Source organism: Amycolatopsis vastitatis (assembly GCF_002234595.1).
Lineage (GTDB): Bacteria > Actinomycetota > Actinomycetes > Mycobacteriales > Pseudonocardiaceae > Amycolatopsis > Amycolatopsis vastitatis.
Window position 1 is genome coordinate 1 of the sequence record NZ_NMUL01000042.1, and the last position, 56,882, is coordinate 56,882.

General features: G+C 70.9%; 52 protein-coding genes (1 of these 52 running past the window's edge). 19 read left to right on the plus strand and 33 right to left on the minus strand.

Annotated features, from left to right (window positions below):
* Positions 1–202: 202 nt before the first annotated feature.
* From tyrS to argC, 9 genes are all read right to left on the minus strand, one after another.
* A complete protein-coding gene (gene tyrS, locus CF165_RS35335) occupies positions 203–1,477 on the minus strand; it encodes a tyrosine--tRNA ligase (RefSeq protein ID WP_093951933.1) in 1,275 nt (424 codons plus the stop codon).
* A gap of 32 nt (positions 1,478–1,509) precedes the next feature.
* Positions 1,510–2,148, minus strand: coding sequence for a DNA-3-methyladenine glycosylase (locus CF165_RS35340; RefSeq protein WP_093951934.1), 639 nt, complete (start codon positions 2,146–2,148; stop codon positions 1,510–1,512).
* Between the two features lie 75 nt (positions 2,149–2,223).
* Positions 2,224–3,639 carry an argininosuccinate lyase gene (gene argH, locus CF165_RS35345; protein WP_093951935.1) on the minus strand — a complete coding sequence of 472 codons (1,416 nt, stop codon included), beginning with the start codon at positions 3,637–3,639 and terminating at the stop codon, positions 2,224–2,226.
* A gap of 81 nt (positions 3,640–3,720) precedes the next feature.
* Entirely contained in the window at positions 3,721–4,233 is a 513-nt protein-coding gene (locus CF165_RS35350) for an arginine repressor (RefSeq protein WP_093951936.1), read from the minus strand.
* Positions 4,230–5,156, minus strand: coding sequence for an ornithine carbamoyltransferase (gene argF / locus CF165_RS35355; RefSeq protein WP_093951937.1), 927 nt, complete (start codon positions 5,154–5,156; stop codon positions 4,230–4,232). Before argF ends, CF165_RS35350 begins: the two co-directional genes overlap by 4 nt.
* Positions 5,156–6,358, minus strand: a complete 1,203-nt coding sequence (locus tag CF165_RS35360; protein ID WP_093951938.1) for an acetylornithine transaminase — start codon at positions 6,356–6,358, stop codon at positions 5,156–5,158. Before CF165_RS35360 ends, argF begins: the two co-directional genes overlap by 1 nt.
* Positions 6,355–7,272: an acetylglutamate kinase gene (gene argB, locus CF165_RS35365; RefSeq protein ID WP_020645466.1), complete on the minus strand. Its 918-nt coding sequence runs from the start codon at positions 7,270–7,272 to the stop codon at positions 6,355–6,357. The genes CF165_RS35360 and argB overlap by 4 nt, the downstream gene beginning before the upstream one ends.
* The gene (gene argJ, locus CF165_RS35370) at positions 7,269–8,429 is read right to left on the minus strand and encodes a bifunctional glutamate N-acetyltransferase/amino-acid acetyltransferase ArgJ (protein ID WP_093951939.1); all 1,161 of its coding nucleotides are present in this window, start codon (positions 8,427–8,429) and stop codon (positions 7,269–7,271) included. Before argJ ends, argB begins: the two co-directional genes overlap by 4 nt.
* A complete protein-coding gene (gene argC / locus CF165_RS35375) occupies positions 8,426–9,454 on the minus strand; it encodes an N-acetyl-gamma-glutamyl-phosphate reductase (RefSeq protein ID WP_093951940.1) in 1,029 nt (342 codons plus the stop codon). Before argC ends, argJ begins: the two co-directional genes overlap by 4 nt.
* A gap of 83 nt (positions 9,455–9,537) precedes the next feature.
* Between argC and CF165_RS35380 the strand changes: the two genes are divergently transcribed.
* Positions 9,538–10,509: a helix-turn-helix transcriptional regulator gene (locus CF165_RS35380; RefSeq protein WP_093951941.1), complete on the plus strand. Its 972-nt coding sequence runs from the start codon at positions 9,538–9,540 to the stop codon at positions 10,507–10,509.
* A gap of 63 nt (positions 10,510–10,572) precedes the next feature.
* Here the strand turns inward: CF165_RS35380 and CF165_RS50490 are convergent, their stop codons facing one another.
* The 3 genes from CF165_RS50490 to CF165_RS35390 form a co-directional block, all read right to left on the minus strand.
* Positions 10,573–11,073 (minus strand): hypothetical protein, encoded by a 501-nt coding sequence (locus CF165_RS50490; RefSeq protein ID WP_143268726.1) that lies wholly within the window; start codon positions 11,071–11,073, stop codon positions 10,573–10,575.
* A gap of 80 nt (positions 11,074–11,153) precedes the next feature.
* Entirely contained in the window at positions 11,154–11,651 is a 498-nt protein-coding gene (locus tag CF165_RS35385; RefSeq protein ID WP_093951942.1) for a helix-turn-helix domain containing protein, read from the minus strand.
* Positions 11,652–11,863: 212 nt separating this feature from the next.
* Positions 11,864–13,447, minus strand: coding sequence for an alpha/beta hydrolase (locus CF165_RS35390; RefSeq protein ID WP_093951943.1), 1,584 nt, complete (start codon positions 13,445–13,447; stop codon positions 11,864–11,866).
* Between the two features lie 193 nt (positions 13,448–13,640).
* Here CF165_RS35390 and CF165_RS35395 point away from each other — a divergent pair, with 193 nt between their 5' ends.
* On the plus strand, positions 13,641–14,330 hold the full coding sequence (locus CF165_RS35395; RefSeq protein WP_093951944.1) for a DNA alkylation repair protein: 690 nt from the start codon (positions 13,641–13,643) through the stop codon (positions 14,328–14,330).
* A gap of 293 nt (positions 14,331–14,623) precedes the next feature.
* Here CF165_RS35395 and pheT read toward each other — a convergent pair whose 3' ends face one another.
* The 6 genes from pheT to infC form a co-directional block, all read right to left on the minus strand.
* Positions 14,624–17,185 carry a phenylalanine--tRNA ligase subunit beta gene (gene pheT / locus CF165_RS35400; RefSeq protein ID WP_093951945.1) on the minus strand — a complete coding sequence of 854 codons (2,562 nt, stop codon included), beginning with the start codon at positions 17,183–17,185 and terminating at the stop codon, positions 14,624–14,626.
* Entirely contained in the window at positions 17,185–18,246 is a 1,062-nt protein-coding gene (gene pheS, locus CF165_RS35405) for a phenylalanine--tRNA ligase subunit alpha (protein WP_093951946.1), read from the minus strand. The genes pheT and pheS overlap by 1 nt, the downstream gene beginning before the upstream one ends.
* A gap of 282 nt (positions 18,247–18,528) precedes the next feature.
* Positions 18,529–19,344: a TrmH family RNA methyltransferase gene (locus CF165_RS35410; RefSeq protein WP_276209750.1), complete on the minus strand. Its 816-nt coding sequence runs from the start codon at positions 19,342–19,344 to the stop codon at positions 18,529–18,531.
* A complete protein-coding gene (gene rplT, locus CF165_RS35415) occupies positions 19,341–19,718 on the minus strand; it encodes a 50S ribosomal protein L20 (protein ID WP_004559056.1) in 378 nt (125 codons plus the stop codon). Before rplT ends, CF165_RS35410 begins: the two co-directional genes overlap by 4 nt.
* Positions 19,719–19,788: 70 nt before the next feature.
* Positions 19,789–19,983 carry a 50S ribosomal protein L35 gene (gene rpmI, locus CF165_RS35420; protein WP_013227847.1) on the minus strand — a complete coding sequence of 65 codons (195 nt, stop codon included), beginning with the start codon at positions 19,981–19,983 and terminating at the stop codon, positions 19,789–19,791.
* A gap of 67 nt (positions 19,984–20,050) precedes the next feature.
* Complete coding sequence (gene infC, locus CF165_RS35425) at positions 20,051–20,668, minus strand: translation initiation factor IF-3 (RefSeq protein ID WP_093951947.1); 618 nt, start codon at positions 20,666–20,668, stop codon at positions 20,051–20,053.
* A gap of 205 nt (positions 20,669–20,873) precedes the next feature.
* Between infC and CF165_RS35430 the strand changes: the two genes are divergently transcribed.
* The 3 genes from CF165_RS35430 (at position 20,874) to CF165_RS35440 (ending at position 23,114) form a co-directional block, all read left to right on the plus strand.
* Positions 20,874–21,233, plus strand: a complete 360-nt coding sequence (locus CF165_RS35430; RefSeq protein ID WP_167441657.1) for a DUF1844 domain-containing protein — start codon at positions 20,874–20,876, stop codon at positions 21,231–21,233.
* Between the two features lie 244 nt (positions 21,234–21,477).
* Entirely contained in the window at positions 21,478–22,122 is a 645-nt protein-coding gene (locus CF165_RS35435; RefSeq protein ID WP_205661061.1) for a GntR family transcriptional regulator, read from the plus strand.
* Complete coding sequence (locus CF165_RS35440; protein ID WP_093951949.1) at positions 22,119–23,114, plus strand: 1-aminocyclopropane-1-carboxylate deaminase; 996 nt, start codon at positions 22,119–22,121, stop codon at positions 23,112–23,114. Before CF165_RS35435 ends, CF165_RS35440 begins: the two co-directional genes overlap by 4 nt.
* Positions 23,115–23,129: 15 nt before the next feature.
* Here the strand turns inward: CF165_RS35440 and CF165_RS35445 are convergent, their stop codons facing one another.
* Genes CF165_RS35445 through CF165_RS35455 form a run of 3 tightly spaced genes read right to left on the minus strand, consistent with a single transcriptional unit; the run spans position 23,130 to position 25,242 of the window.
* Positions 23,130–23,513 carry a RidA family protein gene (locus tag CF165_RS35445; RefSeq protein WP_093951950.1) on the minus strand — a complete coding sequence of 128 codons (384 nt, stop codon included), beginning with the start codon at positions 23,511–23,513 and terminating at the stop codon, positions 23,130–23,132.
* The gene (locus CF165_RS35450; RefSeq protein WP_093951951.1) at positions 23,513–24,271 is read right to left on the minus strand and encodes an IclR family transcriptional regulator; all 759 of its coding nucleotides are present in this window, start codon (positions 24,269–24,271) and stop codon (positions 23,513–23,515) included. Before CF165_RS35450 ends, CF165_RS35445 begins: the two co-directional genes overlap by 1 nt.
* The gene (locus CF165_RS35455; RefSeq protein WP_093951952.1) at positions 24,268–25,242 is read right to left on the minus strand and encodes a sugar kinase; all 975 of its coding nucleotides are present in this window, start codon (positions 25,240–25,242) and stop codon (positions 24,268–24,270) included. Before CF165_RS35455 ends, CF165_RS35450 begins: the two co-directional genes overlap by 4 nt.
* Before the next feature lie 128 nt (positions 25,243–25,370).
* On the opposite strand from CF165_RS35455, the gene CF165_RS35460 reads away from it, so the two are divergent.
* The 8 genes from CF165_RS35460 to CF165_RS35495 all read left to right on the plus strand — a co-directional run bounded on the left by CF165_RS35460 (position 25,371) and on the right by CF165_RS35495 (position 35,335).
* Positions 25,371–26,669 (plus strand): amino acid deaminase, encoded by a 1,299-nt coding sequence (locus CF165_RS35460; RefSeq protein ID WP_093951953.1) that lies wholly within the window; start codon positions 25,371–25,373, stop codon positions 26,667–26,669.
* Positions 26,669–28,264 carry an N-acyl-D-amino-acid deacylase family protein gene (locus CF165_RS35465; RefSeq protein WP_093951954.1) on the plus strand — a complete coding sequence of 532 codons (1,596 nt, stop codon included), beginning with the start codon at positions 26,669–26,671 and terminating at the stop codon, positions 28,262–28,264. Before CF165_RS35460 ends, CF165_RS35465 begins: the two co-directional genes overlap by 1 nt.
* Positions 28,261–29,649, plus strand: a complete 1,389-nt coding sequence (locus CF165_RS35470; protein WP_093951955.1) for a GntP family permease — start codon at positions 28,261–28,263, stop codon at positions 29,647–29,649. Before CF165_RS35465 ends, CF165_RS35470 begins: the two co-directional genes overlap by 4 nt.
* A gap of 46 nt (positions 29,650–29,695) precedes the next feature.
* On the plus strand, positions 29,696–30,829 hold the full coding sequence (locus tag CF165_RS35475; RefSeq protein WP_093951956.1) for a lactonase family protein: 1,134 nt from the start codon (positions 29,696–29,698) through the stop codon (positions 30,827–30,829).
* Between the two features lie 76 nt (positions 30,830–30,905).
* A complete protein-coding gene (locus tag CF165_RS35480) occupies positions 30,906–32,189 on the plus strand; it encodes an extracellular solute-binding protein (RefSeq protein WP_093951957.1) in 1,284 nt (427 codons plus the stop codon).
* A complete protein-coding gene (locus CF165_RS35485) occupies positions 32,189–33,127 on the plus strand; it encodes a carbohydrate ABC transporter permease (protein ID WP_093951958.1) in 939 nt (312 codons plus the stop codon). The genes CF165_RS35480 and CF165_RS35485 overlap by 1 nt, the downstream gene beginning before the upstream one ends.
* On the plus strand, positions 33,118–33,966 hold the full coding sequence (locus CF165_RS35490) for a carbohydrate ABC transporter permease (protein ID WP_093951959.1): 849 nt from the start codon (positions 33,118–33,120) through the stop codon (positions 33,964–33,966). Before CF165_RS35485 ends, CF165_RS35490 begins: the two co-directional genes overlap by 10 nt.
* A gap of 1 nt (position 33,967) precedes the next feature.
* Positions 33,968–35,335 carry a beta-N-acetylhexosaminidase gene (locus tag CF165_RS35495; RefSeq protein ID WP_093951960.1) on the plus strand — a complete coding sequence of 456 codons (1,368 nt, stop codon included), beginning with the start codon at positions 33,968–33,970 and terminating at the stop codon, positions 35,333–35,335.
* 107 nt (positions 35,336–35,442) lie between these two features.
* Here the strand turns inward: CF165_RS35495 and CF165_RS35500 are convergent, their stop codons facing one another.
* The 3 genes from CF165_RS35500 to CF165_RS35510 form a co-directional block, all read right to left on the minus strand.
* Positions 35,443–37,191, minus strand: coding sequence for a M64 family metallopeptidase (locus CF165_RS35500; RefSeq protein WP_093951961.1), 1,749 nt, complete (start codon positions 37,189–37,191; stop codon positions 35,443–35,445).
* Between the two features lie 91 nt (positions 37,192–37,282).
* The gene (locus tag CF165_RS35505) at positions 37,283–37,951 is read right to left on the minus strand and encodes a response regulator (protein WP_093951962.1); all 669 of its coding nucleotides are present in this window, start codon (positions 37,949–37,951) and stop codon (positions 37,283–37,285) included.
* On the minus strand, positions 37,948–39,534 hold the full coding sequence (locus CF165_RS35510; protein WP_240521938.1) for an ATP-binding protein: 1,587 nt from the start codon (positions 39,532–39,534) through the stop codon (positions 37,948–37,950). The genes CF165_RS35505 and CF165_RS35510 overlap by 4 nt, the downstream gene beginning before the upstream one ends.
* Positions 39,535–39,677: 143 nt before the next feature.
* On the opposite strand from CF165_RS35510, the gene CF165_RS35515 reads away from it, so the two are divergent.
* Positions 39,678–41,027 carry a cation:dicarboxylate symporter family transporter gene (locus CF165_RS35515; protein WP_093951964.1) on the plus strand — a complete coding sequence of 450 codons (1,350 nt, stop codon included), beginning with the start codon at positions 39,678–39,680 and terminating at the stop codon, positions 41,025–41,027.
* A gap of 113 nt (positions 41,028–41,140) precedes the next feature.
* Here the strand turns inward: CF165_RS35515 and CF165_RS35520 are convergent, their stop codons facing one another.
* Positions 41,141–41,539, minus strand: a complete 399-nt coding sequence (locus CF165_RS35520) for a winged helix-turn-helix transcriptional regulator (RefSeq protein ID WP_093951965.1) — start codon at positions 41,537–41,539, stop codon at positions 41,141–41,143.
* 103 nt (positions 41,540–41,642) lie between these two features.
* On the opposite strand from CF165_RS35520, the gene CF165_RS35525 reads away from it, so the two are divergent.
* Complete coding sequence (locus CF165_RS35525) at positions 41,643–43,064, plus strand: MFS transporter (RefSeq protein ID WP_093951966.1); 1,422 nt, start codon at positions 41,643–41,645, stop codon at positions 43,062–43,064.
* An 80-nt stretch (positions 43,065–43,144) separates the two neighbouring features.
* Here CF165_RS35525 and CF165_RS35530 read toward each other — a convergent pair whose 3' ends face one another.
* The 4 genes from CF165_RS35530 to CF165_RS35545 form a co-directional block, all read right to left on the minus strand.
* Entirely contained in the window at positions 43,145–43,636 is a 492-nt protein-coding gene (locus CF165_RS35530; protein WP_093951967.1) for an SRPBCC family protein, read from the minus strand.
* Between the two features lie 5 nt (positions 43,637–43,641).
* Positions 43,642–44,358, minus strand: coding sequence for an anti-sigma factor family protein (locus CF165_RS35535; RefSeq protein WP_093951968.1), 717 nt, complete (start codon positions 44,356–44,358; stop codon positions 43,642–43,644).
* Positions 44,355–44,906: a sigma-70 family RNA polymerase sigma factor gene (locus CF165_RS35540; RefSeq protein ID WP_205661062.1), complete on the minus strand. Its 552-nt coding sequence runs from the start codon at positions 44,904–44,906 to the stop codon at positions 44,355–44,357. Before CF165_RS35540 ends, CF165_RS35535 begins: the two co-directional genes overlap by 4 nt.
* Before the next feature lie 145 nt (positions 44,907–45,051).
* Positions 45,052–45,567: a hypothetical protein gene (locus tag CF165_RS35545; RefSeq protein WP_093951970.1), complete on the minus strand. Its 516-nt coding sequence runs from the start codon at positions 45,565–45,567 to the stop codon at positions 45,052–45,054.
* Between the two features lie 222 nt (positions 45,568–45,789).
* On the opposite strand from CF165_RS35545, the gene CF165_RS35550 reads away from it, so the two are divergent.
* Complete coding sequence (locus CF165_RS35550; protein WP_093952096.1) at positions 45,790–46,341, plus strand: fibronectin type III domain-containing protein; 552 nt, start codon at positions 45,790–45,792, stop codon at positions 46,339–46,341.
* A gap of 4 nt (positions 46,342–46,345) precedes the next feature.
* On the opposite strand, the gene uvrA is transcribed toward CF165_RS35550, so the two are convergent.
* Positions 46,346–49,207 (minus strand): excinuclease ABC subunit UvrA, encoded by a 2,862-nt coding sequence (gene uvrA, locus CF165_RS35555; RefSeq protein WP_093951971.1) that lies wholly within the window; start codon positions 49,205–49,207, stop codon positions 46,346–46,348.
* Positions 49,208–49,305: 98 nt separating this feature from the next.
* Complete coding sequence (locus CF165_RS35560; protein ID WP_093951972.1) at positions 49,306–50,511, minus strand: acyltransferase family protein; 1,206 nt, start codon at positions 50,509–50,511, stop codon at positions 49,306–49,308.
* Between the two features lie 109 nt (positions 50,512–50,620).
* Here CF165_RS35560 and CF165_RS35565 point away from each other — a divergent pair, with 109 nt between their 5' ends.
* The 3 genes from CF165_RS35565 (at position 50,621) to CF165_RS35575 (ending at position 55,471) form a co-directional block, all read left to right on the plus strand.
* Positions 50,621–51,298 (plus strand): MBL fold metallo-hydrolase, encoded by a 678-nt coding sequence (locus tag CF165_RS35565; RefSeq protein ID WP_093952097.1) that lies wholly within the window; start codon positions 50,621–50,623, stop codon positions 51,296–51,298.
* 65 nt (positions 51,299–51,363) lie between these two features.
* Positions 51,364–54,882 carry an NB-ARC domain-containing protein gene (locus CF165_RS35570; RefSeq protein ID WP_143268727.1) on the plus strand — a complete coding sequence of 1,173 codons (3,519 nt, stop codon included), beginning with the start codon at positions 51,364–51,366 and terminating at the stop codon, positions 54,880–54,882.
* A gap of 103 nt (positions 54,883–54,985) precedes the next feature.
* Complete coding sequence (locus CF165_RS35575) at positions 54,986–55,471, plus strand: AMIN-like domain-containing (lipo)protein (RefSeq protein WP_093951974.1); 486 nt, start codon at positions 54,986–54,988, stop codon at positions 55,469–55,471.
* 35 nt (positions 55,472–55,506) lie between these two features.
* Here the strand turns inward: CF165_RS35575 and CF165_RS35580 are convergent, their stop codons facing one another.
* Both CF165_RS35580 and CF165_RS35585 read right to left on the minus strand, forming a co-directional pair.
* On the minus strand, positions 55,507–56,289 hold the full coding sequence (locus CF165_RS35580) for a DUF1684 domain-containing protein (protein ID WP_093951975.1): 783 nt from the start codon (positions 56,287–56,289) through the stop codon (positions 55,507–55,509).
* Positions 56,290–56,309: 20 nt separating this feature from the next.
* Positions 56,310–56,882, minus strand: partial view of a hypothetical protein gene (locus CF165_RS35585; RefSeq protein WP_093951976.1) — the 3' portion only. 42 nt of this gene lie beyond the right edge of the window; only the last 573 of its 615 coding nucleotides appear in the window; the start codon falls outside the window, past its right edge; it ends in the stop codon at positions 56,310–56,312.

Consider the following 56,882-nt stretch of genomic DNA (forward strand, 5'->3'; position numbering starts at 1 on the left):
ACTCAAAGCGAGTCATTCCTAGCAGTTTTTGGTGGGACACCCACTCAATCGCAATCCGCGAGAGCTTGGTTCGTGTCCCGGCGGCCACCCGGTCTCCCTGGCGACTTGGAGAACTTTACACCCCCTCCGAGGCCCCGAAACAGGGGGGTACCTTAACCGCATTCCCGCAGGTCAAGCCCTGTTTCGGGCCCTCGGGGGCCGGTCAGCCGCCGAGCGCGACGCCGGCGACGTTCCGCTTGCCCTTGCGGACCACGAGCCACTTGCCGTGCAGGGCGTCGCCCGCCGACGGCGTCCACTCCTCGTCCGCGACCTTCACGTTGTTGACGTACGCGCCGCCCTCCTTGACCGCGCGGCGTGCGGCGGCCTTGCTGTCCACCAGTCCCCCGGCGAGCAGCAGGTCGACGATCGTCGGGGCGCCCGACGGGTCCACCTTGCCGTTCGGCACCTCGGCCATCGCCGCGTCGAGGGTGCGTCCGTCCAGGTCACGGAGCTCTCCGCGGCCGAACAGGGCCTGGCTGGCGGCGATCACCTGCCGGGTCTGCTCCTCGCCGTGCACGAGCGTGGTGAACTCCTCCGCCAGCCGGCGCTGGGCCGCACGCAGGTGGGGGCGCTGTTCGGTGTCCTCGGCGAGCGCCGCGATCTCCTCTTGGTCGAGGAACGTGAACATCCGCAGGTACCGGACCACGTCGGCGTCACCCACATTGACGAAGTACTGGTACCAGGCGTACGGCGAGGTCATCTCCGGGTCGAGCCAGACGCTCCCGCCGCCCGTCGACTTGCCGAACTTGCGTCCCTCGGAGTCGGTGACCAGTGGCGCGGTCACCGCGTGCACGCTCGCGCCTTCGGTCCGGCGGATCAGGTCCACCCCGCCGACGAGGTTGACCCACTGGTCGGATCCGCCGACCTGCAGCTTGCAGCCGTACTCGCGGTACAGGTGCCGGTAGTCCTGCGACTGCAGGAGCAGGTAGCTGAACTCGGCGTAGGACATGCCGTCGCCCTCGAGCCGGCGCCTGACCGTGTCCCGGTTGAGCATGACGTTGACCGAGAAGTGCTTCCCGACGTCGCGCAGGAACTCCAGAACGTTCTGCTCGCCGGTCCAGTTGAGGTTGTTCTCGACGATCGCCCCGGTGGGCGAGTCGTCGAAGTCGACGAACTTCTCGAGCTGGCCGCGGATGCGCCCGGCCCACTCGGCGACGACGTCGGCGGTGTTCAGCGAGCGCTCACCGGTGTCGCGCGGGTCGCCGATCATCGCGGTCGCGCTGCCGGCCAGCACGATCGGCCGGTGCCCGGCGCGCTGGAAGCGCTTGAGCATGAGCAGCGGGACCAGGTTGCCGGCGTGCAGGCTGGGCGCGGTCGGGTCGAAACCGCAATAGAGCGTCACGGGGCCCTGGTCGAGCTCGCGCCGGAGGGCGTCGATGTCGGTGGACTGCGCGATCAGGCCGCGCCAGGACAGCTCGTCGAGGATGTGTTCGCTCACGCCTGTAGATCCTCCCGCACCAGGTCAACCGACTAACTGGCGGGTCGGACCCGGCGCTTACCGCCGCGGCGGTAGGTGGACACGGCAGGGGAGCCTTCGACCCAGAACCGCCAAGGCGTGTCCATCGCCATCGCGACGCCGACGCGGGGGCCCGTCCGGATGTGCTCCGCCGGCACGCGCTCGCCCACGTGCAAGCGGACCGGGGATGCCGGGTCGGTCAGGTCGGCGCCGTTCTGCTCGCGGTCGATGCGGAGCACCGAGGTCAGGATGGCCGGGCCCTTGGCCAGCTCGCCGGTTCCTCGCGCGGCCGGACGACGGCGACGGACGACGTCGAGGCCCGAGACGACCTCGCCGGCCCGCAGCAGCACCGCGCCGGCCACGCCGTCATGGGAGCCGACGATGTTCGCGCAGAAGTGCATCCCGTAGACGAAGTACACGTACAGGTGCCCCGCCGGGCCCCACATGACGGCGTTGCGCGGGGTCCGGCCGCGGTAGCAGTGCGACGCCGGATCGTCTTCGCCGCGGTAGGCCTCGACTTCGACCAAGCGGACGCCGACCGTGCCGTCGGGACCGTCGGCCTCGAGAACCGAGCCGAGCAGGAGGTGAGCCAGGTCAACCGGGTCGAGCGCCAGTTCCTCGCGGGTGAACAACCGGCCTGCGTCGCCGCTCAAGCGGGCTCCTCCCTCGGACGTCCTGGCGCGAGCAGCCTAACGACCGCTGCCCGCGCCAAGCCGTCCGGTGTCAGGTCAGTTCAGCCACTGGCGGGCCGCGGTGACGCGCTCTTCGAGGCGGGCCCGCTGCTCGGCCACGCGTTCCGGGGCCGTGCCGCCCCGGGCGTTGCGGGACTTCACCGACCCTTCCACGGTGAGCACACCGCGGACAGCCGGGGTGAGCGCCGGGTTGATCTTCTCGAACTCCTCGTCGGTCAGCTGGTCCAGGCCGACCCCGCGGGCTTCGGCGACGCGGACGCTTTCGCCCGCGGCCTCGTGCGCGACGCGGAACGGGACGCCCTGACGCACCAGCCACTCGGCGATGTCCGTGGCGAGCGTGAAGCCCGCCGGGGCCAGGTCGGCGAGCCGGTCGGTGTGGAAGGTGAGCGTGGCGAGCATCCCCGCGATCGCCGGGAACAGGAGCTCGAGCTGCTCGACCGAGTCGAACACCGGCTCCTTGTCCTCCTGCAGGTCGCGGTTGTAGGCCAGCGGCTGCGCCTTGAGGGTGGCCAGCAGGCCGGTGAGGTTGCCGATCAGCCGGCCCGCCTTGCCGCGGGTCAGCTCCGCGACGTCCGGGTTCTTCTTCTGCGGCATGATCGAGCTGCCGGTGGCCCACGCGTCGTCCAGCGTCACGTAGCCGAACTCCGCGGTGTTCCAGATGATCACCTCTTCGGCGATCCGGGACAGGTTCACCGCGAGCATCGCGACGGCGAACGCGAACTCGGCGACGAAGTCCCGCGAAGCGGTCCCGTCGATCGAGTTCTCGACGCTCGACGCGAAGCCCAGCTCTTCCGCGACGGCCTCGGGGTCGAGCCCCAGGGACGAGCCGGCGAGGGCGCCGGAGCCGTACGGCGACTCCGCCGTACGGGCGTCCCAGTCCTGCAGCCGCGAGACGTCGCGCAGCAGGGCCTGGCCGTGGGCCATCAGGTGGTGCGCCAGCAGCACCGGCTGGGCGTGCTGCAGGTGCGTGCGGCCGGGCAGGATCGCGTCCGGGTGCCGTTTCGCCTGCGACACCAGCGCGTCGACGACTTCCAGGGTGCCCGCGACGACGCGGCGGGCCGCGTCCCGCAGCCACATCCGGAACAGCGTGGCGACCTGGTCGTTGCGGGACCGGCCGGCCCGCAGCTTGCCGCCGAGCTCGGTGCCCGCCCGTTCGAGCAGGCCGCGTTCGAGGGCCGTGTGCACGTCCTCGTCGGCGATCGTGGGGGTGAACTGCCCCGAAGCGACGTCCTGGGCGAGCGTGTCCAGCGCGGCCAGCATGCCGGTCAGCTCGTCTTCGGTGAGCAGGCCCGCCTTGTGCAGCACGCGCGCGTGCGCGCGGGACCCGGCGATGTCGTAGGGCGCCAAGCGCCAGTCGAAGTGCGTCGACGCGCTCAACGCGGCCATGGCCTCCGCCGGACCGCTGGCGAACCGGCCGCCCCACAGCTGCACCGGCTGCTCGTTCCCGCTCACTGTTCTCGCTTCTCCTCGATGTGTTCGTTGGGTCTGTGCCCGGTCATGATCCTCCCGGGTATCGCGCGGGCTCGCGCGCGGTCATGCTGGTCCTTCGTCTCCGGCTTCGTGCGCGGAGCGCTGCGCGAGGGCCGCGAAGCGCTCCGCCAGCTCCTTGCCCGTCAGGGGTTCCCGCGCGATCACGGCGACGGTGTCGTCGCCCGCGATCGAGCCGACGACCTCTTCGAGGGCGGCCCGGTCGATCGCGCTGGCCAGGAACTGCGCCGCGCCGGGCGGCGTCCGCAGCACCATCAAGTTGCCCGACGAGTCCGCCGAGACCATCAGCTCCGCCAGCAGCCGCGAGAGCCGTGACGTGCCGCCCTGCACCCCGCGGACCGGGCTGCCGTCCTCCGGGATGACGTAGACCGGCGCCCCCGAGTCCGGCCCCCGCAGCTTGACCGCGCCCAGCTCGTCGAGGTCACGCGACAACGTCGCCTGCGTGACCTCGATGCCTTCGGCGGCCAGCAGCTTGGCCAGCTCGGTCTGGCTGCGGATGGTCATGGTGGACACCAGCTCGGTGATCCGCGCCTGCCGCCCCACCCGGCTGCTGGTCATCGCCGGCTCTCTTCGAAGAGCCAGACCAGCAAGGCCTTCTGGGCGTGCAGCCGGTTCTCGGCCTCGTCCCACACCGCGCTGGCCGGCCCGTCGATGACCTCGTCGGTGATCTCCCAGCCGCGGTGCGCCGGCAGGCAGTGCAGCACGATCGCCTCGTCCGCCGCCTTCTTCAGCAGCTCGGTGTTGACCTGCAGGGCGCGGAACGGGCCCACCCGGTCGAGCCCGTCGTTCTCCTGCCCCATCGACGTCCACGTGTCGGTGACGAGCACGTCCGCGCCGGCGACGGCGGCGTACGGGTCGGTGAACACGGTGGCGGTGCCGCCGGTCTCGTTCGCGCGTTTCTTCGCGTCGAGCATCACGCCCTGGTCGGGCTGGAAGCCGACCGGCGAGACGACCCGGATGTGCATGCCGGCGGTGACCCCGCCGAGCAGCAGCGAGTGCGCCATGTTGTTGGCGCCGTCACCGAGGTAGACGAGGGTGAGACCCTCGAGCTTCCCCTTGCGCTCCCGGATCGTCATCAGGTCGGTGAGCACCTGGCACGGGTGGAACTCGTCGGTGAGCGCGTTGACCACCGGGATCGACGCGGCCGAGGCCATCGCTTCGATGCGCTTCTGCGCGAAGGTGCGCCACACGATCCCGTCGACGTAGCGCGACAACACCCGCGAAGTGTCTTCGATGGTCTCTTCGCGGCCGAGCTGCATGGACCGGCCGTCGACGATCACCGGGTGCCCGCCGAGCTGGCTGATGCCGACCTCGAACGAGAACCGGGTGCGGGTCGAGTTCTTCTCGAAGATCGCCGTGATCGACTTGCCGGCCAGGGTCCTGGTGCCCAGCGGGTCGGCCTTGAGCGCGTCGGCGATGTCGAGGATGGCCTTCTGTTCGGCGGGACTGACGTCGTCGTCGCGGAGGAAGTGGCGGAGCATCAGTCAGAGTCCTTCGTGGTGGAGTCGAGCGCGTTCGGGAGTGCGGCGAGGAACCCTTCGGCCTGCCCGCCGTCGAGCACGAGCGGCGGCGCGAGCCGGATGGCGTCCGGGGCGACCGGGTTGACGAGGTAGCCGGCGTCCTGGGCGGCCTTGGCGACCGCGGCCGAGACGGGCCGCTTGAGAGCGATGCCGAGCAGCAGCCCGGCGCCGCGCACCCCGGCGACGAGCGGGTGCCCCAGCGACTCGACCCCCGCCGCGATGTCCTTGCCCAGCGCGGAGACGTGGTCCAGGAGGTTGTCCGCGGCGATGGTCTTCAGCACGGCCAGCCCGGCCGCGCAGCACACCGGGTTGCCGCCGAAGGTGGTGCCGTGGTGGCCGGGCTTGAGCAGGTCGCCCGCCGCGCCGACGCCGATCACCGCGCCCAGCGGCAGCCCGCCGCCGAGGCCCTTCGCCAGGGTGATCACGTCCGGCACGATGCCGGCCTGCTGGTAGCCGAACCAGGTGCCGAGCCTGCCGAGGCCGGTCTGCACCTCGTCGAGCACCAGCAGCGTGCCGGTGGCCTTGGTGATCTCGCGGGCGGCCTGGAGGTAGCCGTCCGGCGCCGGGATCACACCGGCCTCGCCGAGCACCGGCTCGAGGAAGACGGCCGCGGTTTCGGTGTCGACGGCCGCTTTGAGCGCTCCGACGTCCCCGAACGGCACGTGCTCCACCCCGGGCACCAGCGGTTTGAAGGGGTCGCGCTTGCCAGGCTGGCCGGTGAGCGTCAGCGCGCCCATGGTCCGGCCGTGGAACGCCCCTTCGGCGGCGACCACCTTGGTGCGCCCGGTCAGCCGGCTGATCTTCAGCGCGGCTTCGTTGGCCTCGGCGCCGGAGTTGACGAACAGCACCTTGCCGTGGCCGGTGAGGCCGGCGACGTCGAGCAGTGCTTCGGCGAGCTCGACGGCCACCGGGTTGATGTACAGGTTCGAGGTGTGGCCGAGCTGCTTGATCTGCGCGGTGACGGCTTCGACGACCGCCGGGTGGGCGTGGCCGAGCGCGTTGACGGCAATGCCGCCGACCAGGTCGACGTACTCCCGGCCGTCGGCGTCCCACACCTTCGCGCCCTCGCCGCGCACCAGCGTCAGCTTGGGCGTGCCGTAGTTGTCCATCAGGGCGGACTGCCAGTGCGACTGGCCGTCCACATTGGACTTGAGGTCGGTCACGGGAGCTCCGTTTCGGGGAAGACCATGGTGCCGATGCCACGGGAGGTGAAGACCTCCAGCAGCACCGAATGGGCGAGGCGGCCGTCGATCACGTGCGCCCGGCGCACGCCGCCGCGGATGGCGCGCACGCACGCCTCCATCTTCGGGATCATGCCGCTGGCCAGCGTGGGCAGCATGGTCTCGAGCCGGTCGACGCGGACGCGGTCGATCAGCGACGACCGGTCGGGCCAGTTCGCGTACAGGCCCTCGACATCGGTCAGCACGACGAGCTTCTCGGCGCCCAGCGCGGCCGCCAGCGCACCCGCGGCCGTGTCGGCGTTGACGTTGTGCACGACACCGTCGACGTCCGGGGCGACCGTGGAGACCACCGGGATGCGCCCGGCGTTGACGATGTCGAGCACCGCGTCCGGGTTGACCTCGGCGACCTCGCCGACGAGCCCGATGTCGACCTGCTCACCGTCCACAGTGGCCTGTTTGCGCTCGGCGGTGAACAGCCGGGCGTCCTCGCCGGAGATGCCGACCGCGTACGGCCCGTGGGCGTTGATCAGCCCCACCAGCTCGCGGCTGACCTGGCCGGTGAGCACCATCCGGACGATGTCCATCGTCTCCGGGGTGGTGACCCGCAGCCCGCCCTTGAACTCGCCCTCGACGCCGAGGCGCTTGAGCATCGCGGTGATCTGCGGACCGCCGCCGTGCACGACCACCGGCCGCAGGCCGGCCAGCCGCAGGAACACCATGTCCTCGGCGAAGGCCGCCTTCAGCTGGTCGTCGATCATGGCGTTGCCGCCGTACTTCACCACCACGGTGGCGCCGTGGAACCGCTGCAGCCACGGCAGCGCCTCGATGAGCACCCCGGCCTTCTCGGCCGCCGTCGCGAGTCTCTCGTCCGCGGAAATCAGAGCCTCCTGGTTCATGAGGAGTACGCGCTGTTCTCTTCGACGTAACCGTGCGAAAGGTCGGTGGTGTAGATGGTCGCCGTGCCCGCGCCGACGCCGAGGTCGACGACGATCTCGACGGCCCGGCCGGTGAGGTCCGCCTCGGACCGGTCGGCGGCCGGCACGCCCTGCGCGAACAAGGTGACGCCGTTGATCGCGATCGACACGGTGTCCGGGTCGATGCGGGCCGGCACCCGGCCGAGCGCCATGGCGATCCGGCCCCAGTTCGGGTCCGAGCCGAACAGCGCCGTCTTGACCAGGTTGTCTTCGGCGATCGTGCGGGCCACGGCGATCGCGTCGGCCTCGGAGTCCGCTCCTTGCACCGTGATGTCGACGTCCTTGGTGGCGCCCTCGGAGTCCGCGCGCAGCTGGAGCACCAGGTCGTGGCTCACCGCGGTGAGCAGCTCGGTGAGCTCCGCCTCGGTGGGCTCGACGCCGCTCGCGCCGGACGCCAGGACCAGGACGGTGTCGTTGGTGGACGTGCCGCCGTCGACGTCGAGCCGGTCGAAGGTGACGTGGGTCGCCGCGCGCAGGGCGCGGTCGAGGGTGGCCTTGTCCACCACGGCGTCGGTGGTCAGCACCGACAGCATGGTGGCGAGGTTCGGCGCGAGCATGCCCGCGCCCTTGGCGAAACCGCCGACGCTCCAGCCGCTGTCGTGCTTCGCGAACGCCTGCTTCGGCTTGGAGTCGGTGGTCATCACGCCCTTGGCGGCGTTCAAGCTCGCCTCGGCACTCGCGTCGAGAGCCTTGAACGCGGTGTCCACGCCCGCCAGCACGGCTTCCATCGGCAGCCGCTCGCCGATGAGACCGGTGGAGCAGACGGCGACCTCGATCGCCCCCGTTTCCAGGACTTCGGCGACTTTCTCGGCCGTGGCGTGGGTGTCCTGGAAACCGCCGGGACCGGTGGCCGCGTTGGCGCCGCCCGAGTTGAGGACGACGGCCTTCAGCCGCTGTTGCTTGAGCACCTCCTGCGACCACAGCACCGGCGCGGCCTTGATCACGTTGCGGGTGAAGACACCCGCCGCCACGTCGAGCGGGCCGTCGTTGACGACCAGGGTGAGGTCGAGCGCGCCGGAGGCCTTGATCCCGGCGGCGACGCCGGCGGCGCGGAAGCCCTGGGGGCCGGTGACGGTCACGGTGCGACTCCTACGGTGGAAAGGCCGGTCGTCTCGGGGAAGCCGAGGGCCAGGTTCATCGACTGGACGGCACCGCCGGCGGTGCCCTTGGTGAGGTTGTCGATCGCGGCGACCACGACCAGGCGTCGCGCGTCGGTGTCGACCGCGACCTGCAGCTGGACGTTGTTCGACCCGAGCGTCGACGCGGTGGCCGGCCAGGCGCCGGCGGGCTGCAGCTGGACGAACGGTTCGGCGTCGTAGGCCTTTTCGTAGGCCGCGCGGGCGGAAGCCTCGTCGACCCCGGGCTTGAGGGGGGCGCTCGCCGTGGTGAGGATGCCACGGGGCATCGGCGCGAGCACCGGGGTGAAGGACACGGTGACCTGCTCCCCCGCGACGGCCGAGAGGTTCTGGGCGAACTCCGGGGTGTGGCGGTGCGCGCCGCCGACGCCGTACGCGCTGGCCGAGCCCATCACCTCGGAGCCGAGCAGGTTCGGTTTGAGGCTCTTGCCGGCGCCCGAGGTGCCGGTGACCGCGACCACCGTCACGTCGGGCTCGACCAGCCCGGCGGCCAGCGCGGGAGCCAACGCCAGCGACCCGCCGGTCGGGAAGCAGCCGGGCACGGCGACGCGCTTGGTGCCGGCGAGTTTCTCGCGGGCACCGGGCAGTTCCGGCAGGCCGTACGGCCACTGGCCGGCGTGGTCACCGCCGTACCAGCGCTGCCAGTCGGCCGCGTCGGCCAGGCGGTGGTCGGCGCCGAGGTCGACGACCAGGACGTCCGGGCCGAGCTGGGCCGCGATCCCGGCGGAGTGCCCGTGGGGCAGCGCCAGGAACACGACGTCGTGGCCGGCCAGGGTCTCCGGGGTCGTCTCGGCGAGGACGCGGTCGGCGAGGGGAACCAGGTGGGGCTGGTGGACGCCCAGTTTCGTGCCCGCGCTGCTGGCGGCCGTCAGCGCACCGATCTCGACCTCGGGATGGGTCAGGAGCAGGCGCAGCAGCTCACCGCCCGCGTACCCGCTGGCTCCGGCCACTGCGATGTTCACCGTCATACGCATGATTATGCACGCCCTTGCAAGGCTAAACAAACGAGATAACCGGGAAGTGGCCCCTGCCACCTTGGGATGCTGAGTGGATGACGGACACCCCGGCACGGCTGCTCGGCCTGCTTTCGCTGCTCCAGACGCCCCGCGAGTGGCCGGGCAGCGAACTGGCCGACCGGCTCGGGGTCAGCCCGCGCACCATCCGCCGCGACGTCGAGCGGCTGCGCGACCTCGGCTACCCGGTCGAGGCCAGCCGCGGTGTCGCGGGCGGGTACCGGCTGGTCGCCGGCACCGCGATGCCGCCGCTCGTGCTCGACGACGACGAAGCCGTCGCGATCGCGGTGGGCCTGCGGACCGCGGCGGGGCAGACCGTCGACGGCATCGAGGAGGCGTCCGTGCGGGCGCTGGCGAAGCTCGAGCAGGTCCTGCCCGCCCGGCTGCGCCGCCGGGTGGGCACGATCGGCACGGCGACCGTCGCCGTGCCGGCCGGCGGGCCCGTCGTCGACCCGGCGCAGCTGACGGTGTTCGCGGGCGCGATCACCAACCACGAGACGGTCCGGTTCCGCTACCGCGCGAACGACGGGACCGAGACCCGGCGCCGGGTCGAACCGCTGCGGCTGGTGGCCACCGGCCGCCGCTGGTACCTGGTCGCCTACGACCTCGACCGGGCGGACTGGCGGATCTTCCGGGCCGACCGCGTCCGCGATGCCCAGGCGACCGGCGGCCGCGTTACCCCACGGGAGCCCCCTGCCGCCGATCTGGCGGCCTACGTCGTCGACCGGCTGTACGACCTCATGCCGACGTTCCGGGCGGTGGCCGTGCTGGCGGAACCAGCGGCGCAGATCGCGCCCCGCCTCGGCGTGGCCGCCGGCGAGCTGACCGACCTGGACGACGGCCGCTGCCGGTGGCGCAGTCACCCGGACACGCTGGACTGGCTCGCGTTCCGGCTGCTGGGGCTCGGCTGCGCGTTCACGGTCGAGGAACCGCGGGAACTGGTCGAACACCTCAAGGTGCTCGCGGCCCGCGCCACCGCCGCGGCGACGGGTTCCGGCGCGCGGGACTGACGGGTGGTGCGGCATTGCTCCCCCTCGGTTGCGTAGCCCACATCGAATCTCTGCGGCAGGCCGTCATAGCCCGCGGCGAACCAACCGAAGCCCCGGACGATCCGAGCCGGCTCCGCGACCTCGGCGCGGAGATGCCGATCGGGTGTCCTTCGCGGTGTTCCCGCGAGATCCGGCGCCGCCCGCCAGCACGGACATCGAGCCTCGGCGCACGCTGGGCGGGGAATGCACCTCGCCGGCCTCGGGGTCGTAGCAGACCAGGTCATGACGCGCGGCCAGTTCGCGGACGAACCGCGAGACCGTATCGGCGGCGGACCAGACGATCGTCATGAGCACGCCCTCGCCGACGACGGCCGGATCACAGCACCACGGACTGTCTGCGCGCTGTCCCATGGGCAGCGAGGACCGTGGTGGATAGCGCGCGGTCAGCTCACGGTGGAACGCGACAGCCCGCGGATCCACCGCTGCCGACTCCGGTTCACAGGTCACCAGTTGCTCGTACTTGCGGTCGGCGTCCTCCACGGTCGTAACCGCGGACGCAGGCCACACGACGAGATCGAAGCTCATCGGAACAACTCCGTTCAGGAAGGCGGAAAGGAACGACGGCCGGAGTGGGCCGGTCCACTGTGGACCGGCCCACCGCCTGCTCAGCCCGGCTCGCCCTCGTCCAGATCCGTCCGCCTGCTCGGCGGGACGGGGAGGTAGCAGCCCGGGTTCTCCGGGTCGCAGCCCACGCGGGGCAGCCGGGCGCGGATGCCACCGGGGGTGCGCTCGAAGTACGCCGCGATCTCCGCGACGCTCTCCCCCGCGATCCACCGGTTCTCCAGCTCCGCGTCCATCTCCTCGCTCCACGGGCGGCCCTGCTGCGCAGGACGACCCGCGGATCTTCGCCGCGGCGCCCGGCCCGCACCCGTCGCGGACAGCAACCCGTCCGCCACGAGGTCGGCCACCGTGTCCGCCAGTTCGGCGTCCAGGTCGAGGCTGCCCTCGGCGACCGGTTCACCGCCGGGTCCGCCGGCTTCCAGGGTGATCATCACCCGGGGGGTGGGTTCGGCGCGGTCGACGTCCGTCCTGGTCGCGACCACGATCTGGTAGGTGATTCCGTGTGCCCGGATCTCGGTCCGGCGCTCTTCGATGATCGACATGCCGTGAAGCTAGCGCGCACCCCCGACAATTTCCGGCCACGCCCTGCTCACGGGCGACTTCGCTCCGAAACTGTCGGACCCCTCCCCTAACGTCCCGGATGACCACGACCCGTCACGAGGAGGCGACGATGAGAGACCGGCGGACAAGACGGTGCCCCGGTCCGGGCGAACCGGACCGGGGCACCGGGTGGAGCTTCTTCAGCGTCTTCCGCTCAGAAGTGCAGAAGCTGAGCCAGCGTGCTCTGCTTCTCCTGGGCAGCCTTCGCGGAGCTGTCCGACTTCTGCGCCGCGGCGCCGTCGGGCACCGGCGGCGGCACCGGGCTGCACTGGACGTCCGAGTGGTTGCCGGGCAGCCGCTTCGGCAGGGTGCCGGTGGCCAGGTAGTCGGCGATCTTGTCGTCCACACAGGACACCCCGGACAGCGAACCCGCGTGGGTCGTACCACCCGGCGCGCTGATCAGGCTCGAGTTCGGGAACCGCTTCCGGACCTCGAGGCTGCCGGTGTACGGCGTGGCGGCGTCGAGCTCCTCGCTGATCAGCAGCGCACCGGCCACCTTGCTGCCGTCGATGTCGACCGGCTTGCCCGCCTTCGCCGGCCAGTACACGCAAGGCGCGTTGAACCAGGCGTTGCCCCAGGTCTCGAACGGCGCCTTGAAGTAGGTCAGCCAGTTGTCGATCCGCCACCGGTTCCAGTCGGTCGGCCACTGCACGTCGGTGCACTGCACACCCAGGTAGACGGCGAACCCGTTGTCGTTGCCGGGCGGGTTCGAGTCGTCGTAGAGCGCCTTCAGCGTCTGCCAGTCACCCTTGTGCACGTAGCCGTCGAAGGCCTTGGCCATGTCGACCCAGCCGAAGACGTAGTAGCCGGCCTGCAGGAAGATGTCGGTCCACTCGTCACCGCCGATGACGCCGCCCGCCGGCTTCTTGGCGAGCTTGCGCTGGGTGTCGTACCAGAGCTTCTCGACGGCGTCACCGGTCTTGCCCAGGTGGTAGACGTCGTCGTACTTGGCCAGCCAGTCGAAGTAGATCTTGATGTTCTTGTCGAACGCGACGTCCTGGTCGAGGTTGGCCTGGTACCAGACCTTCCGCGGGTCGACGTTGCCGTCGAGCACCATCCGTCGGACGTTCTTCGGGTACAGCGTGCTGTACACCTGGCCGAGGTAGGTGCCGTAGGAGAAGCCGTAGTAGTTGATCTGCTTCTCGCCCAGCGCCTTGCGCAGGCTGTCCATGTCCTGCGCGACGTCGGTCGTCTTGAGGTGGTCGAGGATCGCGCCGTTCTTGCGGCACGCGTCGGCGTACCCCTTCGAGCGGGCGAGCCACGTCTTCTCCAGCTGCGGAGTGGTCGGCACGTACGCGGGCCGGTTGTAGCTGAAGTAGTTCCCGTCGCAGCTGATCGAGGGCTTGCTGGACCCGACGCCCCGCGGGTCGAAGCCGATCCAGTCGTAGTTGTCCCCGGCGTGGTTCGGCACGTACTTGCCGAGCACCGACAGACCGAGGCCCGAACCGCCGGGGCCGCCCGGGTTGACCAGCATGATCCCCTGGGACTGCGCGGTCTTGTGCTTGATCCGCGAGAGCGCGACGGAGACCTTCGCCCCGCCCGGGTGCGCGTAGTCCATCGGCACCTCGAGGAAACCGCACTCGGCGCCGGCGGCCTTGAGGCTCGCCGACGTGCACGGACCCCAGGCGATCGGCGCGGGGGTGAACTGCGCCCCGGGATCCGCCGAGGCGGCGGGCGCGGCGGCCATCAGCCCGGCCGCGAGCCCCGCGGCGGCGACGGCGGCAACGATTCTTTTCACAGTCATCCTTTTCGTCCGCGTTCGACAGAGTTCGCCGGATTCCGGCGAAACTACCGGCAACACTGCACAATCTCGCTGACCGACGCGGCTTCCGCCATCCGCCTTTCGTCGGGACCTGCGCCGTCCGTCGTGCACCGGAACTGTCGGTGGCAGGCAGTACGCTGCGGCCCTCCGGAGGGGGTGGGGAGGACGGATGAGCGTGGCCGAAGAGCTGGTCAAGGCGGTTCGCGCCGGGTTGGCCGGGGCGGCCGACCCAGAAAAGGCACCGGCGATGCGGGCGTACATGAAGTCGGCCATGCCCTTCCGCGGCGTGGCGAAACCCCAGCGCAGCGCGCTCCTCAAGCGGGTGCTGGCCGACCACATACTGCCCGATCGAGTGACGTATTCGGCGACCGTCCTCCAGTTGTGGCGGACCGCCGAATTCCGCGAGGAGCGGTACGCGGCCATCGATCTTTCCGGATATCGGGCATACCGGCCGTGGCAGGACGCAGGGTTGATCCCGATGTACGAGGAAATGATCGTCAGCGGGGCGTGGTGGGACTACGTGGACGAGCTGGCCATCCGCCGGATCGGGCCGATCCTGCGATCCGGCCGTGCTCGGGTCACTCCGGTCATGCTGGACTGGGCGGCGGGCCGGGACCTCTGGCGGCGGCGCACGGCGATCATCTGCCAGGTCGGCGCGAAGGAGGACACCGACACCGACCTGCTCACCCGGGCGATCGAGCCCGCGATCGCCGAGCCGGAGTTCTTCCTGCGCAAGGGAATCGGCTGGGCCTTGCGGGACTACGCGAGGACGGCACCGGACTGGGTGCGGTCTTTCGTGGACGAGCACCCTGGCCTGTCCGGGTTGTCCCGCCGCGAAGCGCTCAAGCACATCGGGTGATGTGCGGCTGCGGGCGGGACGGATCCGGAGAGTCAGCGCACGTGCCCAGAAGGTCGGCTGGCGTCCCCGGGGGGTCGACTCGCGTACCCAGACAGTCGGCTCGCGTACCCGAACGGCCGGCTGGCTTGCCCAGAGGATCGACCCGCGACCCGGAGGGTCGACTCGCGCACCCACAGGGTCGACTCGCGCACCCACAGGGTCGGCTGGTTCGCTCGGCTGCTCCGCGGCGCGGTCCGGGGACGCGAAGAGGGGCCGGTGCCCCGGCCCCTCTTCCTGTGCGTCGTGCGCGGCGGCTACGCGCGGAGCGTCGCGTCGAACCGCTCGCCCGCCGCGGCGATCGCCGCGTCGCGGGCCTTCGTCGCCTCGTCGACCGTCAGGGTCCGGTCCGCCGCGCGGAACCGCAGCTTGTAGGCCAGCGACCGCTTGCCCTCGCCGACCTGCTCGCCGGCGTAGACGTCGAACAGCGTGATGTCCTCCAGCAGCTCGCCGGCCCCGTCGCGCAGCACCGTGGCGAGGTCCGCCGACGGCACGTCCACGGCCGCCACCAGTGCGACGTCCAGCAGCACCGGCGGGTAGCCGGACACGCTCGGCGCCGGACGCGAATCCGGCAGCGGGATCGCCTCCAGGTCCAGCTCCATCGCGACCGTCCGCGGCGGCAGGCCGAGGGCCTCCACCACCTTGGGGTGCAGCTCGCCGGCGTGGCCGACCGGCCAGTCGCCCACCCGCAGCTGGGCGCAGCGGCCCGGGTGCCACGGCGGCAGGTCGGTGGCCTGCACGGTCAGCTCGACACCGGCGGCCTCGGCGACCGTCCGGGCGGCCTGCACCGCGTCGGCCCAGCTCGCCTGCTCGCCTCCGCCCCACCAGCCGGGACGGCGCCGGTGACCGGCGAGCACCACGGCGACGTGCAGCGGCTGCTGCGGCACGGCCGCTTCGAGCAGGGCCAGCTCCTCGTCCGTCGGCCGCCGGTCGACGCCGAGGTCCGGCATCTTCAGCGGGTTCGGCGCGGGCAGTACCACCTGGCCGATCTGGAACAGCGAAACGTCCTTCATCCCGCGCGACACGTTGCGCTGCAGCGTGTCGAGCAGGCCCGGCAGCAGCGTGGTGGCCATCCGGTTGCGGTCGGCCTCCAACGGGTTGCGCACCACGACGGTGTTGCGGCGGACGTCGTCGGCGGGCAGGCCGAAGGCGTCCCACACCGCGTCGCCGACGAACGGGAACGGCCGCACCTCGACGTACCCGGCTTCGGCCAGGGCGCGTGCGACGTTGCGGCTGCGCCGCTGGGCGTCGGTCAGGCCGCGGCCGGCCGGGGCGGCGGGCAGCGTCGACGGGATGCTGTCGTACCCCTCCAGCCGCAGCACCTCTTCGACGAGGTCGGCGGGCTGGCGAAGGTCGCCGCGCCAGCTCGGCGGGATGGCGGTGACCAGGCCGGTGCCGTCGTCGCCGGTGCCGACCGAGACCTTGCAGCCGATCTGGGTGAGCCGGCGGACGGTCACCCCGCGCTGGTAGTTCACGCCCGCGACCTTGTCGGGCAGGTTGATCGGCATCACGACCGCCGGGTTCGGCTCGACCACGCCCTCGTCGGTGCGGCCGGGCTGGATGGCGGCGTCGCCGTACTGGCGCAGCAGGCGGGCGGCCAGCTCGACGGCGGCCGGGCACAGCTGCGGGTCGGTGAACCGCTCGAACCGCTTGGCGGCCTCGGAGAACAGCTTGTGCCGACGCGCCGTGCGGCTGATCGCGGCCGGGTTCCAGTGCGCTGCCTCGAGCAGGACGTCGGTGCTCTCGGCCGTGATCTCGGTGCTCGCGCCACCCATCGTGCCCGCCAGCGAGATGACCCCGCTGTCGTCGGCGATCACGATGTCGTCCGGGTCGAGCGCGCGCTCGACATCGTCCAAAGTGGTCAGTTTCTCGCCCGGCGCCGCCCGGCGGACCACCAGGTCGCCCTGGATGGCCTTGGTGGCGAACGCGTGCAGCGGATGCCCGAGCTCGAGCATCACGTAGTTCGTGACGTCCACGGCCAGGGAGATGGAGCGGATGCCGGCCAGCATCAGCCGCCGCCGCATCCACCAGGGGGTCGGCGCGGTCGCGTCCAGGCCGGTGACGCGGCGCAGCACGAACCGCGGGCAGCCTTCCGGGTCCTCGACGCGGACCGGCCAGGCGTCGCCCTCGGCCGCCGGGACCTCCAGCAGGGCCGGGTCGCCGAAGGGCACGTCCAGCGCGTTCGACAGCTCGCGCGCGAGGCCGCGGATCGACAGCGCGTAGCCGCGGTCCGGGGTCGGGGCGAGCTCGATCACCGTGTCGCCGAGGCCGAGCAGCTCGCTCGCGTCGTCGCCCGGGCTCGCGGTGCCCGGCGGCAGCACGAGGATGCCGGTGTGGTCGTCGCCGAGGCCGAGCTCGCGCGCCGAGCAGATCATGCCGTCGCTGATCCGGCCGTAGGTCTTGCGGGAGGCGATGGCGAAGTCACCGGGCAGGACGGCGCCGGGCAGCGCGACGACGACCAGGTCGCCCTCGGCGAAGTTGCGCGCGCCGCAGATGATGCCGCGGGTCTTGATGCCGTGCGGGCCCTCGTCGAACTCGCCGGCTTCGTCGTCCTCGTCTTCGTCCTCGTCGTCCAGGTCCTCGGCTTCGTCGGTGGGCTCGCCGACGTCGACGCGGCAGAACCGGACCGGCTTCTTGAACTCGGTGAGCTCCTCGATCTCGGCCACCCGGCCGACGAGCAGCGGGCCGGTCACGGGCCCGAGCTCGCTCAGGTCGTCGACCTCGATCCCGATCCGCACGAACGCGTCGGCCAGGTCCTGCGGCGTGACCTCCTCGGTGAGATCGAGGTGTTCGGTCAGCCAGCTGACGGGGAGTCGCACTACGCCTCCGTTCCGAAGGGAAGGGTGAAGCGGACGTCGCCTTCCACCATGTCGCGCATGTCCGGGATCCCGTTGCGGAACTGCAGGGTGCGCTCGATGCCCATGCCGAAGGCGAAGCCCGAGTACACCTCGGGGTCGACGCCGCAGGCGCGCAGCACGTTCGGGTTGACCATGCCGCAGCCGCCCCACTCGACCCAGCCGGGGCCGCCCTTCTTCTCCTCGAACCAGACGTCCACCTCGGCGGACGGCTCGGTGAAGGGGAAGAAGTGCGGGCGCAGCCGCGTCTTCGAGTTCTCGCCGAACATCGCGCGGGCGAAGGCGTCGAGCGTGCCCTTGAGGTGCGCCATGGTGATGCCCTTGTCCACCGCGAGGCCCTCGACCTGGGTGAACACCGGGGTGTGCGTCGAGTCGAGCTCGTCGGTGCGGTACGTCCGGCCCGGGCAGACGACGTACACCGGCAGGTCGCGGTGCAGCAGCGTGCGGGCCTGCACCGGCGAGGTGTGCGTGCGCAGCACCAGGCCGGAGTCCTCTTCGCCGACGTAGAAGGTGTCCTGCAGCTGGCGGGCCGGGTGGTCCTTGCCGAAGTTCAGCGCGTCGAAGTTGAACCACTCGGCTTCGAGCTCCGGGCCCTCGGCGACCTCGTAGCCCATCGCGACGAAGGCGTCCGCGACGCGTTCGGAGACGGTGCTGATCGGGTGCCGGGCACCCCGCGGGACGCGGTCCCACGGCAGGGTGACGTCGACGGCCTCTTCGCGCAGCACGCGCTCGTCACGCTCCACCTGGAGCTCGGCGCGGCGCTTGTCGAAGGCCGACTGGACGGCCTGCCGGGCCTCGTTGACGCGCTTGCCCGCCTCGGCCTTCTCCTGCTTGGGCAGGGCGCCGATCTCGCGGCGGGCCAGCAGCAGCGGCGAGTGGTCGCCGAGGTGAGCGGGCTTGACCTCGGCCAGCGCTTCGAGCCCGGTCGCGGCGGCGAACGCCGCTTCGGCGGCCTTGACGGCCTCCTGCAGCGTTTCGGGGGCGAGTACCGCGCCCTGGGCTTCCTTCTCCGTGGCTCCGGACATAACTCCTCGGCGTCCGCTGGGACTGGTCGTTCGCGCGCCGCCGGACACGCGGCACGCGAGAGGTCAAAGGCGAGAAAAGTCTATGGGATCGGGTCCGCGCGGCCCCGGTCGCCCTCGAAGCCACGCGGCTGCCCGGCCGGCGCGCCCGGAACGCTTCGGCGGCACGAGCCGAAACGAACCCGCCGGCGGCGGCGCAGCGACACAGCGCGGCCGGATGACGCGCCGCCGGAGACCGGCGGCCAAAGAAGGAAGGAACGGCCGTACGACAAGGGTTCCCGCCGGTCAGCGGCGTGCCGCCATCGCGCTCGTGTAGACGCAGACGGCCGCCGCCGTCGCGAGGTTCAGGCTCTCGGCCCGGCCGTACAGGGGGATCCGGATGGCGAGGTCGGTCCGGTCGAGGACGTCGGGCGGCAGGCCGTGGGCCTCGTTGCCGAACACCCACGCCGTCGGCGCGGCGAGGTCCACCCGATCGAGTTCGGCGTCGGCGTAGCCGTGGGCGGCGAACGTCCGCAGGCCCGCGGCCGAGCAGGCGGCCAGCGCGGCCGGGACGTCGCGGACGCGCGCGATCGGGAGGTGGAACAGGCTGCCGGCGGCCGCGCGGACGCACTTGCCATTGTGCGGGTCGACGGTGTCGCCCGCGAGGACCACCGCGTCGGCGCCCGCCGCGTCGGCGACGCGGATCACCGTGCCCGCGTTGCCGGGGTCGGCGACGTCCACCAGCACCACCACGAGCTTGGCGGCCGGGGTCACGGCCTCTTCGAGCGGGCGGTCCAGCAATGCGCAGACGGCCACGATGCCCTGGGGCGTCACGGTTTCGCTCAGCCCGTCCGCGGCGCGGTCGGTGATCGGCGAGACGGCGACACCGGCCTCGCGGGCCGCGTCGAGCAGGCCGGCGTGCTGTGCCGCCGCGCGCTCGGTGACGAACAGCTCGTACACGGTTCCGCCGGACAGCGCGGCCTCGACGGCGTTGGCGCCCTCGGCCAGGAACCGGCCGGTCTTGTCGCGTTCCGCGCGCCGCGTCAGCTTGCGCGCAGCAACGACCCGGGGGGTCCGCTCGGTGAACGGTTCCGCCCCGGGTCGGGAAAAGCTGCCGGTCAGGCCGACTTCGCTTCGCCGGTGTTCACGTTGGCCTTGGCGAGCTCGGCCAGCGCGGTGAAGGCGGCGGCGTCGTTGACGGCCAGGTCCGCGAGGATCTTGCGGTCGACCTCGACACCCGCGGCCTTGATGCCCTGGATGAACCGGTTGTAGGTCACGCCGTTCGCACGGGCGGCCGCGTTGATGCGGGTGATCCACAGCTGGCGGAAGTCACCCTTGCGGGCACGGCGGTCCCGGTAGGCGTAGTTGAGCGAGTGAAGCGTCTGCTCCTTGGCCTTGCGGTACAGCCGCGAACGCTGGCCGCGGTAGCCGCTGGCCAGTTCGAGAGTTGCGCGACGCTTCTTCTGGGCGTTGACCGCCCGCTTGACGCGTGCCACGGGTCCATCCTGTCGATCTCAGGGGGCGAAGGGGGAAACGCCCCGGGTGGTTAGAGCAAGTTCTGCGGGATCAGATGCCGAGCAGGCGCTTGAGACGGCCGGCCTCGGTCTTCGACACCTCGGTGGTGCCCTCGAGACGGCGGGTCACGCGGCTGGACTTCTTCTCCATGCGGTGGCGCCGGCCGGTCATCTGGCGGCGCAGCTTGCCCGTACCCGTCTTGCGGATGCGCTTGGACGTCCCGCTGTGGGTCTTCATCTTCGGCATTTCTGTCCTCTTTCGTGCGGCGGCTCACCGGAGAACCGGTGAGCCGCTGACTCGTGCTGGTCGGCGCTTATGCCTCAGGGGCCGGGTCGGGCGCCTGCTCGGCCTTGGCCTTCGGCTTCACGTTCTTGTGCGGGGCCAGCACCATGATCATGTTGCGGCCGTCCTGCTTGGCCGACGACTCCACGAAACCGAGCTCGGTGACGTCCTCGGCGAGCTTCTGCAGCAGCCGGTAGCCGAGCTCCGGCCGGGACTGCTCGCGACCGCGGAACATGATCGTGACCTTGACCTTGTTGCCCGCCGCCAGGAAGCGCGACACGTGACCCTTCTTGGTCTCGTAGTCGTGCTGGTCGATCTTGGGGCGCAGCTTCTGTTCCTTGATGACGGTCAGCTGCTGGTTGCGACGCGACTCGCGGGCCTTCTGCGCGCTCTCGTACTTGAACTTGCCGAAGTCCATGAGCTTGCACACCGGCGGGCGGGCCTGCGGCGCGACCTCGACGAGGTCGAGGTCGTTCTCCTGCGCCAGGCGCAGCGCATCCTCGATCCGGACGATGCCGACCTGTTCGCCGGCGGGTCCGACGAGTCGGACTTCCGGCACCCGGATACGGTCGTTGATGCGTGTCTCGGAGCTGATGGGGCCTCCTTGGTCCGAGGAATGTTTCCTGTTCTCGTTCGACCTGGTGCCCACATAGCGAAGGCCCCGACACCGTTCGGTGCGCGGGGCCCACTCTGTTTCCGATCGCACCCGGCCGCGAAGCCGGGCACTTCACCCTGGACTTCACGCCCGGGCGAGACCGGACCCGACCACCTGTACGGTGACGCGGGTGGGAGCGGGGCTCCACTTGCCGCCCCCGATCGCTCGGGGGCTGGTCGCTCGTGGAAGGGTACCAGACGTGTCGGAACAACCTTCGCAACAGCCCCCGTATTCCCCGGAAGCCCGCCACCTGGAGGACATCCCCAGCGTGGAAGTGATCAGCCGCGCCGCGGTCATGCTGCTGTCGGCGGGCGCCGAACGGCTCGGCCTCGCCGACGCCGACCCGGCCACCTCCCCGCACCGCGACCTCGACGAAGCGCGCCGCCTGATCACCGCGCTGGCCGGGCTCGTGACGGCCTCGGCGGAGTACCTGGGCCTGCACGCCGGCCCCTTGCGCGACGGCTTGCAGTCGCTCCAGAAGGCGTTCCGCGAGGCTTCCGTCGTACCCGATCCGCCTGGGCAGGGACCCGGAGAGAAGTACACCGGCCCGGTCTACTGACCGCGGGCCCGACCTCGCTCAGAACCTCCCCCGCCCTCTCCGGGGGGCGTCCCCGAGTCCAGTGTATCGGGGGTGCCGGACGAAAAGCCGGAGAAGGCGGGGGCCAGGGCGGAGTTGTCCACATCACGGGCCGGCTGTGGACAACCGTGAACCGAACCGCGAACCCGCCCGGATGTGACCGGCCGGTTCAGGCCGCCTGGATGTGACTGAGCAAGCCTGGCGGAACGAGCCACCGACATCTAACATGTTAGATGTGAGTCTCTCGAAGGTCGCTCGTCCGCTGCTGCGTGACGAGGCGTACGACCGCATCCGCCAGGCCATCGTCGACGGGACGCTGCCGCCCGGTGCTGCGCTGCGCGACGGCGATCTCGCCGATCAGCTCGGGCTCTCGAAAGCCCCCGTTCGGGAAGCTCTGCGCCGCCTGGCCGAAGAAGGGCTCGTCGACTCGAAGCCGCAGAGCTACACCCGGGTCTCCGATGTCATGTCGCGCGATGTGCTCGATGCCCGGGAGATCGTGCGGGTGCTGCACGAGTTCGCCGTCCGGCAGGCCGTGCCGAAGTGCCGTCCGGGCGACGTCGCCGCCATGCGGGCGGCCAACGACCGCTTCGCCGCCGCCATCGAGGCCGGTGATGTCGCGGCCGCCGTGAAAGCGGACGACGAACTGCACGACATTCCCGTAAGGCTCGCCGGCAACGCCGCTGTCGCCGCGACCCTCGACCGGTACACGCCGCTGCTGCGCCGGCTGGAGCACGCCCGGTTCAGCTCCGCGCTCGCCTGGAACTCCGTCGAGCGCCACACGCGGCTCATCGACGCGCTCGAAAAGCACGACACCGGCGAAGCCGTCTCCGTGATTTCCACCATCTGGACCGACCTCCTGGAGGACCGATGACCCTCGCCGACTTCCCGCGCTTCCCGTTGCTGTTCGGGCCGTCGCCGGTGCACCCCCTGGACCGGCTCACCGACCACCTCGGTGGCGCGAAGGTCTGGGCCAAGCGCGAAGACGTCAACTCGGGCCTCGCGTACGGCGGCAACAAGACCCGCAAGCTCGAGTACCTCGTCGCCGACGCGCTCGCCCAGGGTGCCGACACGCTCGTCTCCATCGGCGGCGTCCAGTCCAACCACACCCGGCAGGTCGCCGCCGCCGCGGCGCGCGCCGGGCTGAAGGCCGTGCTCGTGCAGGAAAGCTGGGTCGACTGGCACGACCCGCTCTACGACAAGGTCGGCAACATCCAGCTCTCGCGGATCCTCGGCGCCGACGTCCGGCTCGTCGAAGCCGGCTTCGGCATCGGCTTCAAGCAGACGTGGGAGGACGCGATCGCCGAGATCGAGGCCGGCGGCGGGAAACCGTACGCCATTCCCGCCGGCGCTTCCGACCACCGGCTCGGCGGGCTCGGCTTCGCGAACTGGATCGTGGAACTCGAGAAGCAGGAAGAGGAACTCGGCGTCTTCTTCGACACCGTGATCGTCTGCTCGGTCACCGGCAGCACCCAGGCCGGGATGGTCGCCGGGACCGCGCTCGGCAAGAAGCGGCGGATCCTCGGCATCGACGCCTCCGCCAAGCCGGACGAGACCCGCGAGCAGGTCACACGCATCGCGCGCAACACCGCCGAGCTGATCGGCGCCGGGGAGATCCCCGACGTCGAACTCGACGATCGCTACCACGCCGGGATCTACGGCATTCCCGACAAGTCCACTGTGGACGCAATCGAGACGTGCGCCCGGCTGGAGGGGATGATCACCGACCCGGTGTACGAGGGCAAGTCGATGGCCGGGCTGATGGACCTCGTCAAGAACGGCGAGATCGCGCGGGACTCGAACGTCCTCTACGCCCACCTCGGCGGGCAGCCAGCCCTGAACGGCTACACGAGCGTCCTGGGCTGACCGCCGCCACCGGAGTCAGTCCAGCACGCAGAGCACGTCGATCTCGACGAGCAGCTCACCCGGGAGACCGACGTACACCGTCGTGCGGGCCGGCTGCGGCGCGTCGCCGATCAGCTCGTCGTACACCTCGTTGAACGGCGCGAAGTGCGCCGTGTCGGTCAGGTACACCCGCACCATGATCGCGTCCGCGAGGCTCGAGCCCGCCTCCGCCAGCACGGCTTCGATGTTCTTGAACGTCTGCCGGGTCTGGCCGGCGACGTCGTCGCCGACGATCTCGTTCGTGGCCGGGTCGAAGGCGACCTGGCCGGCGACCTGCAGCAGGTTCCCCTTGCGGACGGCCTGCGAGAACTTCGCCGGCGGCTTCGGCGCGTTCTCGGTGGAAACTGCCGTCTTGCTCATCAGTGCCCCTTTCCGTTCCCCGTCCATCCACTGTGGACGGAAGCTTCGTGCGTCGCCGCCCGCAGGTCCGGGACCAGGGCGAGCAGGCCTTCGTAGTCGAGCAGCACCTTCGGCACCGACATCGACGCGGCGGCGAGGACTTCGCCGCCCGTCCCCCGCACCGGCGCCGCGATGCAGTGGATGAAGTCCTCGTGTTCGGCGTTGTCGACGGCGTACCCGAGCTGGGCCACGCGTTCCAGCTCGGCCAGGTAGGCCTCGGGCGTGGTGATCGTGTTCGGCGTCCGCACCGGGTACTCGATCGACCGCGCGATCTCCTCGCGGCGGGCCGCGGGCATCGCGGCGACCAGCACCTTCCCCACCGCGGTGCAGTGCAGCGGCGCGCGCTTGCCGATGCGCGAGTACATCCGCACCGAGTGCCTGCCTTCGAACTTGTCGATGTAGACGACTTCGCCGTCCTCGTAGCTGGCCAGGTGCACGGTGTGCCCGGTGCGCGCGTTGAGGGCGGCGAGCGCGGGCTGGGCGCTGCGCCGGACGTCGAAGGAATCGAGGGCCTGGTTGGCGAGGTCGAACATGGCGCTGCCCAGCCGGTAGTACCGGGCGCCCTCCCGGCGGACGAAGTGGTGCTGTTCGAGGGTGCGCAGCAGCCGCAGCACCGTCGACTTGTGCACGCCGATCTCTTCGGCGAGGTCGTCGAGGGTGCGGGCGTCCTTCGCGATCGAACCCAGCAACGTCAGCGCGCGGTCCAAGCTCTGGCTCATGTGAGTACCACGCCCTCTCCGGTCAGCCGCGCCGAACGCCACTCGTCCGGGTCCGCGTGCAGCAGGGTATCCACGACCGGGGGCGGCAGCGGCACGCCGACGTCGTCGTGGGTGAGCAGGGTGACGGCGGCCTGGAGGTGCCCCTGCCGCAGCCGCTCCAAGGGCCGGGCCCCGCGCAGCGTCGCGGCCAGGAACCCGGCGGCGAACGCGTCGCCCGCCCCGACCGGCTCGACGACGTCGACCTTCAGCGCGGGCGCGAACAACGGCTCGCCTTCGACCAGCGTCGCGCCGCGTTCGCCGTGCTTGACGACGAGCGTGCGCGGCTCCGGGAGCAAAGCCCGCAGTTTCGCCGGGTCGCCGGTCCCCCACACCCGCTGGGCCTCGTCGTCGCCGGTCAGGACGATGTCCGCCCGACCGGCCAGTTCGGCGAGCAGCGCCGGGTCACGGCCCGTCCAGAGCGCCGGCCGCAGGTTGACGTCGAACGAGATCAGCCGGTCGCCGCGGGGCATGTCCAAGAGCGCGCGCACCAGCGCGAGACAGCTGTCCGACAGCGCCGGGGTGATCCCGGACAGGTGCAGCACCCGGACGCCGTCGAGGTCGAGCCGGTCGAGCAGCGAAGGCCCCATCCCGGACGCCGCCGAGCCGGTCCGGTAGTAGCGCACGGGACTGCCGCCCGCGCCGCTTTCCTTGACGTAGAGCCCGGTCGGGCGCAGCGGGTCGACGTAACAGGCGCTGACGTCGACACCGTGGGAAGCGACCTCCCGCAGCATCGCGCGGCCGAACGGGTCGTCACCGACGGCGCTCACCCAGCCGCTGCGGATCCCCAGCGTCGGCAGGTTGCAGGCCACGTTCGATTCGGCGCCGCCGATGGTGCGCACCCAGTGCTTCACCTCGTCCGGCGGGCCGGGTTCGGCGGGCACGAACAGCGCCATCGACTCGCCCACACACAGCACCTCGGGCCCGCTCGTCACTGTCCGTCTCCCTGCCCTTCACCCCGTTGACCTGTGGCGACCCCGGATGCTACACCTATGGGGCGCACCATGCGCAACAGTCGTTGCAACATACGCAACAGAGGTCGCCGCCGATGAACCCTTGCCCGATGGACCCTTGCCTGATGGACTCCGCCGCGCTCGACGCCCTCCGCCGGGAGCGGATCGACTGGCGTTTCCGCTCGGCCGCGCCCGCGTTGGCCGGGCTCACCCTGGACGAAGCCGCGGACCGCCGGCTCAACCTGTTCACCGACGGGTTCTTCGCCCCTTTCGTCGTCCTCGACGACGAAGCCCTCGAGCACAACCTGCGGACGATGGCCGCGTGGTGCCTCGCCCGGGGCGTGGTCCTCGCCCCGCACGGCAAGACGACCATGGCGCCGCAGCTGTTCGCGCGCCAGATCGAGCACGGCGCATGGGGCGTGACCTGCGCGAACGCCGGTCACCTCCGGATCTACCGCGCTTTCGGCGTGTCCCGGATCCTGCTCGCCAACCAGTTCCTCGACCCCGCGGGCCTGCGCTGGCTGGCCGCCGAGCTGGTGGCGGACCCCGCGTTCGAGTTCCTCTGCTGGGTCGACTCGGTCCGCGGCGTCGAGCTGATGACCGAAGCCCTGCAAGGCGCCGAACGCCCGGTCGACGTCCTGGTCGAACTGGGCGCCGACGGCGGCCGCACCGGCGTCCGCGACACCGCCACCGCGCTGGCGATCGCCGAAGCGGTGGCTGCGAGCCCGGTGCTGCGCCTGCGGGGCACCGGCGGCTACGAGGGCGCGTTGTCGCACGACACCGACGAAGCCGCGCTGGCCAAGATCAGCTCCTATGTGGACAGTCTGCGTGACCTCGCGATCTCGTTCGCGGACAAGGGACTCCTCGACGGGCAGATCATCGTCACCGCCGGCGGCAGCGCGTACTTCGACCAGGTCGCGAACGAGCTGACGAAACCGTGGCCGGAGGGTCTCGACGTGCTGCCGGTACTGCGCAGCGGCGCGTACCTCACCCACGACGACGGCTTCTACCGCGAGATCTCCCCGCTCGGCGACCACCCGCGCATCGACGGCGTCGCCTCCTTCCGGCCCGCGCTCCGGGCCTGGGCGCAGGTGACGTCGAAGCCGTCGGACGTCCTCGCGCTGCTGACCCTCGGCAAGCGCGACGCGTCCTTCGACGAGGGCATGCCCGAGCCCCAGCTGCGCCGGACGCCGAGCGGGCCCGCCGAGCCGCTCGAAGGGCACGTCGTCGCGAAGATGAACGACCAGCACGCGTTCCTCACCCTGCCCTCGGGCTCCCCGGTCGAGGTCGGCGACTGGATCGGCCTCGGCCTTTCCCACCCCTGCACGGTGTTCGACAAGTGGCCGCTGCTGCCGGTGACCGCGGCCGACGGCGAAACCGTCGTCGACTACGTCCGGACGTGGTTCTGATGGACGTCGTCTTCCGGGGCGCGCTGGTCGCCGACGGCACCGGCGACGCGCTCGCCCGGCACGACGTCGGCGTCACCGGGGACCGGATCGCCGAAATCGCCGAGCCGGGCTCGCTCACCGGACGCCGGAGCGTCGACGCGGACGGCTTGGTCCTCGCGCCCGGGTTCATCGACATGCATTCGCACTCCGACCTGCAGCTGCTGGCCAATCCGGAGCACCCGGCCAAGATCACGCAGGGTGTGACGACCGAGGTGCTCGGCCAGGACGGGCTTTCGTACGCGCCCGTCAACGACGTCGTGCTCGAAGCGCTCAGGCAGCAGCTCGCGGGCTGGAACGACGACCCGCCGGGGTTCGACTGGAACTGGCGCTCGGTCGGCGAGTACCTCGACCGCCTCGACCGGGGCGTCGCCGTCAACGCCGCCTACCTGGTGCCGCAGGGCACGGTCCGCATGCTTGCCGTCGGCTGGGACGACCGCCCGGCGACGGACGCCGAGCTGAACCGGATGAAGGAACTCGTCGCCAGTGGCCTGGCCGAGGGCGCGGTGGGGATGTCGTCCGGCCTCACCTACACACCAGGGATGTATGCGGAGACCGGCGAACTGGTCGAGCTGTGCCGCGTCGTCGGCGAGCTGGGCGGGTTCTACAGCCCGCACCACCGCAGCTACGGCAAGGGCGCGCTGGAGGCGTTCGCCGAGATGATCGACGTCTCGCGCCGGTCCGGCTGCCCCCTGCACCTGGCGCACGCGACGATGAACTTCTCCGTCAACAAGGGCAAGGCACCCGAGCTGCTGAAGCTCCTGGACGACGCGCTCGACGACGGCTGCGACATCTCCCTCGACACCTACCCGTACCTGCCGGGCGCGACGTACCTGTCGGCGCTGCTGCCGAGCTGGGCCGCCGAAGGCGGCCTCGACGCCACGCTGGCTCGCTTGTCCGATGTGGACCAACGCGAGCGGATCCGCGCCGCGATCGAGGAGTCCGGTTCGGACGGTGCGCACGGCGTCCCGATCGACTGGGAAGCCATCGAAATCAACGGCGTCCGCAACGAGCGCAACGCCCACCTCGTCGGGCACAGCGTCGCCGCTTCGGCCGCCGCGGCGAACGTGCCGCCGTCAGAGCTGTACTTCGACACCCTGCTCGACGAACGGCTCGGGACGTCGTGCCTGATGCACGTCGGGCACGAGGAGAACGTCCAGGCCATCATGCGGCACCGGACGCACACCGGCGGCAGCGACGGGCTGCTCGTCGGCGCGCGGCCGCACCCGCGCGCGTGGGGCACGTTCCCCCGCTACCTCGCCCGGTACGTCCGCGAACTGGGCGTACTGGACCTCGCCGAGTGCGTCGCCCACCTCACCGGGCGGGCCGCGCGGCGGCTGCGGCTGACCGACCGCGGGCTGGTCCGCGCCGGGTACGCCGCCGACCTGGTGCTGTTCGACCCCGAAACGATCACCGACACCGCCACCTTCGAAGACCCGCGGCAGCCCGCCACGGGCCTCACCCACGTGTTCGTCAACGGCGTCGCCGCCCTCGACGACGGCCGTCCCACCGGCGCCCTCGCCGGCCGTTCCCTGCGCAACCCCCGGAGAGCCCGATGATCCACTGGCTGCAACACACCACGGGTGGCCTGCTCACGCTCGCCGCCGTCTCGATCGCCGTCCTGCTGGCGCTGATCATCAAGCTGCGGCTCGAACCCTTCATCGCCCTCATCGTCGTCGGCCTGCTCACCGCGCTGGCCGCGGGCCTGCCCGTCGGGACGATCGTCGGGTCGGCCCAGAAGGCGTCGGACTCCCTGCTGGAAAAGGGGTTCGGCAGCATCCTCGGGCACATCACGGCGATCATCGGCCTCGGCACGATCCTCGGGTCGATCCTGGAACGCTCAGGCGGCGCGAAGGTGCTGACCGGCGCGTTGCTGCGGTCGTTCGGCGAAAAGCGGGCGCCGCTGGCGATGGGTGTCGCCGGGTTCGTCTTCGGCATCCCGGTGTTCTTCGACATCGGCATCTTCGTCCTGGCCCCGCTGGTCTACGTCGCCGCGAAGCAGGGCGGCAAGTCGCTGGTGCTGTACGCGATGCCGCTGCTGGCCGGCCTGTCGATCACGCACGCCTTCCTGCCGCCGCACCCGGGCCCGGTGGCCGCGGCCGGGCTGCTGCACGTCGAGCTCGGCTGGATCATCCTGATGGGCCTGGCCTGCGGTATCCCCGCGTTCCTCATCGGCGGCGTGCTCTACTCGACGTGGATCGGCAAGCGCATCACGGTCGACGTGCCGGAGGACATGGTCTTCGCCGAAGAAGAGGGCGAGCAGGAGGAGAACCCGCCGTCGCTCGGGCTGGTCGCCGCGATCATCGCGGTGCCGCTGGTACTGATCCTGGCCGGCACGTTCGGCAGCATCTGGCTCCCGAAGGGTTCCGCGCTCGCCGGCGTCGCCGCGTTCATCGGGACCCCGGCGGTCGCGCTGACCGTGGCCGTCCTGCTCGCGTCCTGGCTGCTGGGCCTGCGGCGCGGCTTCACCGGCAAGGACCTCAACGAGCTGGCCGCGAAGTCGCTGCGGCCGGTCGCGATGATCCTGCTGGTCGTCGGCGCGGGCGCGTTCTTCGGCGCGGTGCTGTCGGCGACCGGGATCGGCAAGGCCGTGGCCGACTCCCTGCACGACGCCGGGCTGCCCGTGCTGCTCGCGGCGTACGTCATCAGCTGCGGCATGCGCATCGCGCAGGGCTCGGCCACCGTAGCCATCGTCACCACCAGCGGGATCATCGCGCCGACCGTGGCCCAGCTCGGGTATTCGCAGATCCAGCTGGCCCTGCTGGTGATGGCGATCTCCGCCGGGTCGATCATCGCCTCGCACGTGAACGACGGCGGGTTCTGGATCGTTTCGCGGTACTTCAACCTCACCGTGCCGCAGACGCTCAAGTCCTGGACCGCGCTGGAAACCGTGCTTTCCGTTTCCGGATTCGGGGTTTCGGCATTGCTCATGGCTGTGGTCTAGACCATACTGGAGCAAGCCGCCTCGAACCCGTTGGGAGACAACGACCATGACCGGACTTTCCCGCCGCACGTTCCTCGGCGCCGCCGGAGCCGCGGGCGCGGCCACCGTTCTCGGCACGCAGTTCGCCGACGCGGCCACCACGGAGAAGGGCTGCTTCGCCGGAACGACCGTGTACATCGGCAGCTACACCACCGGGGCGACCGGGCACGGCCTCGACGTCGCCACCCGTTCGGGCGCGGCGCTGACCCCGGTCCGGACCGTCCCGGGGATCACCGACACGTCGTGGTTCGACCGCGGCGCCGACGGCAAGACGCTGTACGTCACCAACGAAGGCGACCCGGCCGGATACGTCTCGGCGCTGAACATCGCCGACGTCACGAAACCGAAGCTGATCAACAAGGTTTCGTCGAAGGGCGGCGCGCCGACGCACCTTTCGGTGCATTCGAGCGGGAAGTACGTGCTGGCGGCGAACTACAGCTCGGGCAGCGTCGTCGTGCTGCCGATCCTCGGCGGGGGCAAGCTCGGAGCGGCCACCGACCTGGTGACCCACCACGCCGACTCCGGGCAGGCCCACGCCCACCAGGTCGTCAACGACCCCACCGGCCGCTGGGTGCTGTCGGTGGACCTCGGCGCCGACTCGGTCTACGTGTACTCGCTCGACGTCGCCACCGGGAAGCTTTCGCTGCACCAGCAGCTGAAGCTGCCGTCCGGGGCCGGGCCGCGGCACCTCGCCTTCCACCCGAACGGCCGGTTCGCCTACATCCTGCAGGAGCTGCGCGCGGAGATCACCGTGGCGAGCTGGGACGCCGCTTCCGGAAGGCTGAAAGCGCTCTCGGTGGTGCCCGCGGTGCCGTCCGGCACCACGGGTGACCGGTTCCCGGGCGAGATCCTCGTGTCCCCCGACGCGAAACTGCTCCACGCCACGGTGCGCGGGCCGAACACGATCGCGTCTTTCTCGGTGTCACCGGACGGCGCCGCGGTCAAGCTCGTGTCCACTGTGTCCAGTGGTGGAAACTGGCCGCGGCACCTCGCGATCGACCCCGAGGGGCAGTGGTTCTACGTCTCGAACCAGCGTTCCGGCACGGTCACCTGGCTGCCGCGCGACCCGGCCACCGGCCTGCCCGGCGCGGTCGCCGGGAACCTCGCCGTCGGCAGCGTCAACTCCGTCCACTTCGCCTGACCCCAAACCCTCGTGAGTGCGTAACAGTGTTAGAACACTGTTACGCACTCACGAGGGCACCTACGGGAGGTTCCTCATGAGGCTTCGCCGCACTCTGCCCGTCGTAGCCGGGCTGGCCCTGCTGGCCGGCTGCGCGCCTACCCAGTCCGCGCCCGCCGGCTCCGGGAGCGACGAGAAGACCGGCACCGTTCGCGTCTGGCTGTTCGACGAGGCCAACCGCGCGCCGAAGGAGGCGGCGGTCAAGGACGCGATCGCCGAGTTCAAGGCGGCCCACCAGGGCGTCGAGGTCGATGTCCAGTGGGTGCCCGTCGAAGGCCGCGCCGACAAGTTCTCCGGCGCCTTCAACGACCCGGCCAACGCGCCGGACGTGGCCGAGTTCGGCAACACCGACGTCTCGAAATACGCCGCCACCGGCGCGCTGGCCGACCTGACCGGCGACCTCGCGTCGTGGAGCGAGGGCAAGGACCTCATCCCGTCCGTGCTGGAGACGGCGAAGTCCGGCGGCAAGACCTACGGCCTGCCCTGGTACACCGGCGTCCGCGCGCTGTACTACCGCAGCGACGTCTTCACCGAGCTGGGCCTCAAGCCGCCCGCGACGCTCGCCGAGCTGACCGACACCGCCCGCCGGATCCGCGCCGCCAAGCCGGACCTCTACGGCATCGCCGTCGGCGGCAAGTACACCTACGCGATGCTGCCCTTCCTCTGGGCCAACGGCGGGGAGCTGGCGCAGCAGAACGGGGACAAGTGGAAGTCGGCCGTGACCGGTGAGCAGGCCAAGGCCGGCGTGACGCAGTACGCGGCCCTGCTCAAGGACGACATCTGCCCGCCGGCGCAGTGCGCGAACCTGACCGGCACGCAGAGCGTCACGGCGTTCGCGGGCGGCAAGGCCGGGATGACCATCGGCGGCGACTTCAACCGCAAGGCCGTCGAGCAGGGCGCGGTGAAGGGCAAGTACGCCGTCGTGCCGCTGCCGGGCGCCACCGCGGGCAGCATCGCCCCGGCGTTCGCCGGCGGCAACCTGCTCGGCGTGTTCAAGGCGAGCAAGCACCGCGGCCTGGCGCTGGAGTTCGCCGAGCTGCTCGGCGGCGCGAAGTACCAGGAGAAGATGTACACGGCGATGGGCAACCTGCCGACGCTGAGCAGCGTGCAGCAGAAGCTCGCGGCGAACGACCCGTTCCTCAAGCCGTTCGTCGAGACCCTCAAGGCGGGGACGAAGTTCGTCCCGGCGACCCCGGCGTGGTCGAAGATCGACAGCCAGAACGTGCTGCCGACGGCCGTCCAGCAGATCGCGACCGGTGGGAAGGACCCGTCGGCGGCCCTGGCCGACGCGGCCGCCGCGATGGACAAGGCCTTCGGCTAGTGGTGGCCCAGCAGGTCCGTCCCGTCGCCGTGCCGCGGAAGACGCGGCGGCGGGACGGCCGGGCCGCCGCGCTCTACCTCGCCCCGGCGGGCATCCTGCTCGCCGCGCTGCTGGCCTACCCGATCTACCAGCTGGTCCTGATCTCGTTCTACGACTACGGCCAGCCGCAGGCCGCGGGCAACGCGCCGCTGGTGTTCCTCGGCTTCGCGAACTACACCGATCTGCTGTCCCAGGCGCAGTTCTGGACGGTGCTCGGCAAGACGATCGGGTTCGCCGCGGCCTGCGTCGCCGGTTCGCTGATCGTCGGCACCGGGCTCGCGGTGCTGGCGAGCCGGGTGCGCTCGCTCCCCCGGATGTTGCTGTTCCTGGCCGCGCTGGGCGCGTGGTCGACCCCGGCGATCGCGGGCTCCTACGTCTGGCTGTTCCTGTTCGACACCGACTTCGGCCTGGTCAACGAGGTGCTCTCGGGGCTCGGGCTCCCCTTCGAACACCACTCGTGGACGTTCGGCACGCTCGGCGCGTTCGGGCTGGTCGCCGCCGAGGTGATCTGGTGCTCGTTCCCGTTCGTGCTGGTCACGATGTACGCCGGGATCAAGGGCATCCCGGACGAGGTCCTGGAAGCGGCGTCGCTGGACGGCGCGTCGGCGTGGCGCACGACGTGGACGATCGTCCTGCCGATGGTGCGGCCGCTGCTGATGATCGCCACCGTGCAGTCGATCATCTGGGACTTCAAGGTCTTCACCCAGATCTACGTGATGACCAACGGCGGTGGCGTGGCCGGGCGCAACCTCGTGCTCAACGTCTACGCCTACCAGCAGGCCTTCGCGGGGCAGGAATACGGCCTCGGCTCGGCGATCGGAGTCGTCATGACGCTGTTGCTGCTGTCGGTCACCGGGCTGTACGTCCGGACGCAGCGCCGGAGCGCGGCATGGCTGTGAACCGTCCTGGCCGGCTGGTCGCCGAGGTCGTCACGGTCGTGATCGCCGGGGTCGTCGCCTTCCCGCTGTACTGGATGCTGCTGTCGGCGATCAAGCCGCCGGGCGAGATCCAGGCGGCGAACCCGAAGCCGTGGACGTTCCACCCGTCGTTCGACAGCTTTTCGCGGGTCCTCACGGTGTCGGGCTTCGGGCGGTACTTCGTCAACAGCCTGGTGGTGGCGCTGGTCGTCGTGGTGTTGTCGCTGCTGCTGTCGTTCCTCTCCGCGGTGGCGTTGACGCGGTTCTCCTTCAAGGGCCGTACGGTGCTGCTGGTGATGACGCTCGTCGCCCAGATGGTGCCGGTCGAGGCGCTGACCATCCCGCTGTTCTTCCTGATGCGGTCCCTCGGCGGCGCGGTACCGGCGCTGGGTCTCAACGAGCTGGGTTCGCTGGTGCTGGTGCACCTGGCGTTCAGCCTGCCGTTCGCGATCTGGATGCTGCGCGGGTTCGTCGCGGCTGTACCGGTGGAGCTGGAAGAGGCCGCGAAGCTCGACGGCGCGTCGCGGATGCGGTTCACCTGGCAGATCCTGTTCCCGCTGGTGGCGCCGGGCTTGGTCGCGGTGAGCGTGCTCGCGTTCATCCACGCCTGGAACGACTTCCTGTTCGCGAAGACGTTCATCATCTCCAAGACCGAGAACCAGACGCTGCCACAGGCGATCCTGGTGTTCTTCAAGCCGGAGGACACCGACTGGGGCGCGGTCATGGCCGCTTCGACGCTCATGACGATCCCGGTGCTGGTGTTCTTCGTCCTGGTCCAACGACGGCTGGTGTCGGGCATGGCCGGCGCCGTGAAGGGCTGACATGTCATTCGACACGCTGCTCCCCCGCCCGGTTTCGGTGACGCCCGAGCCGGGTTCGTGCCCCTGGCCGTCCACTGTGGACGTCCGGCCCGCCGCCCTGCCGCCGGAGGGCTACCGGCTCTCGATTTCCCCTTCCGGCGTCGTGCTGGAAGCGGCCGGCTCCGCCGGGGAGTGCCACGGCCGGGAGACGTTGCGCCAGCTGGCGGGGCCGTCCGCGTTCCGGCTGGCCGGCTTCGCGCCGACGTCGCTGCCGTGCGGGGTGGTCGAGGACCACCCGCGGTTCGGCTGGCGCGGGTGCCTGCTCGACGTCGCCCGGCACTTCCGGACCAAAGCGGAAGTCCTCCGGTTCGTCGACCTGCTCGCGGCGCACAAGCTGAACGTGCTGAACCTGCACCTCACCGACGACCAGGGCTGGCGCTTCGAGGTCCCGGCGTTCCCGCGGTTGACGTCGGTGGGCGGCTGGCGGCCCTCGTCGATGGTGGGCAGCGGAGGCGCCCAGGACGGGCGTCCGCACGGCGGCTTCTACACGGGCGACGACCTGCGGGAGATCGTCGCTTACGCCGCTTCGCGGGCCATCACGGTCGTGCCGGAGATCGACATCCCCGGGCACGCGCGGGCGGCGCTGGCGGCTTACCCGTCTCTGGGCACTTCGTCGTCCTACGAGGTCTGGACCGAATGGGGCATCAGCACCTCGCTGCTTTCGCCAGTTTCGTCTACTTTGGACTTCTTCCGGACGGTGTTCGACCACCTGCTGGAGATCTTCCCGTCCCCGGTGATCGCCCTGGGCGGCGACGAGACGCCGGGCGCGACCGACGAGCACCGCGCGTTCGTCCGGCAGCTGGCCGAGTACCTGGTGGCGCGCGGCCGCACCCCGATGGGCTGGGACGAGGTCCTCGACATCGACGGGCTGCCGCCGATGGTGATCGCCGCCTGGCGCGACGAGGACGCGGGCATCCAGGCGGCCGCGGCGGGGCACGACGTGGTGATGTGCCCGGATCAGCACGTGTATCTGGACCACCGGCAGTCCGAGCACCCGGATGAGCCGATCCCGGTCGGCGCGGTGCACACGCTGGAAGACGTCTACGCGTACGAACCGGCGCTGAGCGGGCCACGGCTGCGCGGTGTCCAGGCGCAGGTGTGGACCGAGCACCTCGACAGCGTCCGGCGGGTGGACTACATGGCGTTCCCGCGGCTGTCGGCGTTCGCGGAAGTGGCGTGGAGCAGCGGGCCGCGGGACTACGCGGAGTTCCTGCCGCGCCTGCGAGACCACCACCTGCCGCGGCTCGACGCGCTGGGCGTCGAGTACCGGCCGCTGGACGGTCCGCATCCGTGGCAGACGCGGCCGGGAGTGCCGGGACGGCCACGCTAACTTCCCCCGCCCTCAGCGTGCCGTTCACGCCGGTGAGGCACCTGAAACGGGGACGCTACGACTTTGCCAGAACCCTCGCCCCGGAAACCTCCCCCGCCCTCCCTTGCTTACGGCAGCAGCGTAACCGTGACCGACTTCGTGGGGCCCACGTTCCCCGCCGCGTCGATGGAGCGGTACTCGATGCGGTGCGTGCCGTAGCCCGGCTTGCGTTCGGAGAACGGCGACACCGTCAGGCCGCCCTCGCCGAGATTTCCGTATGCCAGGCCGTCGATCTCCGTGCCGCGCGGGGTGAACAGGTACGGCGCCTCCGGGTCCGTCGGCCAGCCGTAGAACTTGTGCCAGCCGTCGCCGTCCACCCGGAACTCCGGCATGCCGTCCGGCGACTTCAGGCGCATCGTGAACGAACCGTGGTACACGGTGCCCGGGGGCAGCTCGGCCGTGGTCGTCGGGCCGGTCGCGTCCACCGTCCAGGTCAACGTCGTGCCGCCCGTCGTCGCCGTCAGCGTGTGCGAGCCGCGGGGCGCGTCCAGGGCGATGTCGGAGCCGGTCCCCACCAGGCGGCCGTCGAGCGTCCACAGGACCTCGGGGATCGAGCCGGTCGGCTCGCCGGTTTCGACGTAGACGACGTCGTGGGCGCCGACCGGTCGCGACACCGGCGTCGACGCCACCACCGCCGGTCCGCCGGCCGGCGGCGTGACCACCGCGGTGTCCACCGTCCAGGTGCGGGTCGCCGTCGGCCGAGCGGCCGGGTCGCGGACGAACGGCGTCGGGTCGGTCACCGTCGCCGTCAGCGTGTGCTTGCCCGGCTTGACGTGCTCGCGGCGCAGGTCGACCGCGTCACGACCGGGCAGCCTGGTGCCGTCGAGCGTCCACGTGACGTCCAGGCGGTGGCTCACCGGGTGCAGCGGGCGCACCCGGACGACGCGGTCGGCGCCGATCGTCCCGGCCGGGGTGCCGCCGCCGATCAGCGGGACCTTCGCCGAGATGCGCTGCGTCATCCGTTCGCGGCCGACCTGGTCGAACGCGTAGCCGAGTGTCTTCATCATCGAGTGCCTGCTCGGCCGCCACACCCCGGTCTGGGTGTACAGCCCGCCTTCGAAGCGGCCGATCGTGCCGCCGGCCTCGCTGGGCTCGCCCAGCCAGCGCCACCACTTCGCGTGCTGAGCGCGCATCTGCGGCTCGGTCAGCAGGGTGTGGTGGATCGAGTCCGGCTCGCCGCCTTCGTAGGCGCCGCCTGGGACGTTGCGGGCGTAGTAGTCGTACTCGTCGTCGAGGCCGCCGAGGGAGTGGCCGAGCTCGTGCGGCGAGATCAGCGCGGACAACGCGTTGCCCCCGGACGCCGTCGCGTAGGTGCCGCCCGCGCCGCCGTAGGTCTCGCTGTTGCCCAGTGCCAGGATCTGCCGGTTCGCCGGGGTCGTGCCGGGCACGAGGTCGGCGTACCGCTGGGCGGCCGCGTCGTCGACGGTCAGCAGCCGCTGCACGCTCTGCGGGTTGCAGCCGCCCCAGAAACCCATGTCCAGCGGGGTGTTCCGCCGCGGCGCGTCGAGCGAGGGGTCACAGTCCACACCGGACTCCGGTGAGGTGATGGAAACGGCGTAGACGTTAAAGTAGCTGCGGTAGGACTTGAACGGCTCGAGCGACCACAGGGTGCTGACGTGCCGCTCGACGTCGGCGAAGAACTTCGGCTGCTCGGCGGCGGTGTAGCCGTCCCCGAGGACAACGAGGTTGAACCGCTGGGCGACCGGACCGGTCACCTGGACCTCGGTGACGGTGGCCGCGGGCTCCGCCGCGTACGCCGGAGTGGCGAGCCCGAGGGACAGTACGAACGCTGCGACGAACCCGGCCCATTTCCGCATGGCGGCACTCCCCTGGTCGGCGTTCTTTCCGGTCTACCGCACCGGTCGGAGCGCCGGAACCCGCCGGAAGTCGGGACCGTGGGATGGGCCGTCACACGCGAGTCAGCCGGTACCAGACCTCGGGCCGCCCGACCTGGCCGTAGTGCGGCTCGCGGTGGGCCATTCCGTTGTCCGCCAAGTACTCCAGGTACCGCCGGGCCGTCACGCGGGACGCGCCGATCGCGCTCGCCGCCGCGCCCGCGGAAAGTCCTTCCGCCGCACCGGAAAGCGCGTCCGTGATCGCTTCCAGGGTCTGGACGCTCATTCCCTTCGGCAACGGCGGCTGCTCGGTCGTGCGCAAGGCACCGAGGGCCCGGTCGATCTCCGCCTGGCCGGTGACCTCGCCGGACGCGTCGCGGAACTCGGCGTAGCGCTCGAGCTTCTCCCGCAGCGTGGCGAAGGTGAACGGCTTGAGCAGGTACTGCACCACGCCGACCGACACCGCGGCCTTGACCAGGCCGAGGTCGCGCGCCGACGTCACGGCGATGACGTCGATCGGCAGCCCGGCCGCGCGCAGCGAACGGCACACCGCCAGCCCGTGCGTGTCGGGCAGGTAGAAGTCGAGCAGCACCAGGTCGACCGGCTCGCGTTCGCAGAACCGCAGGGCCTCGCCGCCCGAGTGGACCACGCCCGCCACCGAGAAGCCCGGGAGCCGTTCGACGTAGACGCGGTGCGCCTCGGCGGCCACCGGCTCGTCCTCCACCACCAGCACCCGGATCACCGGTCCGCCTCCTGCCGCGGCAGCCGGACGGTGAACACCGCGCCGCCGTCCCGTCCGACGTCGACCGTACCGCCGTAGCGGCGCACCGCCTGGCCGACGAGCGCGAGCCCGAGTCCGTGGCCGTCGCCGGCTTTCGTCGACCAGCCGCGGCGGAAGACGTCGGCGTCCTCGGGGACGCCGGGTCCGCTGTCGGCCACGCGCAGCAGCAGGCCGCCCTCGTCGGAGCGGGCGGTGACGACCACCTTGGGGTGACCGGTGCCCCGCACGGCCGCGTCGAGGCCGTTGTCGATCAGGTTGCCGAGGATGGTCACCAGGTCGCGGGCGGCGACGCCGAGGGACGCGTCGTCGATCACCGTGTCCGGGGTGACCGTCAGCTCGACCCCGCGCTCGCTCGCCTCGGCGGCCTTGCCCAGCAGCAACGCGGCGAGCACCGGCTCGGCGACCGCGCCGACGACCCGGTCGGTCAGCTCCTGGGCCAGCGCCAGCTCGGCGGTCGCGAACTCGACGGCCTGCTCGGGCTTGCCGATCTCGACCAGGGAAACGACCGTGTGCAACCGGTTCGCCGCCTCGTGCGCCTGCGACCGCAGCGCCTCGGCGAGGCCACGGGCGGTGGTCAGCTCCCCGGTGAGCGTCTGCAGCTCGGTGTGGTCGCGCAGGACGACGACGGTGCCCTGCGCGCGGCCGCCCGAGCGGACCGCCGTCGTGCTGACCAGCAGCACGCGCGAATCCGTCAGGTGCAGCTCCTCGGCCCGGTTCTCGGCGGAGGTGAACGCCTCGGCCAGCCCGTCGGGCAGTCCCAGCGCGGCCAGCTCGCGCCCGACGGGATCGGTGTCGAGGCCGAGGAGGGTCCGTGCGCCGTCGTTGCAGAGCCCGATCCGCCCGTCGCGGTCGACGAGCAGCACGCCTTCGCGGACCGAATGCAGCACGGCTTCGTGGTACTCGAAGAGGTTGCTCAGCTCGTCCGGCGCGACACCGCGGGTCTGGCGCCGCAGCCGGGCGCTGATCAGCCAGCCGCCGAGCGCGCCGACCAGCAGGACCGCCCCCGCGACGCCGAACAGCGGCCACAGCCGCTCGCGCAGTTCGGCGGAGATCGCCGCGACCTTGATCCCGACCGCGACGAGCGCGATCACCCGGTGGCCGGCGTCGAACACCGGCACGACCGTGCGCACCGACGGGCCGAGCGAGCCGGTGTAGGTCTCGGTGAGCGGCTCGCCCCGCTGGGCCTTGCCGATGTTCCCGATGTAGGGCTGCCCGATCAGCGCCGGGGTCGGGTGCGTGTAGCGGATCCCGGCCGGGCTCATGATCGTGATGAAGTCGACCTGGGTGTCGTGCTGCACGCGCAGCGCCAGCGGCTGCAGCGTCGCGCTCGGGTTCGGCGTCCCCACCGCCGCCACGACGCTGGGCGCGTCCGCGATCGTCAGCGCCACCGCGCGCACCTGGTCCTCGGCGTTCTGCTGGACCGCGTGTCCCGCGTCGAGCCAGGCGAAGGTGATCCCGGCGCCCGCCAGCACGCAGAGCACCGCGAGCTGCAGCACGAGCAGCTGGCGCGCCAGGCTCCAGTGGGACCGCAACGTCGGGGGCACCTCCTCATACCAGCACACACGCGCGCCGGTGTCCGAACGAGACGGTCGATCATCACACGAACTCAATGAACACAAGTGAGCCGGATCACCGAACTGCGCTTACAGTGTGCCGCAACCTGGACCACCCCTAGCTGGAGGCAACGGTGCCTACACCGACCCCCGACGCGGCGCCGCGCCGCGACAAGACCCGCTACCTCTACCTGGCCGTGATCGTCGCGGTCTTGCTGGGTATCGCGGTCGGCTTTCTCTTCCCCGGCTTCGCCAAGGGCCTGAAGCCGCTGGGCGACGGCTTCGTCAACCTGATCAAGATGATGATCTCGCCGATCATCTTCTGCACCATCGTGATCGGCGTCGGGTCGGTCGCGAAGGCGGCGAAGGTCGGCAAGATCGGCCTGATGGCGCTCGTCTACTTCATCGCGATGTCGACGTTCGCGCTGGCGATCGGCCTGATCGTGGGCAACCTGCTGCACCCCGGCAGCGGGCTGCACCTGAACGCGGGCGACGTGAAGAAGGCGCACGACTCGGCGACCGGCTCGGCCGGCCCGGTGGAGTTCGCGCTCGGCATCATCCCGAAGACACTCGTTTCGGCCTTCACCGAAGGCCAGGTGCTGCAGACGCTGCTGGTCGCCCTGCTCGTCGGCTTCGCGCTGCAGAAGCTCGGCCCGAAGGGCGCGCCGATCCTGCGCGGCATCGAGCACATCCAGCGGCTGGTGTTCCGGATCCTGGCGATGATCATGTGGGCCGCCCCGATCGGCGCGTTCGGCGCCATCGCCGCGGTGGTCGGCGCGACCGGGCTCAACGCGTTGAAGAGCCTCGCGGTGATCATGATCGGGTTCTACCTGACCTGCCTCGTGTTCGTCTTCGGCGTCCTCGGTGCCGTCCTGTGGATGGGCGCGCGGGTGAGCATCCTGAAGCTGCTCAACTACCTGCGCCGCGAGTTCCTGCTGATCCTCTCGACGTCGTCGTCGGAGTCGGCGCTGCCGCGCCTGATCGCGAAGATGGAGCACCTCGGCGTCGGCAAGTCGGTCGTCGGTATCACCGTGCCCACCGGGTACTCGTTCAACCTCGACGGCACCGCGATCTACCTGACCATGGCGACGCTGTTCATCGCCTCCGCGCAGGACGAGCCGCTGTCCATCGGCTCGCAGATCGGCCTGCTGCTGTTCATGATCCTCGCCTCGAAGGGCGCGGCGGGCGTCAGCGGCTCGGGCATCGCGGTGCTCGCCAGCGGCCTGCAGTCGCACCGGCCGGAGCTGGTCAACGGCGTCGGCTTCATCCTCGGCATCGACCGGTTCATGTCGGAGGCCCGCGCGCTGACGAACTTCGCCGGCAACGCCGTCGCGACCGTCCTCATCGGAAACTGGACGAAGGAGTTCGACCGCGAACAGGCCCAGCGGGTGTTCGCCGGCGAGGAACCGTTCGACGAAGCCACGATGCTCGACGAGCACGAGCCGGTGAAAACCGAGCCGGAGGGCGAAAAGGTCCCGGCTTGACCCCCTGACGTTCGTGCTCACTGCCCCCGCTGAGCACGAACCACCGCGGGCCGCGGTGCGAGTCTCCCCGACCTCGCACTGCGGCCCGTTCCACGTTCTTGGGCAAGCAGAATTCAGCCCGCCTGGGCGTCGTAGACGACGCGCGCGGCGGCGATCTCGTCGCGGTGCCGCTCCGCCCAGCCGAGCAGGCCGTTCAGCGACTGGTAGAGCTCTTTCGCCATCGGCGTGGCCTCGTACTCCACACGCGGCGGGACGGTCGGGTAGACCGTGCGGACCAGCAGGCCGTCCCGCTCGAGGTTGCGCAGGGTCAACGTCAGCATCCGGCGGCTGATCCCCTCGACCGAGCGCTCCAGCTCGGTGAACCGCACCGGGCCCCGCGTGGCCTCCAGGAGGATGCCGATCGCCCACTTGCCGCTGATCCGGTTGATGACCTCCAGCACCGTGCAGACGTCGAGTTTTTCCGGGTCCACCTCGACTGCCTGGACAGGTACATCGATGTTCCCCTGGGACATGAAAGTGCCTCCTTCCCGGCGCAGTCATGGTCACACATGATGGGCACTGTTACAAGAAGTGCCCTGGCAACGACCAGGGGAATCTCGACTGGAGGGGCCTGACATGGCCGAGAACCACCCCACCCGCTCCCGCGGCCTCGCCCTGGCGGTGCTCTGCGCCGCCTCGCTGATGGTCGTGCTGGACAGCAGCATCGTCGCGGTGGCGCTGCCCGCGATCCAGGCCGACCTCGGGTTCACGCCCGCCGGGCTCTCCTGGGTCTTCACCGCCTACCTGGTCGCGTTCGGCGGCCTGCTCCTGATCTCCGGCCGCCTGGGCGACCTGATCGGCCGCCGCCGCGTCTTCCTCGGCGGGCTGGCGCTGTTCACTTTCGCTTCCCTGGTCGCGGGTCTGGCCTCCGACGCGGGTGTCCTGGTCGTCTCGCGGTTCGTCCAGGGCATCGGCGGTGCGCTCGCGTCGGCCGTGGTGCTGGGCATGATCGTCACGATGTACCCCGAGCCGCGGGCGCGGACCAAGGCGATCGGCGTCTACAGCTTCACGCAGGCGGCGGGCGCGTCGATCGGGCTCATCGCGGGCGGCGCGCTCACCCAGGCGCTGAACTGGCACTGGACGTTCTACGTCAACCTGCCGATCGGCGTGGTCGCGCTGCTGCTGGCCGTCCGGGTGGTCGAGGCGGACCGCGGCACCGGCCTGCGGGCGGGCCTGGACGTCCTCGGCGCGGTCCTGGTCACCGGCGCGGTGATGCTCGGCGTGTACGCGATCTCGTCCGCCGTGTGGGGTGCGCTGGCCGCGGCGGTCGTCCTGCTGGCCGCGTTCGTGGTGCGGCAGGCGAAGGCCCGGACGCCGTTGCTGCCGCTGCGGCTGTTCCGGCTCCGCGCGGTGACGGGCGCGAACCTGGTGATGGTGCTGATGGTCGCCGGGATGCTCGGCTTCCAGTTCGTCACGGCGTTGTACCTGCAGCAGGTGCTGGGCCTCGACGCGCTGGGCACGGGTGTCGCGTTCCTGCCGGTGCCGCTGGTGATCGCGGTGGCGTCGCTCGGCTTCGCGGACAAGGTCACCGCGCGGTTCGGGCCGCGGGCGGTGCTGCTGACGGGGCTGGGCCTGGTGATCGTGGGCCTGCTGCTGCTCACCCGGGTGTCGGGCTCCTACTTCGCCGACGTCCTGCCGCCGCTGCTCCTGATGGGCCTCGGCGCCGGCGTGGCCATCCCGGCCCTGATGGGGCTGGCGATGGCGGACGTCCCGGCCGCGGACGCCGGTGCCGCGTCCGGCCTGATCAACACGACCCAGCAGGTCGGCGCGGCCGTCGGTACGGCGGTGCTGGCCACGGTGGCCGCCTCTCGGACGGCCAGCCTCGGTGGGGTGGACCACCGCGAGGCCCTGGCGGCCGGGTTCCAGCTGGCGTACGGCGTCAGCGCGGGCTTCCTGATCGCGGCGGTGGCGCTGGGCGGCCTGGTCCTGGCCCGCCGCCCCCGCCGGATCTCCGCCGCCGCTCCCGAACCCGAGGTCTGCGTCGCCGGTCAGGCGTGACGGAAGCGCCGGCTCGCGTGATCCGAGGGTCGACACTCGTGATTGAAGGGACGACACGGCCAGCCCGGCGTGTCGTCCCTTCAATCACGTGAGTCGACCTCCTGATCACGCGAGCCGGCGCTTCGATCACGGGAGAGGTAGGCCGAAAGTCCACGGTGGCCCCGCCGCATCATCAGCGCGTGGTTCGCGCGGAACAGCGGCCGGGCCACCGTGTCGAGGCGCCGCAGCAACTCCTTCCGGGCCTGGACGTCCTGGGTGATCTCCAGCAGCGTGCCCGCGCCCGCCGCGCGGACCGCTCCCGCCAGGGTCCCGTCGAGGTCGCCGCTGAGCCTGACCCGCATCAGGCCCGTGCGCTCGTCCTGGTGGTCCCGGTGCATCCGGACGATCAGCCGGAACGGCAGCCGGGACCGGCAAACCAGCTCGGCGGTGTCGTCGTCCACGCGGCGCACCGCGCGGACGTCCGACCACCACCTCGGGTAGCCGGCGAGGTCGGTGACCACGCCGAAGACCCGCTCGGGCGCGGTTCCGGGCAGCAGCCACGTGCTGCGGAACCGGTACTGCGCACCCGTCATGCCTGTCAAACCTGGGCCGAGACCAGCTTCCGGCCGTCCACCGTGACGATGTCGACCGACTTCACGTCGTCGGGTGCCACCAGCGCGGAGCCGTCGAGCGAGAAGCCCTGGCTCTCCCACTTCTCGGACACCTTCCAGCTGCCGGCGGTGACCGCCTGGCCTTCCTTCGTGACGACCTGCAGCAGGCACTGCTCTCCGGCCTTGACGCCCTTCACGGCGACGTTGACCCGGACCCAGCCCTGGAACGGGGCCACCGACGCGGCCAGCTGCACGCCGGTCGTCGGGTCCCGCCCTTCGGCGTTCTTCGTGCCGGGCACATCGGTCTGCGGCGCGGGGATCGCGACGTCGGGACCGGTCGAGCCGGTCTGCCGTCCCACCAGGATCCCGCCGCCGAGCGCGGCCACGACCAGCACCGCCGCCGCGACCAGGGCCAGGCCCCGCCGTGACGTCGAACGGGCCGGTGCCACGCGCTCCTCTTCGTCGCGCACCCGGCGCAGGGTCTTCTGCAGCAGCAGGTCCCCGCCTTCGGGTGGCCCGTCGAGGAACGCCTCGGGCGGTACCTCGTCGAGCGACTCGCGCAACGCCACGAGCTCGTTCAGGTCGAACCGGCACTGCGCGCAGGTCTGCAGGTGCCGCCGCTCGAAGTCGGCCGCCTCCCCGGGGTCGAGCGCGCCGAGGGCGTACGCGCCGAGCTGCGTGTGACTCTCGTCGACCGAGTTCATCGCGCCACCTCCGTTCCGCTCGAAATCATCGCTGCTCTGAGTGCTCTTAGTGCGTAGTAAGACCTTGATTTCACGGTACCCGGTGCGACGCCCAGTGTTCTCGCCGCTTCGGCCACCGTCCGTCCCCGGTAGTAGATCTCCACCAGGACCTCTCGATGCTCGTTGGACAGCCCGTCCATCGCACCGAGCACCGTCATCGAGTCGACCACGCCCTGGGCGTGGTCACGCTCGACGGACGGGGTCGGCACGCCTTCGGCCGGTTCGGCCACTTCTTGTGGCCGTGCCGCCCGGGCCCGTGCCCGGTCGGTGACCAGGTTGCGCGCGACGGTCAGCAACCAGCCGCGCACCGAGCCCTTCCCGTCGTTCTGCAGATCGTCCGCGTGTTTCCACGCTCGGACGAGCGTCTCCTGGACCACGTCCTCGGCTGCCGCCCGATCACCGGTCAGCCTCGTCGCGTAGGCCAGCAGGCTTCGCCCGTGTTCGGCGTACAGCTGCCGAATGAGGTCTTCACCTTTGGCCTTCTTAGGCCGCCTGCCTCCTATGGCCACCCTCGTCCTCCCGACGGTGTTCTGAGTCGGCGAGGACAGTACTGCAACCCCCAGTGTCACCGGCGGTGCGTGCGCCGAGCGCAGCGCGACCATGGTGTTCATCGGCTGCCCGTCCTTCCTCGTTTGCCCGGAAAACCGTCGGTGATCAGTACCCGGAGCCACCGGCCGCGGGACCGCCCTGCTTACCCGCGGTGATCTTGCTGCCGTCCGGCGCCAGGGCGAACCAGGCGCCGTTGACGCCCTGGCCGTTCATGTCGCCGGTGACCTTGTCGCCGGAGAACTCGTACAGCGGCCAGCCGTTGAGCGTGATCTGCTTGGTGCCGTCCTTGCGCGTCACCGTGCCGACCTGGGTGTCCTGGATGCCCTTGAGCATCGGCGTCGCCACTCCGGCGAGCATCGGCGGCCACTGCGTCGCGCACTCTCCGTCGCAATTGGACGTCGGCGGCTGGGAGAGGTCCTTGTCGAACCGGTAGAGCGTCTTGCCGTCGGCGTCGGTGACCACCGCGCCGACGCCGGCGACCGTGCCGACGGACAGCATCTTGTGGCCCGGCTCACCGTGTTGCGGTCCCTGGGCCCCGGAGGCCATCTCGCTGCAGGCCGACAACGTGGCGACGGCGACCAGCGCGACGGCGCTGGCGACGACCGGCCGGATACGGTTCATGACGTTCTCTCCTCGGTGAGGGCGGCACCGCCGTCCGGCGGACCTCGACACCCAGAACACGGCCGCCCACGCGAAACGGTTCAGCCCGGTTTCGCGCGATTCGGTGCCGGTTCGCCGCCGGATTGGTCTGTCCCGGTGATCGGCACGATCTTGTCGCCGTGCGGGCGCGTTCCTAAGCTGATCACGTTCGCACCGCCGCCCCCGTCCGTCCGGGAGGCCGTCGTGTCCGCGAAACCCCTCGTGTTCGCCGCGCTGCTGGCCGCGGGCTGTTCCGCGGCGCCGCCGCCGTCCTTCACCGCGACCCTGACCTCGCCCACGGACATCGTGCTGAGCTGGCCGGACGACTCGCCGCACAACGACGTCGGCCACCGGGTCGACTACGCGAACGACCCGGCCGGGCCGTGGACGACGCTGCGGTTCCTGCCGCCGCACACGACGAGCTACCACCACCCGGACCTGATCCCGGAGACGCCGTTCTACTACCGGGTGCAGCCGTTCACCGGTCCGGTCTCGACAGAGCTGCACGCGGTGACGTCCGGCGAAACGGTGACCTTCACCTGGGCCGACCGTTCGAGCGACGAAGCCGGGTTCCTGCTCGAGATCCGGCGCCCGGGCGCGCCCGACTTCGACCCGGTGGAGGTGACCGACCCGAACGTGACGACCTGCGCGCTCTCGCTGCTCCCCGGCGAGGAGAGGTCGGCCTACCGGCTCCGGACGCTGTATTACGGCCCGCTCTCGCCGGTGGTCCACCAGACCACCGGCAAGGAGCGGTGACCGCTTACTCGGCCACGAGGACGTGGCGGAGGAACTCGCCCGTGTAGCTGCCCTCGACCTCGGCGACGTACTCGGGCGTGCCCTCGGCGACGATCGTGCCGCCGCCCGAGCCGCCCTCGGGGCCCATGTCGATGATCCAGTCGGAGGTCTTGATCACGTCGAGGTTGTGCTCGATCACGATCACCGAGTTGCCCTTGTCGACCAGCCCGTTGATCACGCCGATCAGCTTGTTGATGTCCTCGAAGTGCAGGCCGGTCGTCGGCTCGTCGAGGATGTACACCGTCTTGCCCGTCGAGCGCTTCTGCAGCTCGCTGGCCAGCTTGACGCGCTGCGCCTCACCGCCGGACAGCGTCGGCGCCGGCTGGCCGAGCCGGACGTAGCCGAGGCCGACGTCGACCAGCGTCTGCAGGTGGCGGTGGATGGCCTTGATCGGCTCGAAGAACTCCGCGGCCTCCTCGATGGGCATGTCGAGCACGTCCGAGACGGTCTTGCCCTTGTAGTGCACCTCGAGGGTCTCCCGGTTGTACCGGGCGCCCTTGCAGACCTCGCACGGGACGTAGACGTCCGGCAGGAAGTTCATCTCGATCTTGATCGTGCCGTCGCCGGCGCACGCCTCGCAGCGGCCGCCCTTGACGTTGAACGAGAACCGACCCTGCTGGTAGCCGCGCACCTTCGCCTCGGTCGTCGCGGCGAACAGCTTGCGGACGTGGTCCCAGACACCGGTGTAGGTGGCCGGGTTGGACCGCGGGGTCCGCCCGATCGGCGACTGGTCGACGCGCACCAGCTTGTCGACGTTGTTCAGGCCGTTCACCCGGGTGTGGCGGCCCGGCACCTGGCGGGCGCCGTTGAGCTTGTTCGCCAGCACCGTCGCGAGGATGTCGTTCACCAGCGTCGACTTGCCCGAGCCGGAGACGCCGGTGACCGAGACCAGGCAGCCCAGCGGGAACGAGACGTCCAGCCCGCGCAGGTTGTGCTCGCGCGCGCCCACGACGGTCAGCTGCCGCTTCTTGTCGATCGGCCGCCGGATGGCCGGCACCTCGATCCTGCGGCGCCCGGACAGGTACTGCCCGGTCAGCGACTCCTTGCTCTTCAAGAGCTTCTTGTACGGTCCACTGTGGACGATGTGGCCGCCGTGCTCGCCCGCGCCCGGGCCGATGTCGACCACCCAGTCGCTGGAGCGGATGGTGTCCTCGTCGTGCTCGACGACGATCAGCGTGTTGCCCAGGTTCCGCAGCCGGGTCAGCGTCTCGATCAAGCGGTGGTTGTCGCGCTGGTGCAGGCCGATCGACGGCTCGTCCAGCACGTACAGCACGCCCACCAGGCCGGAACCGATCTGCGTCGCCAGCCGGATCCGCTGCGCCTCACCACCCGACAGCGTCGCCGACGCCCGGTCGAGCGAAAGGTACGTCAGGCCGACGTCGAGCAGGAAGCGCAGCCGCGCCTGGATCTCCTTGAGCACCGCGCCGGCGATCATCGTCTCGCGCTGGCCCAGCTCCAGCTCGTCGAGGAACTGCGACGCCTCCGCGATGGACAGCGCGCAGACCTCGGCGATCGACATGTCACCACGGGTCTTGTGCGCCAGCGTCACCGCGAGGATCTCCGGCTTGAGCCGGGTGCCCTGGCAGGCCGGGCACGGCACCTCGCGCATGTAGCCCTCGTACCGCTCGCGCATGTACTCGGACTCGGTCTGCTCCTGGCGCCGCTCGAGGAACGGGATGACGCCCTCGAAGGCCGCGTAGTACGAACGCTGGCGGCCGTAGCGGTTCTTGTAGCGGACGTGGACCTGCTCGTCGACGCCGTGCAGCACCGCCTTCTGGGCGCGCGCGGGCAGCCGCCGCCACGGCGTGTCCATCCGGAAGCCGATCGTCTCCGACAGCGACTCGAGCAGCCGGATGAAGTAGTCCGCGCTCTGGCCGCCCGACCACGGCGCGATCGCGCCCTCGGCCAGCGACAGCTCGTCGTCCGGCACCACCAGCTCCGGGTCGACCTCCTTGCGGATGCCGATGCCGGTGCACTCGGGGCAGGCGCCGTAGGGCGAGTTGAAGGAGAACGAGCGGGGCTCGAGGTCCTCGATGGCCAGCGGGTGGCCGTTGGGGCAGGCCAGGTTCTCGGAGAAGCCGCGGATCCGGTGCGGGTCGTTCTCCGGCAGGTCGACGAAGTCGAGCTCGATCAGCCCGTCGGCCAGGCGCAGCGCCGTCTCGACCGAGTCGGTGAGCCGCTGGCGTGAGCTCGACTTGACGCTCAGCCGGTCGATGACCACCGCGATCTGGTGCTTTTCCTGCTTCTTCAGCTTCGGCGGGTCGGTGAGCGCGTGGACCGTGCCGTCCACGACCACCCGCGCGTAGCCCTGCTGCTGCAGGTTCTCGAACAGGTCGACGTACTCGCCCTTGCGCCCGCGCACCACCGGCGCGAGCACCTGGAAGCGGACGCCTTCGTCCATCTCCAGCACCTGGTCGACGATCTGCTGCGGGGTCTGCTTGCTGATCGGCTCGCCGCACGTGGGGCAGTGCGCCTTGCCGGCGCGGGCGTAGAGCAGGCGCAGGTAGTCGTAGACCTCGGTGATCGTGCCCACAGTCGAACGCGGGTTGCGCGAAGTCGACTTCTGGTCGATCGACACCGCGGGCGAGAGGCCCTCGATGAAGTCGACGTCCGGCTTGTCCATCTGCCCGAGGAACTGGCGGGCGTACGCCGACAGCGATTCGACGTAGCGGCGCTGCCCTTCGGCGAAGATGGTGTCGAAGGCGAGGCTCGACTTCCCGGACCCGGACAGGCCGGTGAACACGATCAGGCTGTCGCGGGGCAGGTCGAGATCCACGCCGCGGAGGTTGTGCTCGCGGGCACCGCGAACAACGAGGCGATCAGCCACGCCAGGGTCCTCTCAGGTCATTCTCAGTCATTCTCAGCTGCGGTCGCCGACCCGGTCGGTGTTGGTTGAAACTGCGCGCACGGGTGGCCGCAACCATGCTACGAGCCACCACCGACAGAAACGGGTTCCGAGGCTGTGACCTGCGGTTCTTCGGACTTTCGACGGCTGGTGAGCCACCGGTGGGCCGGGCGTTCGACCCCCACGGTGACCGCCCAGCCCGCCAGCACGGCGGCGGCCAGGACCGCGGGGAGCCGCAGCCAGCCGGGGACGCCGACGTTCAGGAGCGCGCGGGCCAGGATGTAACCCAGTTCCTGGTGCACCAGATAAAGACCATACGAGATGCCCGCGAGCCAGGTGACGGCCGGGGCGATCCGGGCCAGCCCGGGGAACCGCCAGTCCGGGCCGCGGGCGGCCAGGCAGACCAGCAGGAGCAGCACGGCGAACCCGATCGTGGACGGCCAGCGCTCGGCGTCCTGCGGCAGCGCCCGGTGCAGCGGGAACACCTGCAGGTCCTGCGCGGCGACCGCGGCGATCCCGAACAGGGCGGCGTGCCACGTCTCCAGGCGCCGCCGCGACCAGAACCAGATCGCGATCCCGATGGCGAAGACGTGCAGCCGGTGCAGGCCCAGGCCGTAGTAGAAGCTGTCGACGACCGGGCGCACCGTCGCGGGGTCGAAGACGAGGAAGCGGAGCACGAGCGGGACGAGGATCAGCGCCCACAGCAGGGCGACGGTCAGCCGGTGGGTCCGCCACGACCGCGGCCACAGCAGGGCCGCGCCGGTGAACGCCATCAGCTGCACCGGCAACGTCCAGTAGGAGCCGTCGAGGTAGTAGAAGGCGTCCCAGCGGATGCCCCACTCCTGCACCATGCCGAGGTTGGCGACCAGGTCCAGCCCGGTCGGGATGTACCACGGCGAGGGGTTCGCCGGCGGCCCCTGCGGCACGCCGAAGAGGAAGCCGGCGACGCCGGGCGGGTAGGGCAGGCCGCTGAAGGAGATGGCCGCCCACCGCGTCACGACGTAGGTCACGAGGACGACGACGAAGTACGCGGGCACGAGCCGCGCGACGCGGTTCCACAACCACCGGCGCGGGTGCCCCTTGCGGAGGCTCGCGCACACGAAGAACGCGGAGATGACGAGCAGGATCGCCGCGCCGAACTGCGCGGTCACCCTTACGGGGTACCCCGTCAGCTCGGGGTGCAGGAGGGCGCCCTGGTGCGTTACGTGCCCGAGGATCACCGCCGAAACGGCGACTACGCGGAGGAGATCCCAGCTGATCCGGCGCGGCGTCGGCGAGGTGGGCACGGTCGTCCTGGGGTCGGGCTGGCGGGGTCGCCCGGAAGCCTACGTGGCGGACCGGGCAGGCGCCTGTGCGGGTGGAACCGCTTGGAACGAAACGACTACCGTGTGCACGGTGAACATCGTGGAGACCTACACCGGGCACGTCGACCCGGGCGGCGACGCCACCCGGCGGACCCTGGACGCGCTGACCATCACCAAGCTGTCCGTCGGCCCGATGGACAACAACACGTACCTGCTGGTGTGCCGGGAGTCGAACGAGGCACTGCTCGTCGACGCGGCGAACGACCCGGACCGCATCTCCGACCTGATCGGCCACGGCCCGGACCGGCCCGCGTTGAAGACGGTCGTCACGACCCACCAGCACCAGGACCACTGGCAGGCACTGGGCGCGGTGGCGGGGGCCAACGGCGCGAACACCGCGGCCCACCCGCTGGACGCTCCGCCGCTGCCGGTGCCGCCGGACTTCCTGGTGGAGCACGGGGACACGCTGTCGGTGGGCCGGATCACGCTCGAGGTGATCCACCTGCGCGGGCACACGCCGGGGTCGATCGCGCTGCTGTACCGCGATCCGGCCGGGATCCCGCACCTGTTCACCGGGGACTCGCTGTTCCCGGGCGGGGTGGGGAAGACCGCGTCGCCGGAGAACTTCACGTCGTTGCTCGACGACGTCGAGTCGCGGATCTTCGGGGAGCTGCCGGACGAGACGTGGTTCTACCCGGGCCACGGCGACGACTCGACGCTGGGCGCGGAACGGCCGAAGCTGCGGGAGTGGCGCGAGCGCGGCTGGTGACTTCGGCTTGGCCGCGTGATACCTAATGACGCGGACGGCCGGTGTTCCCGCGCATTGGAGCGAGCTTGAAGCGAAAGCAGGCCGCGGCGGCGGCCGGGGCGACGTTCGCCAACATCGCGGTGGCCATCACGATCAACGTCCTGACTTCCGGCTGGAGCTGGCTCGTCTTCGTGGCACTGGCCGTGCTGTCGGCCGCCTGGGTCGGCCTCGAGATCTGGCGCGCGACACCGCGGCGCGGGCACGGCGGATCCACCGTGATCTCGACCGTGCCCCGCCCCGGTGGCGCGTTCGTGCCCCGCCCGGAGCTGACGGCCCGCATCGTGCGGCCCCTCCTGAGCGGCAAGGCCGGGCAGGTCGGGATCACCACGGGCCTGGCCGGTGCCGGCGGTTTCGGCAAGACGACCCTCGCCGCCGAGGTCTGCGAGCGGCCGGACATCAAGGCCACGTTCAGCTGGATCGACTGGGTGACGGTCGGCCAGGAGGTCCGCGGTGCCGCGCTGGCCGACACGATCAACGACCTCATCGAGCGCATCGACGGGCAGCGGCCCGGCTTGACCAGTCCCGAGCAGGCCGGCTTCCGCCTGGGCGAGCTCCTCGAGGAGAAGGGCCGTTCGCTGCTCGTCGTCGACGACGTGTGGACGGCCGAGCAGCTCCGCCCGTTCCTCAACGCCGGACGCGGGTGCACGCTGCTGATCACCACCCGGATCCCCGATCTGCTGCCGGACGGCGCGGAAGCGGTCGTGGTGGACCAGATGAGCCGGCAGCAGGCTCGCGACCTGGTCACCGGCGGCCTCCCCGAACTGCCCGAAGAGCTTCGCGAGCAGCTGCTCGACCTCACCGGCCGGTGGCCGCTGGCCCTCGGGCTGGCCAACGGCGCACTACGCCGGGCCGCCCGGGACGGAAGCGATGTCGCCGCCACCGCGAGCCTGCTGCTTCGGCGGCTGCAGGAGCGCGGCCCCACGGCACTCGACGTCACCGACGCCGCGCGCCGCGACCGCGCCGTCGCCGCGACGCTCGAGTCGTCGCTCGGGGTGCTGGGCGATCGCCGCGACCGGGTGGTGGAACTGGCGATCTTCCCCGAGGACGTGGAGATCCCGCAGCAGCTGGTGGCCACGCTCTGGCAGAAGACGGCGGGACTCTCCCCCGAGGACGGCGAGCGGCTGGGCGACGAACTGGCCGAGCTGTCCCTCGTCACCCGGCGCGCGGGCACGACCGATCTCCGGCTGCACGACATCGTGCGCACCTACCTGCGTTACGAATGCGGGACCGAGCGGCTGACGGTTCTTCACCAGAGCTTCCTGGACGCCGTGGCGGCCACGCTGCCGGAACCGGACCGGCAGCCGGTCCCCTGGTGGACCCTGCCCACGTCGGCGGAACACCTCTGGCGAACCCTCGCCTACCACCTCGCCGGCGCCGAGCGCACGGACGAGCTGTCCACTCTGGTGACGTCTCCGCCGTGGGTGATCGCCAAGCTGCGCCGGTTCGGGCCGGTCGCCATCGCCGAAGACCTGGCTCTCGTGCGCACCGAACCAGCCACGGACCTCACGCGCTTCCTGGACCAGATGGGGCATCTGCTGATCGCCGGCACACCCGACCACGCCGTGGTCAACGCGCTGGCGCAACGCCTGAGCCAGGTGGACTGGCTGGCAGAACTCCGCGAAGCCGCCTTGAAAGCGGTCGACGGCGTTCCCCGTCTCGTGCCGCGGCGGCCGCTGCCGGACCTCCCGGACCCCGCGTTGAACCGGGTGCTCGAAGGCGCCGAAGGGCAGGTCAGCGCCAGCGCACTGAGCCCCGACGGCAGCTGGCTGGCCGTGGCTGTGAACGACGGCATCCGGCTCTGGGAACCCGAAAGCGGACGGCTGATCCGGCTGGTCGACGCCCCGGACATCGACGACGACGTACTCGCGCTCTCCCCCGACGGCAAGGTGCTCGCTTCGGCGGACGACGAAGGGACGATCCGGCTGTGGGACACCGGAACGTGGCGAACCACCTCGGTGCTCCGAGGACACAGCACCTGGCTGTCCAGCCTCGCCTTCTCGGCCGACGGGGAAAAGCTGTTCACCTTGGACAGCGACGGCAACGTCTTCACGTGGGATTTGCCCACCGGTGTGAAGACGGGCGGGTTCAAAGTGCCGGAGTCGGCGCGTGCCTGTCTTCCGGTCGTCGAGGGCCGGTTGCTGCTCCTCGACCGTGACGGCCTGAAACTGTGGAATCCCGAAGCCGGAACGCACACCGTCCTGCCTGAAGAGCCCTACACCTACGTCATCAACGTGGCGGTCAGTCCCGACCAGCGGTGGATCGCCGCGGTCGGCATCACAGGACTGTCCGTCTACGACGCCGGTCGCGCCGGCAAGCTGTGGCACACGCTCCACCATCATCTCGACCTGACCGCCGCGGCGTTCTCCTCGGACGGCCACACGCTCGCCACCGGCGGCGAAGACGGCATCGTCACCTTCTGGGACACCCGGACCTGGCTGCCGACGGGCCGCATCGCCGCGCACGGCGCCGAGGTCCGGCGGCTGGCCTTCACCGCCGACGGCTCGGTGCTCGCGTCGACCGGCGGCGACGGGACACTGCGGTTGTGGACGCCGGCCCGCGCCCGTACCGGAATCGACCGCGACCGCGACGGCGGGGTCAAGGCCTGCGCCGCCCCGGCGGACGGATCATGGCTGGCGGTCGCCAAAGCGAACTCGGTGGTCGTCTACGACCCCGCGTCCGCCGAACCGCGGGAGGAGCTGCGGTACCTGGGCGGCATCGACACCCTCCAGACCACTCTCGACGGCCGGCACCTCGCGGCCGAACGAACCAGCTCGGTGTGTGTCAGCGACACCGGGAACTGGCAGTCGTCGCACAGCCTGAACCACCCGGCGGGCCGGTACGTCCGCGACCTCTCGATCGGTGGCGACATCGTCTGCGTCTCCCAGCAAGATCACGTGGTCGCGTGGAACATCGGCACCTGGGCCGATCCCGTCGTCCTGACCGCGGGCGAAACCGGTGGGCTCCAGGTCCACGACCAGGTGCCCGAGGTCCCGGACTCCCGGCTGGACACGCTGAAGCGACGGTTCAAGCGCGGCAGCCGGGACGTTCACTACCTCGAAGCCACCGTCGCCCCTTCCGGCTCGTGGATAGCCGTCAAAGACGGCAACCGGCTGCTGATCGCCGACACCGGAACCTGGAAGACGCTCAAGACCCTCACCTTCGGCACCGAGCCCGACGGCAGCCTGATCGTCCCGGACGAAAGCGCCCTCATCGTGCACGTGGACGGAAAGCTGCAGTACTGGGACACCCGTTCCTGGACCCTGGTGCGGGAACTCAAGACGGCGGAGGCCGACGCCAAGGCGGGTGCCTGGTCTCCCGGCTGCTCCTTGCTCGCGGTGGTCACGGAGGACCGGGCCCTCCGCATCCTCGACGCGCGGACGTGGGCCTGCCTCACCGAGTTCCGCCTCGACGGCGAAGTGTCCGGCTGCGCGTGGCTGAGCGACGACCGGCTCGTCGCGGTCGGCGGGCACGGCATCTCCTGGTTCACCTACGTCCCGGGAGACGAGCACGGCGAGCCGCGATCGGAGCAGCCGGGTAACGCTTGAGGTGTCAAAAGCCGCTCACCGGGCAACGCACCGGACGAACCGGACGTCCCCCGAAGACCCAGCGCTGGGACTTCCACCGGTTCGCTCCGCCAGGAGGCCCACCATGTCCAAGACCCTCAGACGCGCGCTCGCCGCCGTCATGCTGCTGCTCGCCGGGACGCTCGCCGCCGCGGGACCGGCCCAGGCCGCTTCCACCACGCCCGCCCTGATCAACATCCGGACCGGGCTCAACCCCGGGTTCGACCGGATCGTGCTCGACCTGTCCGCCGGGAACGTGCCCGGGACCCTCAGCTACCAGCTCGTCGACGAGCTCACCTCCGACCCGAGCGGCGAGATCGTGTGGCTCACCGGGGAGTACTTCATCAACGTCTCCGCCTTCGCCCTGGTCGCGCACGACGCCAACGGGAACCCCACCTACACCGGACCGCAGAAGTTCCGGACGCGGAACCTCGCCAACGTCATGGCCGTCGCCGTCACCGGAGACTTCGAGGCGGCCACCACGATCGGGATCGGGGTGCGGTCGCGGACCGCGGTGAACGTCTTCACGCTCACCTCGCCCAACCGCGTCGTCATCGACGTCGCCCACTGAAAACTGAATGACCGGCGCGGGTGGCCCCGGACGGGTCACCCGCGCTCGTACGGCGTCTTCTCCCCCGCTTCGACCGCGAACGGCAGGTGGTTGCCCGCCGGCGGCAGCGGGCACGTCGCGAAGTCGGTGAACGCACAGGGCAGGTTCACCGCGCGGTTGAAGTCCAAGGTCACCGACCCGTCCGGCGCGGGCGCGCCCACCGGCAGCGACCGGTTGGCCGCGTACGTCGTGACCCCGCTCGTCTCGTCCGTGAACAGGATGCTGAGCCCGCCCTCCTTGCCGTTGAACGCGGTCAGCGAATGCGCCACTCCATCGTGGGAGAAGTGGACGACGCCCGGTGCCGTGTAGACGTGGCTGAGGCCTTCCACGACCGCGCCCACGGTCGTCGGCCGGGGCTCGACGAACGGCTCGAACCGCCCGGACAGCACCCACGACGGCGACGGCTCGTACGCCGGGACCCCGTGGAACTCGCGCAGCACCTCGGCCTTCGGGTCGTGGACGCGGATCAGGTACCCCGAGCGGCGGGCCACCTCGATCTCGACGTCACCGGCCAGGACCCGGGTGCCCGCCCCGCTGTTGACCAGCTCGAACCGCCGGACGTCCGTGATCGCCTGTCCCTCGTGCGACAGCGAGGTGCCGGCCGGGTCGACGTACGCCGCGTCCGCGTCCTGCCACCAGCGGCCGGGGATGCCGGGGTACTCGCGCGGCGCGTCGGTCAGCCAGTCCAGCGACACCAGCGCGAGCCAGCCGTGCGGCTCGGCCAGATCGGCCTCGCGCCGGGCCTTCCAGTCCTGCCACTCCTGCGTGAACGTGCTCATCGCCGGCCCCTTTCCGTCGCCTACGACGGTGCCAACCCGCCACTCGCGCCGGTATTCCGCGTCCCAGTATCCGGGCTTGCCGCCAGCCAGGCGATTTCGCGCTCGCCGCCGGCGGGGACGACGACCCGCCGGAACGCCGCGGCGTCCAGGTCGCCGGCCACGGCGGCGTGGAACCGGTCGGAGACGATCAGCAGCTGGTCCACCTCCGGCGACGCCACCAACGCCGCCTTCAGCGCTTCGGATTCGCACAGCCACACCGACAACGCGACCGCGGCACCGCCGAAGTACGGCGGCCGCAGCACGACGTCACCGTGGTCGGCCGCCAGCCTCAGCCGCAGCCTGCCGAACTCGTTGAGGTGGCGGTTGCGGCGGCGCAGCGCGTCGTCCAGCAGCGCGACGAGCCCCGTCGCGACCCACCGGCGCGGCACCGTCGGCGGGATGACCAAGGTCGTGTTGTCGCCCTCGGGCCTGCGGTACCACGTCGGGGTGCGGTACGGCACCGGGACGTGCTCGAACACCTCGTCCAGCACCGCGTCCAGGGTGACCCCGAGGTGCACCGCGCGGGCGGTGCGGCCGCGGCTCGGCGCGACGAT

Excerpts from the sequence above, each read along its gene's own strand:
- CF165_RS35350 (WP_093951936.1), bottom strand. The coding sequence starts at position 4,233 with ATGACCAGCAGCCGGGTGGGGCGGCAGGCGCGGATCACCGAGCTGGTG.
- argF (WP_093951937.1), bottom strand. The coding sequence starts at position 5,156 with ATGCTCCGCCACTTCCTCCGCGACGACGACGTCAGTCCCGCCGAACAG.
- argB (WP_020645466.1), bottom strand. The coding sequence starts at position 7,272 with ATGAACCAGGAGGCTCTGATTTCCGCGGACGAGAGACTCGCGACGGCG.
- argC (WP_093951940.1), bottom strand. The coding sequence starts at position 9,454 with ATGACGGTGAACATCGCAGTGGCCGGAGCCAGCGGGTACGCGGGCGGT.
- CF165_RS35380 (WP_093951941.1), top strand. The coding sequence starts at position 9,538 with ATGACGGACACCCCGGCACGGCTGCTCGGCCTGCTTTCGCTGCTCCAG.
- CF165_RS50490 (WP_143268726.1), bottom strand. The coding sequence starts at position 11,073 with ATGAGCTTCGATCTCGTCGTGTGGCCTGCGTCCGCGGTTACGACCGTG.
- CF165_RS35385 (WP_093951942.1), bottom strand. The coding sequence starts at position 11,651 with ATGTCGATCATCGAAGAGCGCCGGACCGAGATCCGGGCACACGGAATC.
- CF165_RS35395 (WP_093951944.1), top strand. The coding sequence starts at position 13,641 with ATGAGCGTGGCCGAAGAGCTGGTCAAGGCGGTTCGCGCCGGGTTGGCC.
- pheS (WP_093951946.1), bottom strand. The coding sequence starts at position 18,246 with ATGTCCGGAGCCACGGAGAAGGAAGCCCAGGGCGCGGTACTCGCCCCC.
- rpmI (WP_013227847.1), bottom strand. The coding sequence starts at position 19,983 with ATGCCGAAGATGAAGACCCACAGCGGGACGTCCAAGCGCATCCGCAAG.
- CF165_RS35435 (WP_205661061.1), top strand. The coding sequence starts at position 21,478 with ATGTTAGATGTGAGTCTCTCGAAGGTCGCTCGTCCGCTGCTGCGTGAC.
- CF165_RS35440 (WP_093951949.1), top strand. The coding sequence starts at position 22,119 with ATGACCCTCGCCGACTTCCCGCGCTTCCCGTTGCTGTTCGGGCCGTCG.
- CF165_RS35445 (WP_093951950.1), bottom strand. The coding sequence starts at position 23,513 with ATGAGCAAGACGGCAGTTTCCACCGAGAACGCGCCGAAGCCGCCGGCG.
- CF165_RS35450 (WP_093951951.1), bottom strand. The coding sequence starts at position 24,271 with ATGAGCCAGAGCTTGGACCGCGCGCTGACGTTGCTGGGTTCGATCGCG.
- CF165_RS35460 (WP_093951953.1), top strand. The coding sequence starts at position 25,371 with ATGGACCCTTGCCTGATGGACTCCGCCGCGCTCGACGCCCTCCGCCGG.
- CF165_RS35465 (WP_093951954.1), top strand. The coding sequence starts at position 26,669 with ATGGACGTCGTCTTCCGGGGCGCGCTGGTCGCCGACGGCACCGGCGAC.
- CF165_RS35470 (WP_093951955.1), top strand. The coding sequence starts at position 28,261 with ATGATCCACTGGCTGCAACACACCACGGGTGGCCTGCTCACGCTCGCC.
- CF165_RS35475 (WP_093951956.1), top strand. The coding sequence starts at position 29,696 with ATGACCGGACTTTCCCGCCGCACGTTCCTCGGCGCCGCCGGAGCCGCG.
- CF165_RS35480 (WP_093951957.1), top strand. The coding sequence starts at position 30,906 with ATGAGGCTTCGCCGCACTCTGCCCGTCGTAGCCGGGCTGGCCCTGCTG.
- CF165_RS35490 (WP_093951959.1), top strand. The coding sequence starts at position 33,118 with ATGGCTGTGAACCGTCCTGGCCGGCTGGTCGCCGAGGTCGTCACGGTC.
- CF165_RS35495 (WP_093951960.1), top strand. The coding sequence starts at position 33,968 with ATGTCATTCGACACGCTGCTCCCCCGCCCGGTTTCGGTGACGCCCGAG.
- CF165_RS35500 (WP_093951961.1), bottom strand. The coding sequence starts at position 37,191 with ATGCGGAAATGGGCCGGGTTCGTCGCAGCGTTCGTACTGTCCCTCGGG.
- CF165_RS35520 (WP_093951965.1), bottom strand. The coding sequence starts at position 41,539 with ATGTCCCAGGGGAACATCGATGTACCTGTCCAGGCAGTCGAGGTGGAC.
- CF165_RS35525 (WP_093951966.1), top strand. The coding sequence starts at position 41,643 with ATGGCCGAGAACCACCCCACCCGCTCCCGCGGCCTCGCCCTGGCGGTG.
- CF165_RS35530 (WP_093951967.1), bottom strand. The coding sequence starts at position 43,636 with ATGACGGGTGCGCAGTACCGGTTCCGCAGCACGTGGCTGCTGCCCGGA.
- CF165_RS35535 (WP_093951968.1), bottom strand. The coding sequence starts at position 44,358 with ATGAACTCGGTCGACGAGAGTCACACGCAGCTCGGCGCGTACGCCCTC.
- CF165_RS35545 (WP_093951970.1), bottom strand. The coding sequence starts at position 45,567 with ATGAACCGTATCCGGCCGGTCGTCGCCAGCGCCGTCGCGCTGGTCGCC.
- CF165_RS35575 (WP_093951974.1), top strand. The coding sequence starts at position 54,986 with ATGTCCAAGACCCTCAGACGCGCGCTCGCCGCCGTCATGCTGCTGCTC.
- CF165_RS35580 (WP_093951975.1), bottom strand. The coding sequence starts at position 56,289 with ATGAGCACGTTCACGCAGGAGTGGCAGGACTGGAAGGCCCGGCGCGAG.